This is a genomic window from Fontimonas sp. FW305-C-3, from assembly GCF_058783185.1.
Map to the genome: position 1 here is coordinate 914,097 of NZ_JBYSYK010000002.1, position 56,329 is coordinate 970,425.

The window sequence follows — 56,329 nt, forward strand, 5'->3', positions numbered from 1 at the left end:
GCCAGCGGCGGTGCCGGCGTCGCCAACAACGTCTATTACGACGAAGCGGTGCTCGATGTCGCTGCGCTCAAGCAGCGCATAGAACATGCACGACACGCCCTTGAGGATCGCGTCGCGCTGCGCGCCTCGATCGACGGCGTGCTGGCCGCCAGCAGCGTCGGCGACGGCGATGTCGTCGATGTCGGCAACCGCCTGTTCACGATCGCCGCGACGGATCGCTTCCGCATCGCGCTGCCGGTCTTCGATGCGGCACAGGTCCGCCAGCCGCCTTCTCTCGCGCTGCCGCTCGGTGAGCGCAGCGTCGCGTTGACTCACGTCGGCAGCGAACCCGCGCGCAATGGCCAGGGCTGGCAGCTGCTGTACGACGGCGCCGATGCGACGACAACGGCGCTGATGCCCGGCGAGATCGTCGAAGTTTCCACGCGCGCAGCCGCTGCGCCGCGCCCCTGCCTGCGCAACAGCGCGGGCGCGGAGATCTGGGTACAGGTCGAAGCAGAAGTTTTCGAGCGTCGGCGTGCCGCCGATTGCGAACAGATACAGATCACAGCTACCGAGCGGTGGGTCCGCGACGGCGCAGCGATCCTTGCGCAGTACCGGTGACCTCGGGACCACCCGCCGCCGGCTTGAATCTCAGCGCGTCATCACAGTGACGCGAATGCAACCAGAGGGCCACCCATCGTGGTCGACAGATTGAGGAACAGAGCAGTGAAGAACAACATCCTTGGAGTGGTCTCGGTGAGTTTTGCGGTGCTGCTTGCGGCCTGCGGCCAGAGCTCGGAAGTCACCGGCGGCAATCCGTCGCCGGGCGGCAACGGCAGCGGCGGCACGATCGCGCCGGTCGCCCGCTCCGCCGTTTCACTGAGCAGCAAGGAAGACGCGCTGCGCCAGTTGCGGGTCTCCAGCCTCGTCGCCAGCCAAGTCGCCGGCGGCAACATCAACCTCGGGTCGGCGAAGAAGCGCGCGCAGCCGCTGGCCTGGAATTTCGGCCATGGCGAACGCGCTGCCGTCGGTGGCAGCAGCGGCCAGCACAGCTTCCAGCTGCTGCAGGGCGCGCAGCCCGGCGTCGACCGCGGCATCGTCACGCATGCCAATGCGGTGACCAGCTGGCCGACCGCGAACGGCGCGACCGAGAAGCTGACGCTCAACGGCGTCACCGAACAGGGCCTGTCGGCGGATCAGAGCGTGAGCTTCCAGCGCCACGGCACCGACCAGGCGGCCTACAGCGAATCGCGCGAGCGGCGTTCCAGCGGCGGCGCGGTGCTGGCTTCGGAAAGCCTGCAGCTGCAGGGCCTGTCCGAGGTGAGCTGGCCGTCGGGCGGCACGCTCGATGCGCGCGGCCTGCTGAAGTACCGCTTCAAGCGTGAAGACGGCCAGTTCTTCAACGTCGACATCGGCGAAACCGGTACGCCGTTCACCGTGCAGCAGAACGAAGCGCTCAGCTACGCCGGCAACTACGCCTACGAACTGCCGGGCGAAGGCTCGGGCCTGGCGAGCGTCGCCACCGTCGAACCGATCGCCTTCGACGCCAGCGGCGACCATCCGGCCTCCGGCGTGCTGCGCATCGTCTCGGGCGACCGTACCGCCATCTTCAACTTCCGTCCGGATGGCGGCGCCACGCTGGAGATCGACCAGTCCCAGCAGGAAATCACCGCCGCGGAAATCCGCAACGCCCTGCTCGGCAGCTAGGAATTAGCTCAGTACAAAAAGCAAACGGAAACCTTGTTCTGGCGCGGGGACGCTAAGCTCCGCGCCAGTAACATCGCAGCGCCGCAAGCCTGCGTATCTCCGTCCCCCAAACTTTGACCGATCATGGCCACTCGCCCTCCTCGCTTCTCCATCCCTACGGCCCACGGCGCGGCGTTGATTCTGCTGGCAACGGCCAGTGCCGTCGGCGCGCAACAGCCTGAGCCGGAGCTGTTTGCGCCTGTCGAAACGCAGGCCCCTGCGGAAGCGGCACCGGAAGCGACCACCGCGGAAGCGGCGGTGGACACGGAGGCCCAGCCATCGGCAGAAGCCCCGGCCACAACGCCGGCGCTGGACAACATCGAGGTCGAACCGCTGCGTGCTGAAGGGACGCCGCTGCCGGCCGCGACGCCGGCACCGCCGACCGCGCTCGAGGAAATCATCGTCACCGCGCAGAAGCGCGAACAGTCCCTGCAGGAAGTGCCGATCGCGATTTCCGCGTTCACCAACTTCCAGCTCGACGCACGCGGCATCACCAGCGTCAAGGATCTGGGCACCGCGGTGCCCGGCCTGCAGTTCACCGACCTGGCGGGCTACAACCTGATCTATCTGCGCGGCGTCGGCACGGATGCCTTCATTCCGGCCGCCGATCCGAGCATCGCAACCTATCTCGACGGTGTGTACTTTCCGTCGGCACACAACATGGTGCAGTCCTTCGGCGCGCTGGAGCGCATCGAGGTTCTACGTGGACCGCAGGGCACGCTGTTCGGCCGCAACTCCACCGGCGGCGCGATCAGCATCTTCACGCGCGCACCCGGCCCTGAGCCGGAGATCTCGGTGCAGGCCAGCTATGCGCGCTTCGACGACCTGAAGTCGCGCGCTCACGTCAGCCTGCCGCTCGGCGACGCCCTCGCGGTCAGCTTCTCCGGTTTCTACAACCGAGAGGACAACTACTACAAGCTCGACAACGGCGACAAGGAACTGCCGCAGGAAATCGGCAAGGGCGGCCGCGTGCGCCTGGCGATCAACCCGGCTGACAATTTCCGCATCGTGCTGACCGGCCTGATGGCACGCTACAGCGGTACGTCGACGACAACATCAGTGAACACCGCGCCGAGCAATCTCGGCAGACTGCTGACGATTCCCGAGGAAACCCGCGAGTACATCGTCACCGCCGACTCGACGCCGTCGCTGACGACCGATACCCAGGCCTGGTACGGCGACGCCACGTGGACGCTGCCCTGGCTGGACATCAAGCTCCTCGGCAGCCACTACGACATCGACGCCTACGATTACGTCTACGACTACGACGGCTCGGCGCGGCCGATCGCGACCTACGGCGCCGAGAGCGATTACCAGACGGTCGACACCGCGGAGCTGCAGTTCACGTCGAACGACGGCACGATCGGCAGCAGCTGGCTGCAATGGGTGGCCGGCGCCTACTACCTGCGCAGCGAGGGTGGTTACGACCCGGGCTATCTGTCGCTGGCCGACAGCGTCGTCAACCTGCAGCCGGTCATCGATGTCCTGCCGCCGCTGCTGCGCAATATCCTCAACCCGCTGCCGATCCCGACGCAGCTGCGCTTCAACTTCACCGGCCTGATCGGCGCCGAGTCCTACTCCGGCTATCTGCAGGCCACCGCCAACGTCACCGACTGGCTGAATGTCACCGCCGGCGGCCGCTATCAGGAAGAAACCCGCAACCTGATCCGCTCGGACGTCGCAATCCAGGGCATCGACCGCTCGCTGATCTCCTGGACGCCGCGCGAATCCACCGTCACCAATTTCTCGCCGCGCGTCGTCGTCGACATCAAGCCGCTCGACAACCTGATGCTCTATGCGTCGTACGCGCAGGGCTTCAAGAGCGCGACGTACAACATCATCAACATCTATCTGCCGCCGGACTACGTCAAACCGGAAGAGGTCACGTCTTACGAAGTCGGCTTCAAGTCGGACCTGTTCGAGCGCTCGCTGCGCTTCAACGTCGCCGCCTTCGAAAGCGAGATCAAGGACCTGCAGACCGGCTTCGTGTCGCTGACCACCGGTGGCGCGATCAATTTCGAGAATGCCGGCGAAGCGCGCATCCGCGGCATCGAGTTCGATACGACCGCGATTCCGCTGCCGAACTGGAACCCGGGCCTGCTGCTGACCGTCGGTGGTTCCTGGCTCGATGCGATCTACACCGATTACGTCGGCGGCAGCGGCTACAACGAAAACACCGGCCTGTCGTACAGCAATGGCGACTTCACCGGCAACCGCGTCGTGCGCACGCCGAAGTTCAGCGGCAGCGCGACCTTGAGCCAGACCATCGATGTGTCGACCGGCTCCTTCGAGATCGGCGTCGACTACTACTACAACTCCGGCTTCTACTACCTGGCGCAGAACTCGGCGAACTCCTTCGAGGACAGCTATCGCATCGTCAACGGTCGCATCAGCTACCTGCATGCGCCCTGGAACCTGCGGGTGACGGTGTTCGGCGAGAACCTGATCGACGAACGCTATCGCCTTGCGCAGTTCCACACCGACTTCGGCCGCGAGGACACGCTGGCGCCGCCGGTCACCGTGGGCTTGCGGGTCAACTGGGATTACGGGATCTGATTTTGGGATCTGATTTTATATTCGATAATGGAATATAAATGTCACTACAAATTACTTTTTAATAATAACGGCCTGACCTAGAGTTGCCTCATGCCCGGTCATCGACAGGTGCAAGCCCATCAGGATGCAGAGGAGAGACCCGTGTCTTACGACGCCGTTGCCCCGTATCAGCCGGACCAGCATGAGTGGACTGCAGTGCCCGCAGAGGGCATTGCCCGGTCGCTGCCGCACGGCGAAGGCCTGACGCCGCCCGAAGCCTGGGCGCTGATCCGCAGCGGTGAAGTCACGCTGGTCGACGTCCGCACCGCCGAAGAGCGCGCGTTTGTCGGCCAGGTCCCCGGCAGCCTGCATGTGCCCTGGGCCACCGGCACCGCGATGAACCGCAATCCGCGCTTCACCCGCGAGCTGGAAGCCAAGGTCGCGAAGGACAAGCCGGTGCTGCTGCTGTGCCGCAGCGGCAAGCGCTCGGCACTGGCGATGGACGCGGCGATCAAGGCTGGCTTCAGCCAGGTCGCCAACATCCTCGAAGGCTTCGAAGGCGATCTCGATGCGCACGGCCAGCGCGGCCACAGCAACGGCTGGCGCCATCACGGCCTGCCCTGGCAACAGGACTGATCGCAGGCATCCATGGGGGCTGGCAGCGAAGACAGCTGGGATCTGGGGCGGATCGTCGGCGAACTCAAGCAGACGCGTGAGCGCTGGCGTCACCGGCGCAGCCGCGAGCGCGATGCGGGCGATCGCGAGTTTCCGTCCGTCGAGCGCATCGCCGAGGCCATCAAGCTGCTGCGGGGCGCGTTGTTTCCGCTGCGCCTCGGTCCTTCCGACCTGCATCGCGAAGGCGAGGACTTCTACGTCGGCCACGCGCTGGAACGCGCCTTTCATGCGCTCGCCGAAGAGGCGCGACTGGAACTGGCCAGCCGCGCGACCGACGATCAGTCGCGCCAGTCCGCCGAGCTGCGCCTCGAAGCGCGCCGACGCATCGCGGCGTTTGCCAATCAGATCCCTGCGCTGCGCGCGCTGCTCGACGAAGACGTCGAGGCCGCCTATGTCGGCGATCCGGCGGCGCACAGCGTCGATGAAGTCCTGCTGTGCTATCCCGGCGCGCATGCGCTGATCCACCACCGCATCGCGCATGCGCTGTACCGGCTCGAGCTGCCGCTGCTGGCGCGCATCGTCGCCGAGATCGCCCATTCGGAAACCGGCATCGACATCCATCCGGGCGCGACGATCGGCCGCGCGTTCTTCATCGACCACGGCACTGGCGTCGTCATCGGCGAAACCGCGGTGATCGGCGATCGTGTGCGCATTTACCAAGCGGTGACGCTGGCGCGAAGCGTTTCGAAACCGATACCGACGGCGCACTGACGAAGGGCCAGCCGCGTCATCCGCTGGTCGAGGACGACGTCGTGATCTATGCCGGCGCGACCCTGCTTGGAAGAATCACGATCGGCAAGGGCTCGACGATCGGCGGCAATGTCTGGCTCACGCGCAGCGTACCGCCCGGCAGCCAGATCACCCAGGCGCGCTCGCAGACCGACATCGACCCGGGCACTCCGAGGTGAACGCGGTGACCAATGCCCTGGGCGCCACCGTGCGCTCGACGCGCCAGGCGCTCGGCTGGTCGCAGGAACGCCTCGCGGAGTTGTCCGGCCTGGATCGCAGCTATGTCGGCGAGATCGAGCGCGGCACGGTGAGCCCGACGCTGGCAACACTCGAAAAACTCGCGACGGCGCTGAACATGAAGCTGTCACAACTGATTCAACTGTCCGAACGACAGTAAGTCTGAAACTGGCACCAAGGTTGCGGGATTTACGGGACTGCCGCGCGCTGCGGGCGATGTCCCGTAGATCGGCGATCTAGACCGTTTCAGAATTAGCTTATTCCCGCATGACCTGACCGGAGCGTCACATGGCCGACACCCTGCCCCTGCCAACCCTGGGCGATGTTGCTGCTCACAAACTTGCCAACACGACCAAGACCCCGGCGCAGCTGCCGATCATCACGCCGCGCTGGCTGACCCATCTGCTGCAGTGGCTGCCGGTCGAGGCCGGTGTGTTTCGCGTCAATCAGGTCCGCAATCCGGCCGACATCCGCACCGCCTGCTCGGTGACCGACGGCGGCCAGCTGCCGAATTCCTATGTCGATTACGAAGAGCAGCCGCGCGAGTACTGGCTGCGCCAGGTCGCGACCAAGCTCAACATCCATACCCGTGTTTCCGATCTGCATTCGAGTCCTTACGACCAGATCAAGGAACAGCTGCGCCTGATCATCGAGACGATCAAGGAGCGCCAGGAAAGCGAGCTGATCAACAATCCGGACTACGGCCTGCTGTCCAGCGTCGCCGAGGAACAGCGCGTCTACCCGCTGACCGGCGCACCGACGCCGGACGACATGGACGAGCTGCTGACCAAGGTCTGGAAGGAGCCGGCGTTCTTCCTGACCCACCCGCTGGCGATTGCCGCCTTTGGCCGCGAATGCACGCGCCGCGGCGTACCGCCGCCGACCGTGAGCCTGTTCGGCTCGCAATTCCTGACCTGGCGCGGCATTCCGTTGATCCCTTCGGACAAGGTGCCGGTTGCCGACGGCAAGACCAAGATCCTGCTGCTGCGCGTCGGCGACAAGCGCCAGGGCATCGTCGGCCTGTTCCAGCCGGGCCTGCCCGGCGAACAGAGCCCGGGCCTGTCGGTGCGCCTGATGGGCATCGACGATCATGCGATCGCCTCATACCTCGTTTCGCTGTATTGCTCGCTGGCGGTGCTGACGCCGGATGCACTGGCCGTGCTCGAAGACGTCGAAGTGAGCAAGTTCCATGACTACCCCGACACCTACAAGTAGTCAGGTGCCAGGTCAGGCATCCGGCCTGCCGGACGACGCCGCGCTGAGCGCGCTGGCGAGCGCACTGTTCAGTGCGCCGCCCGGCGCCGCGCAGGCCCCGGCTGCACCGAGCACGCCGGTCGCCTTCGGCGCGCCGCCGTCGGCCGGCGGCTTGCCGACGCTCGGCAACGCCAACTTCCTGCCCAATGCAACGTCGCTGCCGATGACGCCGCCGTTCAAGGTCAGCGGTCCGGCGGTGACCGAAGTGCTGGCACCGCCGTCGGTGATCACGCCACGCGTGCTGCCGACGCAGGCGCAGACGGTGTCCGATCTTGGTGGCTTCCAGAGCACGGTCGTGCCGGCGCTGCCCAAGGGCGGCGGGCCTGCGGCCGGCGTGCTGGAAGGGCCGGCCGCTGCAGCACCAGCAGGCCCGTCGGTGCCGGTCGCGACCGACACGGCGGCGGTGCGTAACGCGAGTCCGTATTACTTCCTCAACACAGCACCGGTCTCGGCTGCGCCGGGCCACGCGCCGGCGGCACCACCGAGCGGCGGCTTGCCGTTTGCGCTGTCTGCGCCGAGCCTGCCCAGCGCGGAAGCGCCGCGCAGCGCCGCTGGCGCCACGCCGTCGGCATCGGACTTCTACTTTGCCGATTTCGGCGGCTCCTCTGCGCCACAGCGGGCCGACAAGATTCCGCAGATCCCTGCGGGCCGCGGCGCGTTCGACGTCAATGCGGTGCGGCGCGACTTTCCGATCCTGTCCGAGCGCGTCAGCGGCGGCAAACCGCTGGTCTGGCTCGACAACGCGGCGACCACGCAGAAACCGCAGGCAGTCATCGACCGGCTTGCCCACTTCTACGCGCACGAGAACTCCAACATCCATCGCGCCGCGCACGAACTCGCCGCGCGCGCGACCGATGCCTACGAGAACGCGCGCAAGATCGTCGCCCGCTTCATCGGCGCGTCGTCGCCCGAAGAGATCATCTTCGTCCGCGGCACGACCGAGGCGATCAACCTCGTCGCGCAGAGCTGGGGCAAGCAGAACATCGGTGAGGGCGACGAGATCGTCATCTCGCATCTCGAACACCACGCCAACATCGTGCCCTGGCAGATGCTCGCCGCCGAGAAGGGCGCGAAGCTGCGGGTGATTCCAGTCGACGATCGCGGCCAGGTTCGCCTCGACGAGTACCAGAAGCTGCTGAACAGCCGCACCAGGATCGTCGCGGTGACGCAGGTCTCCAACGCGCTCGGCACCGTCGTGCCGGTCAAGGAGATCATCGATCTCGGCCATCGCGCCGGCGCGAAGGTGCTGGTCGACGGCGCACAGTCGGTCTCGCATATCGCCGTCAATGTGCAGGCGCTCGACGCCGATTTCTTCGTGTTCTCCGGTCACAAGATCTTCGGCCCCACCGGTATTGGTGTGGTCTACGGCAAGCGCGACATCCTCGAACACACGCCGCCCTACCAGGGTGGCGGCAACATGATCGAGGACGTGACCTTCGAGAAAACCGTCTACCACGGCCCGCCGGCGCGCTTCGAAGCCGGCACCGGCAACATCGCCGACGCGGTCGGCCTCGGCGCCGCACTCGAGTACGTCGAGCGCATCGGCCTCGCCAACATCGCGCGCTACGAGCACGAGCTGCTCGAGTACGGCACGCAATGCCTGCTGACCGTGCCGGGCCTGCGCCTGATCGGCACTGCCGCCGACAAGACCAGCGTCATGAGCTTCGTGCTGCATGGTTTCACGACGCAGGAAGTCGGCCAGGCGCTCAGCGAAGAAGGCATCGCGGTGCGTTCGGGACACCATTGCGCGCAACCGATCCTGCGCCGCTTCGGTCTCGAGGCGACGGTGCGACCGAGCCTCGCGTTCTACAACACGCGCGGCGAGATCGATCTGTTGACGGAGACCTTGCGCAAGCTGGCGACGACGCGACGCAGCTAGAGGATTTGCGCAGAAAACTCAGATAGGGAATCACCGTCATTCCCGCGAAGGCGGGAATCCAGGGCTGAGAGCGCAGCGGTGAGTTCCCTGGATTCCCGCTTTCGCGGGAATGACGGGTAGTTATTCAGTTATCGCCTGAGACGCCCGACCACCGTCGCCGACAGCAGCATCACCGCGACAAACAGCAGCGCCGGCCATTGGCCCACGCCAGCGGCCACGACGGCCGGGCCCGGGCAGTAACCGACGAGGCCCCAGCCCAGACCGAACAGCACGGCGCCGATGATCAGTGGCGCATCGATGCGCCGCGACGGCGGTTCCGCAAGCTGCGTATCGAACAGCGGACAGCCGCGGCGGCGCACCCACCAGAAGCCCGGCAGGCTGATCGCGAGTGCACTCGCCATCACGACCATCAGCGTTGGATCCCAACCCGGAGCAAAGGTCAGGAAGGCCAGCACCTTCTGCGGCGAAGCCATGCCGGAGAGCACGAGGCCGACACCGAACAGCAGGCCGCAGAAGCCGGCGACGGCGCCACGCGCTGCGGGGCTCACAGCAGTGCTCCGCGGATGAACGTCGCGCTGACGATGCCGAGCGCCATGAATACCAGCACCGAGACCAGCGAGCGCGCCGACAGCCGCGACAGACCGCAGACGCCATGGCCGCTGGTGCAGCCGTTGCCGAGCTTGGTGCCCACACCGACCAGAACCGCACCGAGCAGAAGCACAAGGATCCCGCTCGTGCCGGCGAACTCCGGCGCAGGCGCCAGTGGTCTGCCGATTGCCGCAGCGAGCCAGCCGGCCGCGATCAGGCCGATCAGAAACGGCCAGCGCCAGCTGCCCTCCTGGCCCGAGACTGCGCCGTAGGTGATGCCGCTGATGCCGGCGATGCGGCCCAGGGTCGCGTACAGCAGCACTGCCGCCAGTCCTATCAACGCACCGCCCACTGCCGCTTGCAGCATGTTCCGCTCCGGTGATCCGCGCTATCCACATACTATACCCCCTATGGTATGTTGCCCGCTGCAGGACGACCGGCACCGAGGATCGACAGCATGGCCGACTGGGAAAAGGACAAGCAGCTCATACTCAACCGCCTGCGTCGCGCCGAAGGTCAGATGCGCGCGATCCAGGCCATGATCGAACAGGAGGACGATTGCGAACGTGTCGTGCAGCAGTTCGCCGCCGTCCGCAAGGCCATGGACCGCGCGTTCTTCGACTTGATGGCCTGCGTCACCAAGCGCGAACTCGCTGGCGCCGGCGTACTCAGCGCCAAGGCCAAGGCCAGCCTCGGCAAGGTCACCGCGCTGCTGTCGCGCTACGCCTGAGCGGCAGCATGGCCATCGCGCTCGGCGTGCTGGTCGGATTGATGCTGGGACTGACCGGCGCCGGCGGTTCGGTGATTGCCGTACCGCTGCTGATCTTCGCGCTCGATCTCACACTGCAGCAGGCCGCGCCGGTCGCGCTGCTCGCCGCCTGCGTCGCCGCGGCGATCGGTACGGTGATCGGCTGGGACGTGCGCACGGTCCGCTATCGCGCGGCCTTGCTGATGGCGGCCGCCGCCACCGCAACCAGCTGGATCGGCGTCGGTGCCGCCGACCGTCTCAGCAACGACAGTCTGGTGCTGAGCTTCAGCGTCGTCCTGGTCATGGTCGCCGTCCGCATGCTGCTGCGCCTGCGCAGCACGCAAACCCCACCCCAGTTGGCGACCGATCCGCTGTGCACGCTCGACCCCGCAACCGGGCGCCTGATCTGGACACCGCGGACGATTGCGCTGTTCAGCGCGGTCGGCGCGCTCAACGGCGTGCTGACCGGCCTGCTCGGCGTCGGCGGTGGATTCCTGATCGTCCCCGTACTGCGTTCGATCACACCGCTGAGCATGCACGCCGCGATCGCGACGTCACTGATGACCGTGGCGCTGACGACGGCGGCAGCGATCGCCACGCACGTCGCCCACGATGCCGCGCTGCCCTGGCTGCTCGCCCTGCCCTTCGTCGCCGGTGCGGTGCTCGGCATGGGCGGCGGCCGCCTGCTGGCACCGCGCCTGAGCGGCACCGCGCTGCAGGCCGGCTTCGCCGTCACGCTGTTGATCTGCGCCGCCTCGATGGCCGAGCGCGCGCTGAGCTGAACATGGAGTTCTCCTGATGCTGTTCCGACAGTTCTTCGACGCGACGTCGAGCACCTACACCTACCTGCTCGCCTCAGGCGTGGGGCGCGAAGCCCTGATCATCGACCCGGTGCGCGAGCAGGTCGCGCAGTACCTGAGCGCGATCGAGCAGCTGGACCTGAAACTGGTGCGCGCGATCGACACCCATACCCACGCCGACCACATCACCGGACTCGGCGCGCTACGCGATGCGACCGCCTGCATCACGCTGATGGGCGAGCACACGAAGGCCGAATGCGTGTCGCAATACCTGCACGACGAGGAACGCGTCAACGTCGATGGCCTGCAGCTGCAGGCGCTCTACACGCCGGGCCACACCGACGAATCCTTCAGCTTCGTGCTGCAGCCGCAATCGCCGCAAGCGGTCTTCACCGGCGACGTGCTGCTGATCCGCGGCAGTGGCCGCACCGACTTCCAGAACGGCGATGCCGGTGCGTCTTGGGACTCGATCACGCAGCGGCTGTTCGTGCTGCCGGACGAAGTGCTCGTCTATCCGGCGCATGACTACAAGGGCTGGACCGCGTCGTCGATCGGCGAGGAGAAACGCCACAACCCGCGCCTCGCCGGCAAGTCGCGCGCCGAGTACGTGCAGATCATGGACAACCTGAAGCTGCCGAATCCGGCGCTGATGGATATCGCGGTGGCGGCGAATCTGGCGTGTGGGCGGGATTGATCGAGGGTCCGTTGCGGTCTCTCGATACACCGCGCGCAGGCGCGCGGCACTCGAGACGAACGGAGTGCATTGATTTCTGCGGACGCTACAAACCCCGTTCGTCTCGAGTGCCCGCGAAGCGGGTGTATCGAGAGACCGCAGCGAACCCTAGCGAACCCGCCGCTTGAACCTCACCCGCAGATTCTCCGGCACCAGCGTGAAGCTCAGCTTCTCCGCAACCGGCTGCGCCTGCGGCACGGCTTCGACGTCGAAGTTGCGCGCCAGCATCAGCGTCGCGCTGCGCAGCTCGGCGAGCGCGAGGTTGCGGCCCGGGCACATGCGCGGCCCGTAACCGAAGGGCATCGTCGCGGCACGACCGGGGCCGGCGTCGCTGCGCGCGGCGTCAGCCACCGGATCGAAGCGCGGCGCCGGCTCGGAGTGCGGTGAACTTCCGGCCGCGGCGCGCAGCAGCAATGTCACCGGCGTCCCCGCCGGCACCTCGATGTCCTCGATGACGGTATCGGCGATGGTCTCGAGATAGATCGCCGGCGCCACCGGATAGATGCGCAGCGTCTCGTTGATCGCCGCGTCGGTCGCCGGCAGCCAGTGCGGAAAGCGGTCGGCGCGCGGGATGGCCGGATCCGCCGCGGCCGGATCGTCGAGCAAGGCATCGGCTTCGGCACGCAGCGCTGTGTAGACATCCGGCCGGTCGCAGCAGGCGTGGATGAGCCAGGCCATCGTGTTGGCCGTCGTGTCTTCGCCGCCGAGCAGTACGGTGATCGCGTTGGCGAAGACATCCGCATCGCTGATCGCGGCGCCATCGCGCTCGTTGGCGGCGAGGAAGGCTTCGAGAAAGCAGGTCGGCGCATCGCGCAGTGCCGGCTGTTCGCGCAGGCGCCTGCGCGCGCCGTCGATCAGCTGGCCGACTTCCGCGCGCAGCGCGGCTAACGAGCGATCCAGGGCGCGATCCTGCGGCAGCTTGAACCAGCGCCAGTACGGCACGATGCCGAACAGGCGACGGTTGAGCGCCGGGAAGATGCGATCCAGATGGCGCTGGATCACGTCGTCGTCCTTCTCCAGCGTGTTGGCTTCATGGCCGAGCGCGAAGTGGATCGTCACGTCGACCGTATAGCGCATCAGGTCGGCGGCAATGTCGACCGCCTCGCCGCTGTCCGCCGCGCGTTGCCAACGCTGCATCAGCCGCCGCGTCGTCAGCATCAGCTGGTCGTGGAAGGAACGGATCTGGTGCGCGTTGAGTGTCGCCAGCCACAGGCGGCGCTGTGCCTTCCAGCGCTCGCCCTCGGCGGAGAACAGGCCGTCCATGCCGAGCTCGCGGGCGATCGGCTCCAGCGTCCGCAGGCGCCGGAAGCGATCCGGGCGCTCGCGCAGGATTTGCTGCGATAGGCCAGTGTCGTTGATCGCCAGCAGACGCTGGCCGCCGATGCGCAGGCTGAAGAAGCGGCCGTAGCGTTGCGCCCAGCGCTCCATCTGCAGATGCATGCGCGGCGGGTCGATCTGCAGGGCGTTGCCGAGCAGCGGCAGGCCCGGCGGGCTTTCAATCTGGTCGAGACGCCGCAGCGTGGCGGGAATGCTGTTCATGCGGTGCATTCTGGCCGATTTCTACCGCTGGGCGCCCAATACCGCGTCAGCCGTTCGAAGGCTGCGTGGCGGGTGCCGCCGGCCGCGGCCGCTTCCAACCCTGGCCGCTGTCGTAGGTGCCTAACAGCCAGTCGTAGAACAGCGAGATCGTCGCGAAGTTGCCGGCGGTGAAGCGCGAATGGTGGACGTGATGCATGTACGCCGCGTAGCGCAGATAGCGATACGGGAAGCGATCCTCGACTTCCATCAGGTCATGGTTGTGCAGGTTGATCTCGGAAAACGCGATCGTCGTGATGATGATCGTCGCGAAGTGGAAATCGCCCATCAGCCAGCCGACGAGGCCGACGGTGCCGCCGTAGAGGCTGACGCCGATCGCGGTCTCGAGCGGATGCAGATGATTGGAGTCCATCCGGCAGGGATTGCGGTTCTGGTGGTGGATGGCATGCACCCACATCAGCGGGCCGGGGCCATAGCCGCCGTCGTGAAACAGGAAGCGATGCGTCAGGTAATAGAAGAAGTCATAGACCATCAGGATGACGAAGACGTCGCGCGGAAAATGCCACCACGGCTGCGCCTCGGCGCCGACAACGAATGGCAGCACGCCGATGAAGATCACCAGGTACGCGCTCAAGCCCCACAGCTTGCTGCGATTCTGGATCGGCATGTAGAAGCTGCGCTTCTGCCGCTCGATGGCAGCCGCCTTGTTGAGTTCGCCGGTCGCCTTGAAGACCGGAATCAGCCGCAGCAATGGCGCCAGCAGCGGCGGCAGGCCGAGACTGACGACCATGATGATCAGCGAGAGCTTCCACTGGTAGGTCTCGGAGAAAAAGTGTTGCAGGTCCACTATGGCTTGCCTCTGGTCATGCTCATCAATTGCTGGGCCAGCGCGCGGGCGCCGGTCGTGCCCAGCTCATCGACGAGCTGGCTGGAAAGTTGCTGGATGCGATGGCGCAGCGCGCCGGCGCTGTCGTAGTGCTCGGTGATCTCGACGTAAAAGCTCGTCATCGCCTCGTCGAGCAATGCGTAGTCGGCGGCGCCGAGCGCGGCGCGGATTTCCGCCTGTACCTCGTCGACACCGGCGGCGACTTCGCGCAACAGCCTGCGACCGCGCGGCGACAGGCTGACGATGACCTGACGGCGGTCCTCCGGATCTTCGCGGCGCAGCGCGTAACCCAGCTGCTCGAGTTCCGCCGCCGTTGCCGCGACTGCCTGCTTGCTGACGCCGAGCAGGCTCGCGATGTACTGCAGACGGCGGCCCTCGTCGTTGATCATGCCGAGCATCTGGCCGATGCCCGGCCGCAGATCGGTATAGCCCTTGCGTCTGACCGCCGCCGACAGCCGCTGGCGGAACAGGGTGCTCAGCCTTGGCAGCAGCACCGACAGGCGCGTCGGGCGGCTGCCGGCTTTGGCCTCGACACTGTCCTCGACGAGCGTGTAGCGAACCGGCAGTTCGACATCGAGCGCGCCGCACAGCCGCTCGAGGATGTCGAGCAAGGCGCTCAGCCGCTGGGCACCGATCGCATCGGCCATCTGCTGCTGGATCGCATTGGTTGCGCGCACGCCGTCGCCCAGCAGCTGCACGCCCTTGGCCGACAGCGACAACATGCTGGAGCGGCTGTCCTGCGGATTGACGCGGCGCCGGGTCAGCCCCAGCGCGGCCAGTTCGTGCAGGGTCTTGCTGCAGGCCTGCTTGCTGATGCCGAGCTGTTCGGCGAGCTCGCCGGGAGAACGATCGCGCTCGGCGAGCAGGATGATGTAGTCGGCATAGGTCAGGCTCAGCTTGCCGTAGCGGCTGCCCTGCGCAAGACGTTCCATCGACTGCATCTGCGCGAAGTGCGTCACCGCCATCAGGCGCGCCAGCAGGCTGCGGTTGGCAGCATGCGGATGGTCGGCGCGGCGCAGGACGGTCAGCGTCTTCATGCGCATATAGTAAACTAGACTTGTCGAAATATAAATTAACTGTTTACCACTCCATCACGCCGGAGCAGCCCCATGAGAATCGATCGCGCACGCCTGGATCGCGGCACCTTCCCCTGCCGCATCGATATCGGTACCCGCTTCTCCGACATGGACAAGGTCGGCCACGTCAACAACGTCGCGGTCGCCGATCTGCTGCAGGAAGGGCGCAACCGTTTCATTCACTCAATCGACCTGATGGGCGCCGCACCGAGCGCGCTGGTCGTCGCTGCGCTGAACGTCGAGTTCGCCGGCGATCTGTTCCATCCGGCACCGGTCGAGATTTCGGTCGGCGTACTGGAGATCGGCCGCAGTTCGTACCGGATCGGCGAGGTGATCCGCCAGAACGGCCGGATCGCGGTCTACGCCGAGGTCGTGCAGGTTGCCCGCAATGCCGGCGGTGCAACCGCATTGCCCGACGCCTGGCGACCGCTGCTGGAGCGCGCCCGGATCGGCTGAGGCGAACTGGCATCATCGTTGCGGCAGGAAGCGGCATTCCCTGACATCGGCGGTTGCTAGAATCCACCGCTGCGAACGCGGCTCCCGCCCGCCCCTGCCCTCATACCTGTGTCCAACACCCGACTTCCCCCGCTCAACGCGCTGCGCGCCTTCGAAGCGGTCGCCCGGCATCGCAGCTTCCGCAAGGCGGCGGACGAACTGTTCGTGACGCCGGCGGCGGTGACGCACCAGATCAAGGCACTGGAAGAACAGCTGGGCGTGGAATTGTTCAAGCGCCTGCCCGGCGGCATCGAGCTGACGCCGGCCACCGTGGCCTCGCTGCCGGTGCTGCAACGGGCATTCGAGCTGATCGCGCGCAGCGTCGGCGAGCTGCGCAACTACGGCAGCACGCCGCATCTGACCGTCAAGACGACGCCGACCTTCGCCTCGCGCTGGATGATGCCGCGCCTGCACAGTTTCCTCGCGGCCAACCAGGGCATCGACGTGCGCGTGCTGGCGAGTGGCAACGTGCTCAATGCCGGCGGCAATCCGGCCGGCGCCAGCGCGGGCGTGGAGCCGGACATCGAGATCCGCTTCAGCAACGGCCGCCCCGACGGCGATCACGTCGACCTGCTGTTCAACGTCGGCATCGTGCCGATGTGCCATCCGCGCCTGCTTGAGAGCGAGCCCTGGCCGCTGAGAGAACCGGCCGATCTGGCGCACCACTCGCTGCTGCACGGCGACATGCACATCAACGATCGCGCGCGCTCGGCCTGGAGCCTGTGGCTGCGCAAGGCCGGCGTGACGAATGTCGATCCGCGCCGCGGCCTGCAGTTCGATCACCCGACGCTGGCGCTCGATGCCGCAACCGACGGCCTCGGCGTGACGCTGGCGACGCCGCTGTTCGCAAAGAATGAGCTGGAACGCGGCGACGTGGTGGTCGCCTTCCCGATCGAGATCACGCTGGATCGCTCGTATTACACGGTGACCGCGTCAGCGTCGAGCCAGCGGCCGGAGGTCATCGCCTTCCGTCAGTGGCTGCTTGAAGAAGCCGCCGCCAACGATCGCATTGCGGCACCGGCGAAAACCGGACGGGCAAAGAAAAGGCCGCGGAGTCCGCGGCCTGAATAGATTCCGTGCGGAATCTGGAGGAGACAGTGCTTTGGCAGCGATAATCGTGCCAAGTCCGCGTCGGCCGGAGCCGACGCGAGGTTGAGAGGTTCAGGCAGCCTTGAGCAGGGTTTCCGGGGCTTCCCAATTCTGGGCGGCCTGGATCTGCGTCTGGGTCTGGACAGCCGGCGCGGCGGACTGCGGCTTGAGCGTCATCTGACGGCGGCGATCGACAATGCCGTCGACGATGTCCAGGGCGGCCGTCGAGGCCAGGAAGACTGCAGCGCTACCAGCAATGATGGTTCCGATCATGTTCTACACCCGGCGATTTCTCGCGCGATTTGAGGGGTGTAGGAAGATTAGGCCTCTTGTTGCGGTGCAGCAATTGACATTAACTCACAGCGGCGTTTAGAAAAACTAAATGCGCTTTCGATCAAGTCCTTGTACGGCTTGAGATTACTGCCAGGGCGAGCCGGAAACCGGCGGTCATTGCGCCCCGCGGCGATGTCGCCACTGTTCCTCCATCCCCGTTCCGGCACGCGCTGATCCCCGTTTTTGCAACGAATCGAGATCATCAATGTTGATCATTTCCGGCGCGCCGATGGTATTCTGAGAACACCTGATCGTTATGGCACGCCACCCGGACAGATCGTCCTGACAGCGGTGACAAGTGCCCGCGGTCCGCATCGCGCGGATCAGCGTAGAGGAGACGGCAAATGTCGGATGGACACTTCTACAGCCTCGAAGGACCGCTGGACTCGGTACCGGTCAAGCGCCAGATGCGCGCGGCCAACCTGAGCGGCTTCTCCGACGTCGTCCGCGGCCTCGGCGCCGACCCGCGCTGGATTCTCGAACACCACGGCATCGATCCGCGCGCGATGCGCGATCCCGATTCGTACATCGACACCAAGTCGCTGATCGACGTGCTGGAGTACTGCGGCCGCACCTTCAACGACTCGCTGTTCGGCCTGCGTCTCGCCGAGCACCAGGAGCCGGAAGTCTTCGGTTCGGTCGCCACGCTGTGCCGTGCGTCCGGTTCGTTCCGCGAAGCGCTCGAATGCTTCGTCGACTACATTCCCGTCGTGCATTCGCCGATGGCGGTGCTCGAACTCGTCGAAGGCCGCGAGACCTCCGAGCTGAAGTGGCATGTGCAATCCGATCTCGGCCAGAACAACCAGGCCAGCTACAAGGCGACGCTGCTGATCCTCAAGCTGCTCAAGCAGCTCGGCGGGCCGCGCTTCCACCCCAGCTACGTCAACCTCGCCGCCGACACCCGCGCGCAGGACGTGGCGGAGCTGTCGAACAAGTTCGGCTGCCTGTTCCGCGGCAAGGCGGCGTCCAATGCCATCGCCTTCCCGACCGCGCTGCTCGGCCAGTCGGTCGCGAGTTCCAACCGTCTGCTGTTCCGCCTGCTCGGCGGTTATCTGGGCCGCGTGCGCGCCGCGTCGCGCACCAGCATCGTCGAACGCGTCGAGGACTATGTGCGCGGTGCACTGTCGACCGGCAGCTGCTCGATCGAACACTGCGCGCACAAGCTCGGCACCTCGGTGCGCACGCTGCAAGCCAACCTCAGCGAGAACGCGCTGCGCTTCTCCGACATCCTCGAGAAGCAGCGCATCGAACTGGCGAAGGTCCATCTCGAACGCGGCGAGCTGTCGCTCGACGACGTTGCCGACATGCTCGGTTACTCCGAGCAATCCAGCTTCGGCCGTGCATTCAAGCGCTGGACCGGCTCGACGCCACAGCGCTACCGGAAGAATCTGGAAGCCGCCGCTGCGTAACTGCGTAGGATGGGCTGAGCGCAGCGAAGCCCATCGTTGCCGGCCTGCAATGGCGGGCTTCACTGCGTTCAGCCCACCCTACGCCCCCAGCGCGTGCTTCGCCGCGACATACCCCCACACAAACGACGGCCCAATGCTGCAACCCGCACCCGGATAGCAGCGCCCCATGACCGAAGCGGTCGACACGCCCGTCGCGTACAGACCCTTGATCACCGAGCCATCTGCGCGCAGCACCCTGGCGTGCTCGTCGGTGACGACGCCGCCGTAAGTGCCGACATCGCCGGGCACGACCGGCACCGCGTAGTACGGCGCCTCGCTGATCGCGCCGAGCGTCGCTGACGGCTGCTGCTGCGGATCGCCGAGCCAGCGGTCGTAGGCGCGCTCGCCGCGCTGGAAATCCGCATCGCGATTCGCCGCGACGAAGCCGTTGAAGCGCTCGACGGTCGCGCGCAGCGTGGCGGCCTCCATCTTCAGCGACTGCGCGAGTGCTTCAAGCGTCGCCGCTTCGTGCAGATACCCGGCGTCGCGCCAACGCTGCGGCTTGCGGCTGCCCGGCATCGTCCCGGCGAGCATGGTCTTACGCAGCAGCTGGCTGTCGAACACCGCCCAGCTTGGCACTGCCGGCACCGTGCGGTGGCGCTCGAACATGCCTTTGCAGAAGGCCATGTACGAGCCGCCCTCGTTCATGTAACGGACCCCGCTCTGGTCGACAAGGATCGCGTGCGGCGCGGCCGTCAGGCGCTGCGCGGTCGCCTTGAAGTCGGCATCCTCGCTGCCGGGCGGCAGCGTCAGCTGGGTGCCGACCCTCTCCTCCATCTGCGCCACGGCGGCGCCGTGGACCATCATCTCCTCGATCATCTCGCCGGTATCGCCGCTAGCCGCCATCGTCCACTGCACCGAGGTGCCGGGCTGATAGTGATCGCGCATCGCCTGGTTGCGCGCGAAACCGCCGGCGTTGACCAGCACGCCCAGTTCCGCAGCGATGCGCTGCAGGCGGCCGTCGCTGCGCACGACCACACCGCTGACCTCGCCATCCTCGACGACCAGCTCGACCACCGGCGTGGCGATGCGGATGTCGACCCCGGCGCGCAGCGCCGCCTGCAGCATCCGCCCCTGCAACGCCGCACCCGCCGAAACCCAGCGCTTGCCGGTGAGGCGCGCGGCGATGGCGCGCAGCGCGACCTTCAGCATCAGCCAGCGCGCCGGCCAGGAGCGCTTGAAATGAGGCAGCTGCAAGGCTTCCTCGAGCGAGGCCGGCACGTCGAGAAATCCCTTGCGCAGCTTGCGCCGCCAGGGGCCCAGCTCGTTGGCGTCGAACAGTTCGGCAACGACCGTGCGCCCCGCCACCGAGCCGCCGGGGCGCTCGTCGTAGTAGTCGGGCCACTGGCTGACGCGATTGAGGCGGATGCCTTGCGCGACCAGGAACTCGATCATCCGCGGCGCCTCTTCGACGTAACGCCGCCGCCGCTGCGGCGAAGTGCCCGGCGTGTCGGCGCGATCCTCGATCAGGCCGTCGAGGTAGGCGCTTGCCTGCTCGATGCTGTCGTCGACGCCATCGCGTCGCATGAACGGATTGGCGGGAATCCACAGGACGCCGCCGGAGCGCGCGGTCGTGCCGCCGACGAGGTCTTCCTTCTCGAGGATCAGCACGCGCTTGCCGGCGCTGCGCAGCTGCAGGGCGGCGCACATCGAGCCGCCGCCACTGCCGACGACGATGAAGTCGAACCGCTCATCGAACCCGCCCATCCAGCGCTCCCGGCTAGCGTCTATGCTGATGCTAGCAAGCCGCGCGTTGCGGCTGACGACCCCTGTTCCGGCGACTGGTCTGTCCATGATCCGTCTCATGCCCGCGGGCGCAATGCGTCTGCGGGCCCGCGTCAGGCTCCCGATAAAATGATGAGAGAGCGTTCAACAATGACTCCAGCAATGACCAGCCTGAAGAAGGAAGCCTGCCTGATCGGTGGCGAGTGGGTGACCGGCGAACGCTGGATCGATGTCGACGATCCGGCGACCGGCGCCGTCATCGGCCGCGTGCCGCGCTTCGGTGCCGCCGAGACCGAGCGCGCGATCGCCGCCGCCGAGAAGGCGATGGGTCCGTGGGCCGCGCGCACCGCGAAGGATCGTGCCGCCGTGCTGCGCCGCTACTTCGATCTGATCATCGCGCGCCAGGACGATCTCGCCGCGATCCTCAGTCAGGAACAGGGCAAACCGCTTGCCGAGGCGAAGGGTGAGATCGTCTACGCCGCCGGCTTCATCGAGTGGTTTGCCGAGGAAGCCAAGCGCGTCTACGGCGATGTGATCCCGAGTCATGCCGGCGACAAGCGCATCGTCGTCATCAAGCAGCCGATCGGCGTCGTTGCCGCGATCACGCCGTGGAATTTCCCGGCGGCGATGATCACCCGCAAGATCGGCCCGGCACTGGCGGCCGGTTGCGGCGTCGTCGTCAAACCGGCGACGCAGACGCCGTTCACCGCGCTCGCCCTCGGCGTGCTCGCGCTCGAAGCCGGCCTTCCCCCCGGCCTGCTCAACATCGTCACCGGCAGCGCTACCGAGATCGGCGGCGCGCTGACCGCCAGCGAAACCGTGCGCAAGCTGTCGTTCACCGGCTCGACCGATGTCGGCGCCAAGCTCTACGCGCAGTGCGCGCCGACGATCAAGAAGCTCAGCCTCGAACTCGGCGGCAACGCGCCGTTCATCGTCTTCGACGATGCCGACATCGATGCCGCCGTCGTCGGCGCGATGCAGTCTAAGTTCCGCAACGCCGGCCAGACTTGCGTCTGCGCCAACCGCATCTACGCGCAGGCCGGCATCCACGACGCCTTCGTCGAGAAGCTGACGGCCGCGACTAAGGCCCTCAAGGTCGGCGCCGGCAATGCGGCGGGCACCGAGATCGGGCCGCTGATCGACGGCAAGGCCGTCGCCAAGGTGCAGGAACACATTGCCGATGCGACCGCCAAGGGCGCACGCGTCGTCACCGGCGGCAGCGCGCATGAACTCGGCGGCCGCTTCTTCACGCCGACGGTCATGACTGGCGTCACCGCCGACATGCTGGTTGCCCGCGAGGAAACCTTCGGGCCGCTGGCGCCGGTGTTCCGCTTCAAGGACGAAAGCGAAGTCATCGCGATGGCGAACGCCACGCCGTTCGGCCTCGCGGCGTACTTCTACGCGCGCGACATCGGCCGCATCTGGCGCGTCGCCGAACAGATCGAAGCCGGCATTGTCGGCGTCAACACCGGCCTGATCTCGACCGAGCTGGCGCCGTTCGGCGGCATCAAGGCCTCGGGGCTGGGCCGTGAAGGTTCCAAGTACGGCATCGAGGATTACCTCGAGATCAAATATCTCTGCCTCAGCCTCTGAGCACCGCGGCACGCTGCAGGCGACAACAGAACAACGATGGGGGATGACATGAGCAACAGCAACAAGCCGGTTGTGCTGATCACCGGTGCCAGCGCCGGCCTCGGCGACGGCATTGCGCGGCGTTTCGCTAAGGGGGGCTTTCGCATCGTCGCCGTCGCACGGCGCAAGGACCGCCTCGATCAACTCGCGAAGGATCTCGCCGGCCAGACCGACGTGCTCGCGGTGGCCGAAGACGTCACGGCGCCGGGCGCCAGCGACCGCGCCGTCGAAGCGGCGATGAAGCAGTTCGGCCGCCTCGACTGCCTCGTCAACAACGCCGGCTACTTCAAGTTCGGCGCCGTCGACCAGACCGACGACGCGATGCTCGACGAAGTGCTCGACATCAGCCTCAAGGCGCCGTTCCGCTTCTCGCGCGCCGCGCTGCGCGTGATGGGCCCGGGCTCGTCGATCATCAGCATCGGCTCGGTCTGGGGTCTGCGCGCCGGTCTCAGCGGCGGCAGCTACTGCGCCGTCAAGGCCGGCCTGATCGGCCTGACGCAGTCGATCGCCGCCGACTACGGCTCGCGCGGCATCCGCGCCAACGTCGTCGCGCCGGGTGTCATCAAGACCGACATGACCAAGGACTTCTGGGACACCGACGGCTTCCAGCGCACCAACCAGGAAATGACGCCGTTCAATCGCGACGGCACGGTCGACGACATCGCCAACACCGTGCACTTCCTCGCATCGAGCGAAGGCAGCTTCATCAACGGCCAGACCATCGCGCTCGACGGCGGCTGGTCGACGACGAAGTTTCTTTCGATGGATGCCCTGGTCGCCGAGCGCGTCAAGAAGACGGCCTAAGCACACGCATGGATTTCAACTGGGACGCCGAGCAGCTGGGTTTCCGCGCTACGGTCAGGGACTTTCTCGCCAAGCACCTGCCCGAGAACTGGGAAGCGCTCGCGCACGGCCCGGGCTCGGCGGCGCAGAGCGCGTTCTCCAAGCAGTTCTGCGCCGCGCTGGCGAAGGACGGTCTGCTCGTGCCGCACTGGCCGCAGCGCTGGGGCGGCCGCGATGCCGATCCCTGGATGGCCTTCATCCTCGCCGAGGAGATGTGGGCGGCCGGTGAGCCGCGCGGCGGCCAGTACATGAACGTCAACTGGATCGGCCCGACGCTGATGCGCTTCGGCAGCGAAGAGCAACAGGCGCGCTACATCCCGCCGATGGCGCGCGGTGAGACGATCTGGTGCCAGGGCTTCTCCGAACCCGAGGCCGGCTCCGACCTCGCGTCGCTGCGCACGCGCGCGGAAGCCGACGGCACGAACTACCGCATCAACGGCCAGAAGATCTGGACCTCCTACGCCGGCGACGCCGACACCTGCTTCCTGCTCGCGCGCACCTCGGCCGGCAAGAACGGCATCTCGATCTTCCTGCTGCCGATGGATACGCCCGGCATCACCGTGCGGCAGATTCCGAGCATCATCGGCGAAGGCGACATCCACGAGGTCTTCTTCGACAACGTCGTCGCGCCCGCGAGCGCGATGCTCGGCGCCGAAGGCCAGGCCTGGGAGATCGTCCGTACCTCGCTGTCGCTCGAACGCGTCGGCATCCCGCGTTTCGCGCTCGCCGCACGCATGCTCGACCGCGCGGTCGCTGCCTTGCGCAAGGCGGCACGCTTCAGTGGCGCCGCGATCGACCAGGCTGCGCGCGCCAAGGCCGCCTGCGAGGCAACGCGCCTGTACAGCTACAGCATCATCGACCAGCGCAAGCGCGGCCTGCCGCCGGGGCCGGAGGCGAGCGCCGCGCGCTATGCGACGGTCAACGCCGAACGGCTGGTCGGCGAGTTCGTCGTCGAGCATGTGCCTGAGGCACTGGCGGGTGGCGACCCGCTGCTGCTCGCGCATCACCAGCGCGCAATCGTCGCCGGCATCGCCTCCGGCGCCGCCGAGATCCAGCTGAACCTGATCGCCACCGAACTGCTGCGCCTGCCGCGGGAGCCGCGCTGATGGACTTCACGTTGACCGCGGATCAGACCGCGCTGACCGGCGCGATCGACAAGCTCGCCTCGCAGTTCGAGACCAAGCCGACCGACTTCCACGGCTTCGCGCTGTCCGGTGCCGCGCTCGAGAAGGAACTCGAAGCCGGCGAGTACTTCGACATCGCGCAGATTCCGGAATTCGGCCCGCTGACGGCGGCGATGGCGGTCGAACGCCTGGCCTGGCTGCCCTGCAGCGCCGAAACCGCGCTGTCGATGCTGCTGCGGCCGCAGCTGCTTGGCGGCGATCTGTCGCGGCCGTTCGCCGTCGTCGAGAACGGCCGGCCCGGCCGCTTCGTCGCCGACGCAAAGACCGTGCTGCTGATCGATGGCGATGCGATCGCCATCGCGCATCCGTCCGCCGGCATGGCCGAAGCTGTCGATTCGATCTACGCGTATCCGATGGGTCAGCTGAAGAGCCGGCCCGCAGCAACGGCATTGTCCGCGGATGACGCCGCGACGGTTCGCACCTGGCTGCGCATCGCGCTCGCCGCCGAGATCAGCGGCCTGCTGCACGCCGCGATTGCGTCGACCGTCGAGCACCTGAGCATCCGCAAGCAATTCGGCCGGCCGCTCGGCACCTTCCAGGCACTGCGCCATCGCATGGCCGAATGCACCGTGCTGGCCGGCGGTGTGCGCTGGCTGATGCTGAAGGCCGCCGCCAGCGGCGATGCCGGCGACGCTGCGCTCGCCGCGATGCACGCGCAAGACAGCGCGACGCGCATCGTCTACGACCTGCACCAGATGCTCGGCGCGATGGGCATGACGCTCGAACATCCTCTGCACCTGTGGACCTACCGCATCAAGGCGCTGCTGTCCGAACTCGGCGGCCGCGGCGGTCAGGCCGTCGCCGTCGCCGATCACTGCTTCTCCGACGCGGCGTAGCCCGGATGAAATCCGGGGCCTTCTCTTTCGGCAAGCGCGAATCCCGGATTTCACCCGGGCTACCTGTGGCTCAGGACCGAGCATGAACGACGAACAACTCATCGCCGAAGGCTGGACGCGCATCGAGACGCTGGGCTTCACCGCAGCGCTCGGCGCGATCTGGCGCCACGGCCCGGATGACGACTGCTCGCTGGCCTTCCTCGCCGGCGAAGCACAGAGCAACTACGCCGGCTCGGTGCATGGCGGCGCGCTGATGACCTTCGCCGACATCGCACTCGGCTTCCGCGGCGCGCGCGCGCTCGGCCACACGGCTTGCGTGACGGCGCAGCTGCAGGTCCATTTCGTTTCCGGCGCGCGTGTCGGCGAGCTGGTCAGCTGCAAGCCCGAACTGGTGCGGCTGAGCAAGCAGATGTTCTTCGTGCGCGGGCTGATCGTCGCCGGCGGTCGCACGGTCGCCAGTGCCGACGGCATCTGGAAAGTGCTCGAAGTGCGGCCAGCGAAATGAGCGCCTTACGGCCATGACCTACTTCGGCGAGCTGCGGACCCACTGGCGCTCGCTGCTCGCGAGCACACTCGGTCATGGCGCCGGCCTCGGCGCCAGCGCCTACATCATCGGCACCTTCGCGCCGCACCTGCTCGCCGAGTTCGGCTGGTCGAAGGCCGACTTCGCACTGATGGGCACGGTGACGCTGCTGACGCTGGTGCTGCTGCCCTTCGTCGGCCGCCTCACCGACCTGTTCGGCGTGCGCCGCGTCGCGACGACCGGCGTCATCTTCCTGCCGCTGTCCTACTACGGCCTCAGCTTCTTCAACGGCAGCCTGTATCACTTCATCGGCATCGTCGTGCTGCAGGTGCTGTTCGGCATCTCGACGTCGACGGCGGTCTACAGCCGCCTCGTCGCTGAGCGTTTCGTCTCGGCACGCGGCATCGGCCTGGCAATCATGGCCAGCGGCCCGGCGATCGTCGGCGCGGTCGGCGCGCCACTGCTCAGCGACTACATCGACGCGCACGGCTGGCGCGCCGGCTATCAGGCGCTCGCGGTGTTCACGACTGTTTGCGGGCTCATCGCGCTGGCGCTGATTCCGGCCGACACGCAGCACACGCCACAGCTGCGCGAACAGCGCCGCGGCGCGCACGACTACCGGGCGATCCTGCGCAGCCCGGCGTTCTGGGTCATCGCCGGCGGCATCTTCCTGTGCAACATCCCGCAACCGCTGCACGGCGTGCAGCTCAAGCTGATGCTGCTCGACAACCACGCCGACTCGGCGACCGCCGCGCGGCTGGTGTCGCTGTACGCGACCGGCGTCATCATCGGCCGCTTCGTCTGCGGCGTCGCGCTCGATCGCCTGCCCGCGCATGTCGTCGCCGCGGTCGGCATGGGCCTGCCGAGCATCGGCATGTTCCTGCTCGCCTCCAGCATCGACACCGTGCCCGCACTGACGGCCGCCGTCATGCTGATGGGCCTGTCGCAGGGCGCCGAAGGCGATATCGCCGGCTATCTGGTGCTGCGCCATTTCAAGGTCGACATCTACAGTTCGGTGCTTGGCATGGTCATCGCCGCGCTGGGCTTCGCGTCGTCGATCGGCGCCGGCCTGCTCAGCCTCGCGCTGAAGCTGACCGGCGGCTACGACGTCTATCTGATGCTGACCGCGATCGGCGTTGCAATCGGCAGCGCGATGTTCATGCTGCTCGGTCACAAGCGCATCGGTGGCCAGCATGTCGCCGGCTGAGGCCGAGCTGCTGCACCGGCCGCTGTATGTACCGGACCTGCTCGCCAACGCGCTGAACCAGGACGGCGCGCGGCCGATGCTGCAGTTGCTCGGCGGCCCGCTGCTCACGGTCGGCGACGTGCGTGACGCGGCGAGCCGCTTCGTGCAGGCGCTCGCCAGCTTCGGCGTCGTCGCCGGTACGTGCGTCGGCATGCTGTCGGCGAACCGGCCCGAGGTGCTGCATACCGTCAATGCCTTCCAACTGCTCGCCGCGGTGTCGGCGCCGATGCATCCGCTCGGCGGCCTCTACGATCATCTGCATGTCGTCCGTGACGCCGGCATCGAGTGGCTGATCTTCGATGCGCGCTACGCCGAACGCGCGCTGCAGCTCGCTGAGCGCGCGCCGGGCCTGAAGCTGCTGTCGTTCGGACCGCATCCGCAGGCGGACGATCTCTGTGCACGCGCCGAACGCTTCGAGCCGCAAAAATTGGTCGCGCCGAAGGTCGGCCCGCACGACGTGCAGCGGCTCGGCTATTCCGGCGGCACGACCGGCAAGCCCAAGTCGATCGCGAGCGTCCATCGCACTGGCCTGCACACCGTGCAGATCATGCTCGCCGAATGGGAATGGCCGAATCCGCCGCGCTTCCTGTCCTGCACGCCGCTGAGCCACGCTGGCGCCGCGATGTTCCTGCCGACCCTGCTCAAGGGCGGCACGATGCTGGTGCTGCCGGCCTTCGAGCCGGTCGCCGTCATGCAGGCGATCCAGGACTACCGCATCAACTGCATGCTGTTGGTGCCGACGATGATCTACGCACTGCTCGATCATCCGCGCTTCGCTGAGTTCGACCTGTCGAGCCTGGAGACGGTGTTCTACGGCGCATCGGCGATCGCGGCGGCGCGGCTCAAGGAAGCGATCGAGCGCATCGGCCCGGTGTTCTCGCAGTTCTACGGCCAGGCCGAGGCACCGATGGCGGTGACGTTGCTACGCAAGCGCGAGCATGACGTCAACGATCTGCGCCGCCTCGCCAGCTGCGGCCGGCCGACGCCCTGGCTGCAGGTGGAACTGCTGGATGCGAACAACCAACCGGTCGCCGACGGCGAGCCCGGCGAGATCTGTATCCGCGGCCCACTGATCATGGACGGTTATCGCGACAATCCGGACCTCACCGCGCAGACCTTCGCCGGCGGCTGGCTGCACAGCGGCGACGTTGCGGTGCGCGATCCCGGCGGCTTCCTGCGCATCGTCGACCGCACGAAGGACATGATCGTCAGCGGCGGCTTCAACATCTACCCGCGCGAGATCGAGGACATCCTCAGCCAGCACCCCGCGGTGGCGCAGGTCGCGGTGATCGGCGTCGCCGATGCCAAATGGGGCGAGGCGGTGCAGGCGCTCGTCGTGCTGCGGCCGGGGCAGCAGGTCGAAGCCGACGCACTGATCGAACTCGTCGCCGCACGCAAGGGTTCGTTCCAGGCGCCCAAGCAGGTCCGTTACATCGACGCCATTCCGCTGACCGCAGTCGGCAAGCCGGACAAGAAGGCGCTGCGCGCGCAATACGGGACGACATCGGCATGACCACCCAGCTCGATCACTACCGCCTGCTCGGCCGCTCCGGCCTGCGCGTCTCGCCGCTCGCGCTCGGCACGATGACCTTCGGCGTCGATGCCGCCTGGGGCAGCGACGAAGCGGCGGCGACGCAGATCTTCAATCGCTACGCCGAACGCGGCGGCAACTCGATCGACACCGCGAACTTCTACGCCAACGGCGCATCCGAGCGCATGGTCGGCAAGCTCGTGCTGGGCCAGCGCCCGCGCTTCGTCGTCGCGACCAAGTACAGCCTGACGATGCGCCCCGGCGATCCGAACGCGAGCGGCAACCATCGCAAGAACATGCTGCAGTCGGTCGAGGACAGCTTGCGCCGTCTGCAGACCGACTACATCGATCTGCTCTATCTGCATGTCTGGGACAGCCGCACGCCGGTCGACGAGATCCTGCGCGCCTTCGACGATCTCGTGCGCAGCGGCAAGGTGCTCTACATCGGCCTGTCGGACACGCCGGCCTGGCAGGCTTCGCGCATGCAGGCGATCGCCGAGCTGCGCGGCTGGACCTCGTTCGCCGCGCTGCAGATTCCGTACAACCTCACCGAGCGCACGGTCGAGCGCGACCTGATGCCGATGGCGCGCGAGATGGGCATGGGCGTGCTGCCCTGGTCGCCGCTCGCCGGCGGCGTGCTCAGCGGCAAGTACCAGGCGGCCGATCTGCAGGCCACCGGCGCCGTGCAGGCCGCCGGCTCGCGCAAGAACATCAACCTTGCGACCGGCCGCCTCAGCGAACGCACGCTGGCAATCGCGGCAGTGCTCAAGACCGTCGCCGACGAACTGTCCTGCACGCCGGCGCAGGCCGCGCTCGCCTGGACGCTGCTGAATCCGGCGGTCACGTCGCCGATCCTCGGCACCCGCACCGTCGAACAGCTCGACGACAATCTTTCCGCGCTCGACATTGCATTCAGCACGGATCAGGTCGAACGACTGAACGCGGCGAGCCGCATCGATCTGGGATTCCCCCACGAATTTCTCGCCGGACCTGCGATGGGCATGATGTTCGGCGGCGTCAACGTAGCGCGGCGCTGACGCGCACAGTGCGCGCAATTGCGTCACTTGCTGACGCGGCCCGTCAGTCTCTGTCAGTCGCGCCGTCGCTCCACGCAAAAGCACGCTCGCCGCTCATCCGATGCGAGGCACCGCAGAAGCGGTGACGTAAAACCGTCGGCACCGATTTCGTCGGCGTAACTGTGCGCCGCCACTGACGAATCTTCGCGCTCAGGTCGGCCCTGACGGGAAGCGCCCCGACACCGGCTCTTCAGGCCTCGCACATGACTTGTCTCTGTCTCCGCATCGCGACCGATGCCGGAGCCAGACATGCAGAACACCGCCGCATCATCCGTCAGCTTCCTCCTGACACGCTGGCCGCTGCTGGCCGCCGCGCTGATGCTGATCCTCAGCGCACCGCTGCTGGCGTCCGGCTCGCCGAGCCCCGAAGAAGACGCTGCGTTCTCGCCCGGACCGAACACGCTGCGGCCTTCGCGCTATCTCGCAACCCGCGGCGCGCGCGACAGCCTGCAGATCACCGCGAACTTCCTGAGCTTCGACAACGACCCGCTGCGCCTGAGCTTCACGCTCGCTGGTGACGACGTGCGCGCCTCGCAGCGCGAGTACGGCCTGGTCAAGACCGACCTTGATGCGGTGGTCGCCCAGTGCAACAGCAGGGCCTGCAACGACGCCGAGTTCCAGCGCCGCATCCTGGCCTACTACCGCGGCCGCGGCCTGCGCCTCGGCACCGATGAGAAGAACCGCAAGCGCGTACTGGTCGACGTGCCGATCGCCGTACAGCGCAACCGCCAACGCGTCGCGCCGCTGGCGCAGGCGCTGCAGCGCATGGCTGCACAGCAGCAGCGCGATCCGCAGTGGCTGCTGGAGGCGGCCATCGCGCTGGTCCAGAGCGGTCTCGACTACAAGCAACCGGACACCTGGGATCAGGGTCGCAAGATCATCGGCTTCTACCCGCCACCGCAGGCGCTGGAGCGCGGCTTCGGCGACTGCGATACCAAGAGCGCGCTGCTCGCGGCGATCCTGCAGAACCTCAGCGATGCACCGCTGATCGGCGTGCACGTGCCGCAGCACTATCTGATCGGCATCGCCGGCACGCCGCGCGCGGGCCAGGCGACGATCGAGCACGCCGGCCGCACGTACATCCTGATCGAAGCCGCGGGACCGGCGCGCCGGCCGCCCGGCGAAGTGGCCGATGTGACGACCGATGCGCTGGCCAAGGGTGTCGATATCCGGATCGATCCGATCATCTGATCGCAACGTTCCAGAATCCGTAGGATGGGCCGCAAGGCCCATCGACAGGCGGTGATCGAGGCCACGATGGGCCTCTCGGCCCATCCTACGCGGCCCATCCTACCGATCGACGACCGCCTGGATCGACGCAGCAAGCCAGCTGGCCATCTTGCGGTCCGCGCCCTTGCGCTCGGGCATCAACGGGAACTGCTGGGTGAACAGCACGAAACCCATCGCCAGCGTGACGATCTGCAGCGCGCGCGCCTCGGCATCCGGCGCTCCGAGCCACTTCGCGAGCGGTGCGACGATGCGTTCCCGCATGACGCGCGTCGCGATCTCGCGCGCCTCGGCGTCGCCGGTCGCCAGGGCGATGATCGACGGCGGCCTGATCGCCAGCCGGGTGTCGACGAACAGATGGCTCAGGTGCTGGCCGATCGCCTCGCGCTTCGTCGTCGTCAGCAGCGGCGTCAACGGCATCGCCTCGATCAGCGCCGCTTCGAACAGTGCGGCCTTGGTGCCGTAGTAGCGCAGCAGCAGGGTCGAGCTGACATCGGCAATCGCGGCAATATCGCGGATGCCGGCCTGCGAGTAGCCGATCTCGGCGAAGGCCTGCTGCGCGGCGGCAAGGATGGCCGCCTTGGTCTTCTCGGCGTTGCGAGGCTTCGGCGCCGAAGGCTTCTTGAGTGCCTTCGCCTTCATCGGACGACGACGCGGACGCGCGCCAGGTTCTGCACCCTTGCATACGGCGTCTGCGTGTTGCCGTCGCGCTGCGAAGCGACACGCAGCACGGCGAAATAGGTGCCGGCACGGCTGTAGGCGTGAGTCGCGGTCAGCTGCACGCGCGCTTGCGTTCCGTCGACGACGACCTTAACCGGATAACTGCCGATGCCTTCGAAGTCCCATTCGGCCGCGACCACGGTGCCCGCCTGCGCCGGCACCTCAACCGTCGCGCTGAAGCTGACGGTCTCGCCGACCGCGACTTCCGCCCGCTGAGCGCCGTTGGCACTCAAAGCGACCAGCGGCTGAATACCGCCGCGCTCGGCGGCGGTATCCGCAACGACGACCTGCGTATCGACGATCCGGTACTGCGTGCTCGCCGGCCGGCGCCCCTGCTCGGCCCAGGCGCTGACGTCGCGCAGCGCCTGCTGCAGCGCGCCGGAGAAACTGACGGTGTGCGCATGCGCCGCCGGCGTCTGCGGATTGTCGTGCTGGGCATGATCGATGTACCACAGCGCAAAGAGGTCATCGCTCTGCGCGCCCAGTGCGGCCTGCACCTTCGTGCGATACCAGTCGGCCTGCCAGGGCAGTGCGTCGATATCCATCAGCACCTCGACGACAATCATCTTCGCGCTGATGTCGCCGTTCGGCAGACTGCCGGCGGTCCCGACCGCACCGACCGGGCCAATCAGCACGTCGCGTTGCGGATAGATCGGCGTGCCATCGGCATGACGGAACTGGTTCCAGCCGTACAGGTCCGGCGTCGGCAGCTGATGGCGCTGGTAGGTCTGCAGCGCCAGCCCCCAGCTGTTGTCGATACGCACCCTGTCGCCGACCTCGATGCTGCCGGTCACCGACTGATCCGCGGCGTAGGCGAAACCGACGCGGCGGCCGTTGATTGTCGCGATCGGCACGCTGCTGCCCGCGCCCTTGCCGCTGAGCAGCACGAGATGACTATCCGCAAAGTCGTGGTCCGGCACTGACGCCAGCTCGACGTGGCGCGGCATGCCGTCGATGACCTGGCTGACCGCCGTTTCGAACGTGAATCGCGCTGCGTGTATCGACGAGGCCGGATCGCTGCCCAGGTAACCCGGTAGACGCCAGAAGTCCTCGAGGTAGCCGGGATCGAGCATCGGCATCAGCGGCGCGACCTGCGAGAAGTAGCCGCTGTCGAGCTTCGCGTGGTTCCACCAGCCGCGCGGCGGAAAACCCATCAGCGCGGCTTCTTGGTAGGCCGCGCGCTCCTCGTCGTTGAGCGTTGCCAACGGATCGCCGCTGCCGCCCGGATTGATCGCGTCCATGATCGCCGGGAGGCGGTCGCGCTGCCGCAGCACCCGCAGCGCATTCATGCGCACGGTGAACATGCTCGGGATCGCGTTCGGCGTTGCCATCACGAACGGCACGAAGCCGTCCCAGACGCCGCGAGTGTTCTCGGCGCTGCCGATCACCTGATAGGAGCCGCCGCTGCCACCGAACAAGTACCCGTAAGGCCGGTGCGATCCATACAGTTCGGCGGCGACAAGCCTCGAGTGCTTCGCCGCTGCCGCGTTGACGCGATACGCGGCTATCGCCGGATCGGCCATGCCGGCGCGGTCGCTGCCGCCCAGATTGGTCTGCACGTAGTAGGCGCCGCTGTCGAAGGTGAAGCCCAGATCGCCGGTCGCGACCTCAAACTCGATCGGAAACGGCCCGATGTCTTCCGACAGCGCCAGCGGATAGGTGTTGTGGAAGAAGCGTCCCTGATAGCGCTCACGCTCGGGAAAGTAGAACGAGAAGCGCGCATCCGTACCGCGAAAACCGCCGTGCACATAGCGATGCGGCAGCGGCTGCTCGCGCAGCTCGTTGACGTCAACGTAAGGCTCGCGATATTTCGGATCGATCGTCTCTTCGGTGATGCGCCCGACGATCGCCGGCGCCTCGACTGCCGCCGGCTGAGCGCTCTTCAGCCGCTCACCACTCAAGCTGGACTTGCCGAGCAGGCCCAGCTTCGCGCTGCCGGTGAAGCGGTCGCCGTCGATCTGCGCCTTGAAGCTCACCGTGATCGGGATCGGCTTGGTCGCCTTCATCTGCCAGCTCAGCGCTCCGCCCGCCGCGGTACCGCTGATGTCGTGATTGCCCATCGGGCTTTCGATGCGACCGTTGAAGGTCTCACCCAGCGTGTCGATGTGCAGGACCATGGTCTGCGGACCGACCGGCGTCGTCATCGTGACTTTCCAGCTGCCGATTGCGCTCATGAGTGCGCCTACACGCGCCAGCCACGGATGCGGTTGCCCGCATCGCAGAGGACGGTCTCGTTGGTGATGAAGCGCGCATCGTCGGACGCCAGAAACAGGGCCAGCTTCGCGATGTCCTCCGCCGTGCCGTGCAGGTTCAGCATCTGCTGACCCTGGATGCGGGCGTAGATTTCCGGCGGCAGCTGTGCCCGGTTCGCCGGCGTTTCCATGATGCCGGGCGCAATGGCGTTGACGCGAATGCCGTCGCCGCCGAGCGCGCCGGCCATCGCGAACGTCATCGCATTCAGGGCCGCCTTGGTCACGCCGTAAGCCGTGCCCGGCACGTAGCTCGCCATCGACGAGATGTTCAGCACGACACCCTTCGCTGTCGCGAGCGCCGGTCGCAGCGCCTGCGCCAGCAGCAGCGGCGCGACGGTGTTGATCGCAAGATAGCGCAGCCACTTCTCCTGGCTGAGGCCGAGAAAGCCGTGCGCGATCTCGCCATAGGCGAGCCCGGCATTGTTGATCAAGACGTCGAGGCGTGCATCGTCAGCGCAGATTTGTGCGGCGGCCGCATGGATCTCCGATTCGTTCGAGAGGTCGACTTTATGCGTGGTGCAGCTGGTACCGGCTGCACGCAGTTCTGCGGCCAGCACGTCCAGGCCAGCGACATCGACATCCATGAGCAACAGGTTTGCGCCTTCGGCCGCGAAGGTGAGCGCGAACGCGCGGCCGAGGCCGCCAGCGGCGCCGGTGACGAGCACATGGCGGCCTTGATATCGCTGAGTCATTGGAGATCCTTCTGGGCGAAGTGCCGTGCAGTTAAGTTATCAAGTGATAACTTGAGTGTCCAGCTTGCTCGAGAAAGACACCCTCACCCCGCGCTCGGGGAGACGGAGCGAGCAGAAGCGGCAGCGGAAGTAGCCCGGGTGAAACCCGGGAAGCCGGACTGTCAGCAGGCGCAGACCCCGGATTTCATCCGGGCTACTCAGGCTCATGCCTTCGCGAGAGGCTCCGCATCACCGTGACTGAAGTCGCGAATGGCGCCGACACGTTTCGCAATCGCCGCGCGCTGCGGCTGGAAGCTGTAGCAGTTCGGCGGCATGCGCGTCGCGTCGGACTGCCGCTCCATCGGGATCGCCCGGCCGTGCGCGAGCATGTTGCCCCAGCGCAGCAGGCGCGCGGCCTCCTGCATCTGCGGATTGAGCCCTGCGATCCAGCGGCCGAGCTGCATCAGCGGCGTACCGCTCAGCGACCCGGGCTCGACGATGCGGAACTCGCTCTCGACCCAGTCCAGAACCGCGACGCCGTCGCGGCGCAGCTCGGCACGGCGCCGGCCGTCGATCGCATCGGCAACGAGGATGTCGTAGACCAGCGGCACCGTATCGCCGGCATGCGCGGCGGCGAGCAGCGCGAGGTCGTACAGGTGCGTGCAGTTCTCGGGTTTGTCGCCGCGTTCCGCGAAGTCCGCCAGCGCCAGCCCGTCGAACGTCGCCCGCAGTTTCGCGACCGCCCCCGGACAGGTCGTCCAGGGCGCGCGGATCATGTGCGGCTCGACTTGCGTCGCGATGCCATCGGCATGCTCGACGACGACACTCATGCAGTGATAGTCGTCTTCGACATCGACCTGCACGCGGCCCGCGGACGGCGTGATGTGGAAGCGCCGGCGGAACCCCGGCAGGCTGTCGATCGCGACGCCGCTCAGTTCGCCCACTGCAGCCAGACCGCATCCGGCCCGACGACATGGCCGCCGTGGTAGGCGACCGGCTTGCTCGCATCGAGGCGGAACGCCGGCAGGCGCGCGAGCAGTTCTTCGTAGACGATCTGCAGTTCAAGACGCGCGAGGTGCGAGCCAAGGCAGCGATGCGGGCCGGTGCCGAACGCGATGTGCACGCTGTTCTCGCGGTTCAGGTCGTAGCGTTCGGCCTGCGGATATTCCTTGCTGTCGAGATCGGCGGCCGGCAGGAACATCATCACGCGGTCGTTGGCCTTCATGGCGACGCCCTGGAACTCCAGGTCCTTCGTCACGCGCCGCAGCGGCACCGTGAACGTGTAGCGCCGCAGCATCTCCTCGGCCGCCTTCGGGATCAGCTCCGGCTTGGCGCGCAGCTCGGCCTGCAGCTGCGGATTGCGCGCGAGGTGCAGCACGCCGAGGCTGATGCCGTTGACGACGGTGTCGAGGCCGGCGGTGAACAGGACGACGCAGTAGTTCTCCATGTCCTCCATCGTCGTCGGCTTGCCGCCGATGTCGGCCTGCCACAGCAGGCTGATCAGGTCGTTCTGCGGATTCGCCTTACGTTCGAGCACGGTCTCGCGCATGATCGCGGTGAGCTTGAGCATGCGGCCGACCATCGAACGCGGATCGGGATTCTTGATCCCTTCCATGTGCTCCTTGACCAGTGCGCGGTACTCCGCCTGGCGCGCGACCGGCAGGCCGAACATCTTCAGGAACACTTGAACAGGAAGCGGCTCGGCGACGTCGTTGACGAACTCGGCGGTGCCCTTCGGTTTCATCGCGTCGATCAGCTCGGCGGCGAGCGTGCGGATGCTGTCCTTGATGTCGAGCATCGCCTTGGGCGAGAACGCGCGCTGCAGCGGCGCGCGGTATGCGGTGTGCGCCGGCGGATCGATCGTGATCGGCAGCGGCTGCGGAATATGCGGCGAGCCCGGCGGCATCTGCGCCAGCATCGCCTTGATCGTCGCCTGCGGCACGATCTCGCTGGAGAACACCTCGGTATCGCGGCCGGCGTGGAAGTTCGCCGCATGGCTCATCAGCAGCCAGTGGCCGCCGTTGCGCGGCGTCCAGAAGATCGACGGCGCGTTCTTGACCAGATCGAGAATGCGCTCATGCGGATTCTCGACATAGGCCGGGTCGGCGAACATGTCGAAGTCGTAGAACGCCGCATCGGTGATGTGGGCTGGGCGTGGCACTGCGGCACTCAGGGTCATGATCGGCTCATTCTTCTTCAATGATGATGATGCGCTCCGGGCAGGCCTTCGCCCCCTTGCGCGCCTGTTCTTCCATGCCGGGCGGCACGTCGATCTCCTCGACCGCGATGTAGCCGTCGTCGTCGAGCGGGAAAAGATCGGGCGCGATCGCCGCGCAGCGGGCATTGCCGACGCAGGCCGACTTGTTGATTCGGATCTTCATGTTCTCCTCCGCTCGGTACGGCTGCCGGCTGCAATGGCCGGCTCCTCTCCTGGCTGCCGTTCTTATCGCACAACGGATTGCGCCGCACTTGCACCGGCGCGCAATCGCGCTTGACGTTATCAACATCGCTGTTGACTATAGCCCGATGCCGGATGTCTGCTTGCCGGCTCATCAACCCTTCACCGCACGACGCCATGGCCCTGTACACGACCATTCACCTGCACAACGCGCCGGCCGGCCGCGAGGCCGACTACGCCGCCTGGTTCGACGGCCCGCATCGGCAGGCGCTCGCCGCCTTGCGCGGCTTCATGGCGGCGGATCGCTACGAGGTGACCCCGCAGCAGATCATGCCGGACATCCCGCAGCCCTGGCGCTACATGAGCGTCTACGACTTCGACCTGCCGCAGCCGGAGATCGACCTGCCGGCGCTCGGCCCGCTGCTTGCCGCAGCGCGCGATGCGGGGCTGATCGACGATACGGGCGAGAACGAGCGCATCTACAGCTACCGCCTGTATTCGGACTGGAAGCCCAGCCCCAACTGGCAGAAGGACCAGCCGTTCTCCGGCATCAGCCTGATCCTGGCGAACTACACGCCGGGTCGGAATGCCGAGTACCAGCAGTGGTACGACGACGTGCACAGCGGCGAGGTGATCAACGTGCCCGGCCACGTCGCAATGAAGCGCGGCGAACTTTCCAGCCTGCAGATCGAACCACGCCGCTACTGCCCCGGCGACCAGCTCGTGCTGTGTGCGCAGCAGACCGACGATCTGCTTTTCACCTTGAAGGATTTCAGCGCGCGCGCCGGTGGTCGCAGCCCGAGTGGTGTTGCAATGCAGCCGCGTTCCGCCGCTGCTTCCACCGCGCGCACCGTGCACTACTTCCGCAAGGTGAGTGGCTCGCGGTTCTGGCCAGGTGGGATTGCGTACGCGGGTGATCTGTCGGTGTATCCGCGCTGATAGAGGCCTGACAAACCCCGTTCGCATCGAGTGCCGCGCGCTATGCGCGCGGTGTATCGAGATGCCACCACTGCCAGTTGTGATGTCCCGATACACCGGCTTCGCCGGCACTCGACACGAACGGACATTTGCTGAATCCGAACTGGGGAATTCACATGCCCAAAGTCATCGTCATCACCGGCGCCGGTATCGGCCTCGGCCGCGCCCTAGCCCGCCGCTTCGTGGCCGACGGCGACAGCGTCGTCGCGCTCGGCCGCACCGCGAGCAAGGTCGAAGCCGTTGCGAAGGAACTGGGCGAGCGCGCACTGGGCCTAGCCTGCGACATCGCCTCGCCAGAATCGGTCAAGGCCGCGTTCGCCGCGATCGCGCAGCGCCATCCGCGCATCGACGTGCTGATCAACAACGCCGCGGTCTACGAACCGTTCCTGATCAGTGAGGCGACCGATGAGCAGATCCTCGGCGCGGTGACGACCAATCTCGCCGGCCCGATGTTCTGCGCCCGCGCGGCGATTCCGCTGATGGGCCCGGGCGGCCACATCATCAACATCAGCAGCGAATCGGTCGGCATGCGTTTTCCGTATCTAGTCGCCTACCAGAGTTCGAAGGCCGGTCTGGAGCGCTTCTCCGAAGGCCTGTACCACGAGCTGGAACCGAGCGGCATCCGCGTCACCAACGTGCGCGCCGGCCAGATGATGGAAGAAGGCAAGACCTGGGATGTGCCTGCGGAAGTGCGGATGCGCTTCGTCCAGGCGGCGATGGCGGCCGGCGTCAACCTGCGCGAACGGCCGCTGTCGCAGTTCACGACCGTGACTGAAGTGTTCCGGTCGCTGGTCGACCTGCCGGCCGGCGTGCATGTCGCAAGCGTGAACCTGCACGCTCGCAAGGCGGATTGATTCAGCCCTTGTCCTTCTTGCCGCCGATGCCTTCGACGTAACGCTTCATGCCTTCGACGTAGGCCGGGTTGAGCATCAGCGCGCTGTTGGTCAGGCGCTCGACGTTGCGGGCCTGCGCGAGGCCGACGTCATGCGCGAGTTCGATCGCAAGCTTGGCGGCGCCCATCTGCTCGCTGTTCTGTTCGGCGAGGTGACGGCAGAACTTCATGGCATCTGCCTCGAAGCTTTCGTCGGGGTAGACCTCATGGACCAGGCCCATGATCAATGCACGGTCGGCATCAACCGGCAGGTTGGCCATGATCAGGTAGCGCGTCCAGTGCGTGCCGATGATGCGCGACAGACGGCTGACGCCGTTCGAAGCCGGGATGACACCCATCTTGCCTTCGGGAAACGCGTAGCGCGCGCTCTTCGCCGCGAGGCGGAAATCGCAGGACAGCGACAGTTCGAGACCGCCACCCATGCAGGTCGCGTGGTGGGCAACGACGATCGGCTTCTCGATCGACTCCATCTCGTCGTAGATGCGGTGCATGCCATGCAGACGCCGGCGATGGTTCTCGCGGATCGCCGACGCGGAGTTCTGCGGCAGGCTGCCGGGATCGCCGCTGCGCAGATCGGCACCGGCGCAGAAGTAGCGGCCGGTCGCGCGGATCAGCATGACCTTCAGTGCCGGCGTGTCGCGGAAGCGATGCAGTGCCTGCTCGAACAGGCCCATCAGCTCGCCGGTCAGGGCATTGAGCTTGTCCGGACGGTTCAGTGTCGCGATCAGGATCGCGCCGTCTTCCTCGACCAGCAGATGCGGAGCTTCGGACATCTTCCTCTCCATCCCGGGAAATAAACCGTCATGCCCGCGAAAGCGGGCATCCAGGGCGGAGAGCATCGTGCCTCGTTACCCTAGATTCCCGCTTTCGCGGGAATGACGTCAAAGACGAAACCTAAGCGCGCGTACGCGGCATGCCTAGTCCGCGTTCCGCAATCATGCTGCGGTGGACTTCGCTGGTGCCGCCGTAGATCGTCGTGCCCTGCGCGTGACGATAGCACTGGTTGAGGAACGCGGCCGGGCCGCTGCGCTTGGACAGCGAGTACGGTGCGGTCAGGTCCAGCAGGTCGCGAGCGTCTTTCAGAAAACGTTCCGACGAGTACATCTTCGCCATCGGCCCGAACGCGAGGTTCGGCTTCTTGTTGACGCTGGCCCACAGCGAGCGATAGCCGAGCAGATCGGAAATCATCAGATCAGCTGCCGTGCGTGCAAGACGGACCTGCGCCTGCGGCTCCTCGATCAGCGCATGACCGTCGCGTTTGATCTCGCCGCAGAACGCCACCGCCGCCTTGAGCATCGCGCGCAGCGGCTTGGAGAAGCTGCCGCCATGTTCGAGCTCGAGTCCGGCCGCCATCGTCCGCGCACCGGCGTCGACATCGCCGAGGCGATAGCAGTCCGGCACCTTCACGCCGTCGTAGAACGTGATGTTGGTGCGCTCGTCCTGGAAGGTGTGCACCGGCTGGATCGTGATGCCAGGCGTCTTCAGCGGCACGATGAACATCGTCAGGCCCTTGTGCTTGGGCACGTCGGGATTGGTGCGCGTCAGCATGAACACATAGTCGGCGATGTCGGCGCCGCTGGTGAACATCTTGGTGCCGTCGATGCGCCAGGAACCGTCCGGCTCGCGCGTCGCCTTGCACTGCGCCGCGAACACGTCGGAACCGGAGCCCGGCTCCGAATAGCCCAATGAGCAGATCGCCTCGCCGGCGATGATCTTCGACAGGATGTCGCGCTTGACCTCGGGGCTGCCGAAGCGATGCAGCACGACGCCGACCATCTGCGTGACATTGGCGGCGAACGTCGTCCAGCCGTACTTTTCCCAGACGTCGGCCGCGGCGTTCTGCGCATACGGCGGCACGCCGCGCCCGCCCATTTCCTGGGTCCAGCCAAGGAACAGCAGCTTGGCTTCGGCAAGCTTCTTGTGCAGGCCGGGGTCATGCCCTTCCCAGGAGTAATGCGCCTTGGCGCGCAGTTCCGGCGTCAGGTTCTTCTGGAAGAATTCGTCAATCTCGGCGGCGAGCGCGCGCGCTTCATCGCCCAGATCGAAGTCGATCGAGATCTCGCCGGCTTCCGGCAACACGGCCTTCTCGCCGGCGTACAGACGGCGGCCGGCTTCCTCGATCAGGCGCAGCGGATCGCCGAACACAAGCGGCCATGCCTTGGCACGCAGGTTGTACAGATGGATATCGTATTCGGTCGTCAGGCCGTAACCGCCGAAGGTGTGCAGCGCCTGTGCGACGCAGCGCGCGGCGGTATCGCTGTTCCACCAGGCGGCGAGCGAGACCGTCGCGGCGGCATCGGCATCGCCATCGGCAATCGCGCGGATCGCCTTCCATACGAGGTACTTGCCGCCGTCCGCTTCGCAGACCAGTTCGGCGAGCGGATGCGAGATCGCCTGGAACTGGCCGATCAGCTGGTCGAACTGCTTGCGCTCGCTGGCGTACGCCGCCGCCAGACGCAGCGATTCGCGGGCAAGCCCGGCCAGCGCGGCGCCGATCAGCAGCTTCCATTCTTCGAGCGCCTGGGCAAACGCCTTGGCATCCTTGCTCAGCGTCTTCTTCGCGAGCTTGGAGAAATCCAGTTCGGCGAGCGAGGTCGATGCGAGGTTCGGTTCGTTCTTGCGCGCCGCTTCCGGCACGTCGACAAGCACGATCGCGTCACCGTCGCGGGCGATCACCGCTTCGGCAACGGTGCCGCCGGCAATCCACTGCAGCGGCTCCTGCCGGATGTCGCGGAACGCAAGGCTGACGATCGCCTCGCCGGCGATCACGCGTTCGAGCAAGGTGTCCTGTCCGCCGCAGGCGGCGAGCAGGCGCGCGGCAACCAGTGCTTCGGCGAGCGGGCCGGAGGCCAGCGTGCGGCCAGCCTCTTCCATCAGCACCGCGGCATCGAGCAGGCCAAGGTCCAGGCCGCCGGCATCGGCCGGCACACGGATGCCGAAGGCGCCGAGATCGGCCAGACCCTTCCACAGCTTCGCGTCGAAGCCGGTCGCCAGCGCGGCGCGCACGCGCACCATGCTGCTCTCTGCGGTGAGGAAGCGCGCGAAGCTTTCGCGCATCAAAGCCTGTTCGTCCGACAGCTCGAAATTCATGCCGCGGCTCCGGCGGTGTGCGGCGTTTCCGCGCTGTGCAGAAACAGATCGAGTTCTCGGTGCATGTTGAGGATCATCTTTTCCTGGTTCTCGGCCAGCCAGATCTGCTTGCAGCCCTTCGAATGCAGGCCCTTCTGCATGCGCGGGATGTTGTGGAAATCCTGGCGCGGGATCAGCAGCACCTGCTCAGGATCGTTGATGTCGCTGATCTGCTGCACCTGCGGCTTGGGCGGCTTCTCCGCCGCCGGATAGGTCTTGGTCGACAGGATCTCGAAGATGCACTTGTCGGGATCGAAGCCGTCGGGGCGGATGCGGTAGATCATCGCGTTGCCGGCCTGCGGCAGGATCAGCAGGTTCGGGAACACGAAGACTTCGCCGCCCCACATGCCGAGGATTTCGGGAACGGGTTTGGGCATCGGCCGCTTCTGCATCGCCGCCGTCGTGTACAGCGCCTTGACGTACTCGCCGCCCAGGCTGGAGCCCTCGGGAATGGGTTTTCCTTTGAGGCTGCGGACGATCTCGACGTCTTCCTTCAGGACCATCGCGTCCATGCCGGTGACGAGCAGGTTCAGGCGGTCCGCCATCATGTCGACCGGATCACCCGCCAGGCGCGAGTGGCCCTGCATGGCGGTCTTCTTGCCGGCGTAGAAGCGGCCGTGGCCGTTAGCGAAGTTCTCCGTCATCACGTTGCGATGCGCGAAGTTGGCTTCCGCCTCGGCATTCGGGGTGCCGTTCCAGACGATCTCGGCGGAGTCCGGTTCGAGCTGCGGGTGCGTCGCCGGGACATGGTAGCCCTCGAAGAAGGCTTCCTGGGCGACTTTCCAGTTGGCGGCGACCGGCAGGGCCTTCCACCAGTAGTTCCGCATGTCGCCGATCGCCAGGCCCTCGAGCAGCTCGCGCACCGGCGCGATGAACTCATCGAAGGGCTGCGGGTGCTTGTCGAAGTTGATGAAGATGAAGCCGGCGAAGAGGACGTGATGGACTTCGCGCAGGGCGACGTCGCTGTCGCGCAGCTGGCCGTTGCGGAATTCTCCACGCTCCAGCACGAACTCGTTCTGGCCCTGCAGGTTCCAGCGCCAGCCGTGGAACGGGCAGATGATCTTGCCGTTCTTGAAGTGGCCGCAGCCGCCGCCGGACAGCGCGGTGCCGCGGTGCGGGCAGGCGTTGTGGTAGACCTTGATCGTGTCGGCGTCGGCGCGCGTGATGATCACCGACTGGTCGCCGATGTCGTAGGTCGTGTAGTCGCCGACTTCAGCGACTTCGTCGACCCGCGCCGCCGCCTGCCAGACCCGGCTCCACAGCTTCTCGAACTCGAGGCGCGCAAACGCCGGATCGGTGTAGCGGCCCGTGCGGATGCCGTGTTCCAGCAGCTTCCAGCTGTCGGGCCAGGCTGGCGCTGCAGCGGGCTGCAGCACCGCGTTCACAGGATTTCCGCGATCAGCGTGCCGACCTGGTAGACCTCGCCGGTGGCGGCATGGATCTTCAGCGTGCCGGACGCCGGCGATTCGACTTCCTGCACCGACTTGTCGAGTTCGAGCGTGTACAGCGGCTTGCCGGCTTCGACCTTGCTGCCATCCGCCGCCAACCATTCGGTCAGCGTGCCTTCCTGCGAAGAAAAACCGATCTGCGGAATGCGGACTTCTGTGCTCATCGTGCGGCTCTCTTTTCCAAAGTCTTGCGGATCGCCGATTCAATGGCGCTGGCTTGATACAGGTATTCGGCTTCGAGCACGCGCGAGAACGGCACGGTGACGTCGCGCGAGGCAACGCGCAGCACCGGCGCCTTGAGTTCGCTGAACAGATGCTCCTGGATGCGCGCGACGACTTCGGCGCCGCAGCCAAAGCTCTTCGGCGCTTCGTGGATCACGACGGCGCGGCCGGTCTTGGCAACCGACTTGAGCACCGTCTCGGTATCCAGCGGCGAAACCGTGCGCAGGTCCACCACCTCGACCGAAATGCCTTCGTCGGCGAGCTTGTCGGCGAGCACCATCGCATCGCGGATCGGCCGGCCGTAGCCGATGATCGAGACATCCTTGCCCTCGCGGGCGATGTGCGCCTTGCCGAGCTTGATGATCGTGCCCTTGGCCGGCACCGGGCCGGTCTGCGTACGCGTCAGCTGGTCTTCGATGAACAGGCAGGGATCGTTGTCGAAGATGCAGCCCATCAGCAGGCCGTAGGCATCGGCCGGCGTCGACGGCACGACGACCTTCATGCCGGCCACGTGGGCGAACCAGGCTTCGAGCATGTCGGAATGCTGGCCGCCGGTACCGGCACCAGCGCCGGTGCGCGTGCGGATCGTGATCGGCACGTGGGTCTGGCCGCCGGACATGAAGCGCAGCTTCGCGGCGTGGTTGACGATCTGGTCCATCGGCACGGTGATGAAGTTCATCAGCATGATTTCGGCGATCGGACGCATGCCGGCGAGCGAGGCGCCGATCGCAGCACCGATGATCGCTTGCTCGGAGATCGGCGTCGTCTTGACGCGACCGGTGCCGAACTTGGTCGACAGGCCCTTGGTGACCTTGAAGATGCCGCCGCCTTCCTCGTCGCCGATGTCCTCGCCGAGCGTGATGACGCTCGGATCCATCTCCATCGCGTCGTGCAATGCGCGCGAGAAGGCTTCGGTGAAGGTGATGACTTCAGGCTTCGCAGCCGTGTCCGGTGCGGTTGCGCTCATGCCACGGCTCCATAAACGTCGGTATCGATTTCGGATGCATCCGGGAACGGGCTGTCGGCGGCGAACTGCAGCGCGTCGTCGATCTGCGCATTGACCTCGGCGTCGTAGGCGTCGAGTTCGGCTTCCGTCGCGCCGCCGTTGCTCAGCAGCGCGGCGCGCGCGATCGGCATTGGATCACGTGCCATGTGCGCGTCGTATTCCTCCTTGGGGATATACGCGCCCGGATCGCCGAAGTAATGGCCCATGAAACGGAAGGTCTTCGCTTCGATCAGCGTCGGCCCTTCGCCGGCACGCGCACGCGCCACGGCTTCGCCGGACGCACGCCACATCGCTTCCGGATCGTTGCCGTTCACGGTGACGCCGACCATGTTGTAGCTCGCCGCGCGCTCGCCGATGTTGTCGACCGCGGTGCATTTCGCGTACTTGCTCGACTCGCCGTACAGATTGTTCTGGCACAGGAAGATCACCGGCAGCTTCCACAGCGAAGCCATGTTGAGCGCCTCGTGGAACGCACCGATGTTGGAGGCGCCATCGCCGAAGGTCACCAGCGTGACGCGGCCGTCCTTCTTGAGCTGCGAAGCCCAGGCCAGGCCGTTGGCGATCGGCAGACCGCTGCCAACGATGCCGGTCGTCACCATCACGCCGGTGTCCGGATGCGTGATGTGCATCGGCCCGCCCTTGCCCTTGCAGGCGCCGGTGACCTTGGCGTAGTACTCGGCGAACAGCGGACGCAGCGGGATGCCCTTGGCGAGCTGGTCGTGAATGCCGCGATAGGTCGTGACCAGATAGTCGGTCGGCTGCAGGTGCACGCCCATCGCCGCCGCCAGGATTTCCTGACCGCGCGGCGAGTAATACACCGCCGCCAGACGACCGGAACGCAGCAGGCCGCGGAAACGCTCGTCGATCAGGTTGATCAGGCGCGCCTTGCGATAGATCGCCAGCAGGGTTTTGGGCGAAAAAGCCTCATTCGCGGACATGCGATCTCCTCGGATTCCCGTAGATTTATAGACAACAATGCTGTTGATTATCTACAGGCACCGTTCCCCTGTAAAGGCGAACACCGTCTGCGGCAAGTGACGGCTCACCAGCGGACAAATCGCCGCGTGCCCGGATGCCCGCTGCTATATGATCCGGGCAGTTGCATACCGCAGGGCGGCGATGAAGCAGAGCTCGAAGAACAGCAAGAAAGCCGGGACCAAACCCGGTAAGAAGACCGCAAACCCGCCGGCCGGGCGCCGTCAGTACGACAGCCCGGTGCGCCGCCAGCAGGCCGTCGAAACGCGCGAACGCATCATTGCCGCCGGCGCCGAGATCGCCCATCGCCTGCCGAGCTGGGACTGGAGCGCGATGACCTTCAAGGCCGTCGGCGAGCGCGCCGGCGTCAGCGAGCGCACCGTGCATCGCTACATCGCGACCGAACGCCAGCTGCGCGAAGCCGTGCTGCAGCGCCTGTTCCAGGAATCCGGCATCAGCCTCGACGGCCTCAGCCTCGACAACTTCGCCGGTATCGCTTCACGCGTCTACCAGTACATGTCGTCGTTCACGATCGCGCAGAGCCCGGTCACCGACCCGACCTTCGCCGCGCTCGACGAGCACCGCCGCACTGCCCTGCTCGGCGCCGTCATCAACGCGACGCCGAACTGGTCGAACAGCGAACGCGAGATCGCCGCGGTGATGCTCGACATCCTCTGGCATCCGCCGTTCTACGAACGCCTGACGACCGCCTGGCAATTCGACAACCAGCGCGCGACGCAGGCCTTCAAGTGGATGATCGGGCTGCTGCAGCTCGCGATCCGCGAGGATCTGCGGCCGGGCAAGCCGGGATAGCCACAAAACTCCGTTCGTCTCGAGTGCCGTGCACTAGGCGCACGGTGTATCGAGAGACCCGCACTGAGGCCTGAGCGCCGCAAGGTCCGCACCGGCACCTCGATACACCGCGCCGGAGGCGCGGCACTCGGCGCGAACGGAGTTCTTTCGAGCCCCCTCAGTCCTTCACACCCGTGAACGGAAACGAGCCGATGAAGCCGGCCTTCGCCTTGCCGCTCATCGTGTTGCCTTCGACGGTGCCGTTGAACTCGACCTTCATCTTCATCGGCTTGGTGATCTGGTTGATCCAGCCGATCTTGCCGTTGTCGAACTTCGCATCGAGGATATCGGCCGTCATGCCGCGGCCACTCTGCGTGCCGCTGAGCTTGCCGCCGCTGTTCTGCAGCACCAGCTTGGTCGACTCTGCACCGGTCGGCCCCTTGACGGTGATCGTCCAGCTGCCATCGATCGTCGCCGGTGCCGCCGCGGGCTGTGCGGCAGGCGCCGGCGCGGCGGCAGGCTTCGCAGCAGCGGCAGGTCGCTTGCCGACGTAGGCCGGCATCGTCTCCCAGCCGCGCACGGTCGAGGTCGGCGACAGCGTCGCACGCTCCAGGTCCACATCCCACTCGGGGAAGCGCTTGAGCACTTCCTCCAGCGCGATGCGCCCTTCGAGGCGCGCGAGCACCGCGCCGACGCAGGCGTGGATCCCGTAGCCAAACGCCAGATGCGGGCGCTTGTCGCGATGGATGTTGAACGTGTCGCCGTTCTCGAAGCGGCGGTCGTCGCGGTTCGCCGAGCCGCTCAGGAACATCATGACGTTGCCGGCGGCAATCTTCCTGCCGTGCAGCTCGACATCGCGATTGATATAGCGCGCGACATGCGGCGCCGGCGGCTCGAAGCGCAGGATCTCCTCGATCGTCTGCGGGATCAGTCCCTTGTCGGCAACGATCTGGCGGCGCTGGTCGGGATGCTCGGCGAGCACCTTGCCGGTCCAGCCGATCAGGCGGTTAGTCGTCTCGTTGCCGGCACCGGCCAGCACGTTGACCAGCGTCAGCACCTCGTCGCGCGTCGCGCGGCGCATCGAGCCGGTCTCGTCCTTGAACTCGGTCGTCAGCAGCTCGGTGATGACGTCGTCGGACGGATGCTTGATGCGCCAGTCGATGTATTCCTCGAAACCGTCGCCGTAGTTGCCGGTGTGTTCCATCGGCTTGCCGGCCTCGGTGCGCATCGTCGCGTCGACGCGCTGACGCACCGTCTCGTGATCCGCTTCCGGAATGCCGAGCAGCATGCCGATGACGCGCATCGGCATCTTGGCGCCGAGATCGGCGATGAAATCGAAACTGCTGCTGCCCACCAGCGGATCGAGGCAGGCCACGCAGTACTCGCGCACCTTGTCTTCCAGAGACACCATGCGCTTGGGGGTGAACAGCCGCTGCAGCAGGCCGCGGTGCGCGGTGTGGATCGGCGGATCCTCGAAGATCAGCACGCCCGGCGGAAACTCCGCATTCGCCTTGATGATCTCGACGATCGCGCCGCGGCCGGAGATGAAGGTCTCCTTGTCGGCCAGGCCCTTCTCGACATCGGCGAAGCGGCTGACCGCGTAGAAGTCGTGTTCTTCGTTGTAGTACAGCGGCGCTTCTTCGCGCAGACGGCGGAACACCGGATAGGGATTGGCCGTGATCTCGACCTTGTACGGGTCGTAATAGACCGGGCTGGTGGCTGTGCTCATCGGCTTCCCTGAGTGTTCCAAATTGATGTCATGACAATGACAGTAATTAGCAGGCCGGTCAAGGCAAGCGGTGCCTCGGCAATGGCATGCACATCAGTAGAAAACGCTGACGCGGCAACGCGCATTGCTGGCGCAGACAACTTGCATTTCTGCATCCGGCAAGCACAGCGCGGTCGCACGCAATTTGATTAACATGCCGCGATGTCACCGCAAGAATTCAGCGACCTCCACGCCGGCCTGAGCCGCCTGCGCGCGCTGGATTTCGCCGGCGGCGCCGCACTCGCCACCCTCGTGCAGACCCGCGGTCCGGTCTTCCGTCGCGCCGGGGCACGCATGCTGGTCTGCGCCGACGGCACCATCGTCCGCGGCCTGTCGGCCGGTTGCCCTGAGGCAGACATCATCGAGCGCTCGCGCGCGGTCATCGCAGACGGCGAAGCGCGCCTGCTGCGCTACGACCGCGAGCACGGCTACGACGTCATGCTCGAACTCGGCTGCGGCGGCGAAATGGAAATCCTGCTCGCACCGCTGCAGCACGCGGACGACCTGCGCTTCGCCGATGCGGTTGCGCAGGTCTTGAAGCAACGCGCGGACGGCCTGCTGTTCACCGTCTTCGCGCAGGGCGACCACTGCATGCAGCGGCCGCGGCACCTGGTCTGGTCGCGCGATGTCCTGCTCGACGAGCTCGACAATCCGCAGCTCAGCGCCAGCCTGCTGTCGCAGTATCAGAGCGCGGCGGCCCTGCCGCCGGTGCACCTGCAGGAACTCGCCACGTCCGGCGGCCTGCTGCGCATTCTGATCGAGCGCCTGCGACCGCCGCTGCGGCTCGCATTGATCGGCGTCAATACAACGACGCTGGCACTGACCCGCCTCGGCCACAGCATGGGCTGGCAGGTCTGCATCGTCGATCATCGCGAGGACACGCCGGCACCGATGCTCGCCGACGACGTCCTGTTCCTGCGTACGACGCCGACGCAGCTCACGCAGCGCGTCGAACTCGACGAACGCACCGCCGTCGTCGTCATGACGCACAACCTCGAACGCGACATCGACTACCTGCACGCGCTGGCGCCAAGATCCCTCGCCTACCTCGGCGCCCTGGGCTCGCGCGTCCGCGCCGCGAAGATGCACGCCGCCGTCAGCATGACCCGCGTGCCGCTGCACGCCCCCGCAGGCCTCGACATCGGCTCCGAAACTCCCGAAGAAATTGCACTCGCGATCGCCGCCGAGATCCAGGCCGCCGTCAACGGCCACAGCGGCGGCCATCTCAGCAACGGCGACGGACCGATCCATTGAGCGGGATCTGCATCGTGCTGCTTGCGGCGGGAAACTCCAGCCGATATGGCAGTGCGAAGTTGCTCGAGGAGTTTGGCGGGCAGACCTTGATCCGCAGGATCAGCGAAGCGGCGCTGGCAACCGGCAGTCGCGTATTCGTCGTCACCGGCGCCTACGCCGAACGCATCGATGCCGAACTGGCCGGGCTTGATATCACGCTGCTGCACAACGCCGATTGGAATGAAGGCATGGGAACGTCCATTGCCAAGGCATTCAGGCAGCTGCAGTCCCTCGCCGATCCATGCGTTGCGGCGATCGTCTGCCCGACGGATCTGCCCTTGATCGGCACCGCTCAGCTGCAGCGCCTGATCGACGCCCATCATCGGCGTCCAGGCCGGATCATCGCTTCCGCGTGGGGCGAAACGCTGGGGGCGCCGTGCCTTTTTCCGGGGCCGCACTTCAATGAGCTGGCACGGCTGCGCGGTCCGCAAGGCGCGAAGGCGTTGCTGGCAAGACATCAGAACGCCGTCGAATGCGTCGAGATACCCGAGGCTGCCGCCGACATCGATACGAAGGAAGACTACATGCGACTGAAGAACCAACCCTGGAGCAGGCAATGACTGCACGAACCGGACGCTGCCTCTGCGGCCAGGTCAGCTACACGCTGAGCGCCGAGCCGGTCGTGTCGAGAATCTGCTGGTGCCGCGACTGCCAGCACCTGTCCTCCAACGGCACGGTGAACGCGATCTTTCCGACCGAGACCATCGAGATTTCCGGCAGCACGAGCGAGTACACGAGCGCCGCGGACAGCGGCAACCGGATCACTCGCCGCTTCTGCCCTCGGTGCGGCAGCCATCTGTTCGCGGACTCGAGCGGCCGGCCCGGCCTGACCGTGGTCCGGATCGGCACGCTCGATGAGCCGTCGTCGATCAAGCCGACGGCCAACATCTGGAGCGGCAGCGCGCCGGACTGGGCCTGTCTCGATGCCGCACTGGAAAGGTCCGAACGCCAACCGCCGCCGCTGCAGCCGCCAAAGAACCCGGCCTGATCGCTCCGCGTGGCTTGAATTCGCGGATGGGCGCCCCACCTGCTGGGGATACCCCCGCCAATCCAGGAATCCGCATGTCCAAGCTGCACAGCCCGGTCACCCTCGGCAGTCTCGCCCTGCCCAACCGCATCCTGATGGCGCCGCTGACCCGTACGCGCGCGGGCATGTCGCATGTTCCCAACGACCTGATGGTCGAGTATTACAGTCAGCGTGCCGGCGCGGGCCTGATCTTCACCGAATGCACGATGGTGGCGGCCGACGCCAGCGCCTTCATCGGCGAAGGCGGCATCTTCAACGAGCAGACGCAGACCGGCTGGAAGCGCGTGACCGACGCGGTGCATGCCAAGGGTGGGCGCATCGCGATGCAGATCTGGCATCCGGGCCGCGCCGCGCATTCGGCGAACAACGGCGGCGTGCAGTCCATCAGCTCCAGCACGCGGGAGATCCGCAACGAAGAGATCCACACGATCAAGGGCAAGCTGCCGTATGAGGCGCCGCGTGCACTGCGCACGGACGAGATCCCCGGCATCGTCGAACAGTTCCGCCAGGCCGCGATCCGCGCCGATGCGGCCGGCTTCGACGCAATCCAGATCCACGGCGCGCACGGCTATCTGATCGACCAGTTCCTGCGCGACTACCCGAACGACCGTACCGATGCCTACGGCGGCAGCATCGAGAACCGCGCACGCCTGCTGCTGGAGATCGTCGACGCGGTGATCAGCGTCGTCGGCGCCGATCGCGTCGGCGTGCGCATCTCGCCGCTGGTGCCGTTCAACGACATGAGCGATTCCGATCCCGCCGCGCTGGTGAAGTACGTCGCGCAGCAGCTCGATCAGCGCAAGGTCGGCCATTTCGAGATGCGTCACGACCAGCACGACCGCCCGGCGGAAATCGAGCTGGCGAAGATCGCCCGCGAGCATTACCGCGGCACCCTGCTGCTCAACGGCGGCTTCACCCGCGAGTCCGGCGAAGCGGCAGTCGCCAGCGGCCTGGGCGATGCGATCGTCTACGGCAAGGCCTTCCTCGCCAATCCGGATCTGGTTCAGCGCTTCGAGAAGGCCGCGCCGCTGAACGACGTGGATTTCACGACGCTCTACACGCCGGGTGCGAAGGGCTATACGGACTATCCGGCCTTGGCTTGATTCTCTAGGGAGCTTCCATCCGCCGGGCTTGCAGTGAAGTAGCCCGGGTGAAACCCGGGACGCCGGCGGATGGATACCCCGGGTTTCACCCGGGCTACGCTGGATGCCTTCTCAAGCTTCTTCAGCGATGCGCTTCGCCGCAAAATCGCGCAGCTCCACCGACTTGACCTTGCCGTTGCCGGTCACCGCCATCTCGTCCTCGGCGAGGAACAGCACGCGGCGCGGGACCTTGAAGCTGGCGAGCTTCTCCTTGAGGAAGGCGCGGATCGCGGCCTCGTCCAACTGCACGCCTTCATGCGGGACAACGCAGGCCACGGCCATTTCGCCGAGCGTGTCGTGCGGGATACCGACCGTCTGTCCACGCCGCACGCCGGGATATAGCGCGAGCACGGCGTCGATCTCCAGCGGCGAGATGTTGGCGCCGCCGGTCTTGATGATCTCGGTCAGGCGGCCTTCCCAATACAGGCGGCCGATGTCGTCGACATAGCCGCCGTCGCCGGTGCGGTAATAGCCCTCGTCATCGAAGCAGTCTTCGACCGCCTTTCCGATGTAGCCGAGCATCAGCGTCGGCCCCTTGATGCAGATCTCGCCGCGCTCGCCACGCGGTACGACCGCGCCGCTGAGCGGGTCGATGACCTTGAGGATGTTGCCGGCCAGCGGCACGCCGGCGCTGCCGGCGTATTGCTCCGGCGTGGTGTCGGCGTCGTAGGACGTGCAGATCGTCATCGTCTCGGTCGTGCCGAAGGACATCGGCAGACGCCAGTCGGTCTTCACGGTCGGATGCGTCTGCATCAGCGCGGCGTTGGTGATGTAGCGCAGGCTGCTCAGGTCACTGCTCGCCCAGTTCGGCGCTTCCTGCAGGCGCGCCCACTGGTGCGGCCGGCCGGACAGGAACGACACGCGCTCGTCCTGCATCAGCTTGAGCGCCTGCTCCGGCTCGAAGTAAGGCTGCAGCACGTTGGAACCGCCGGTCGACAGCGCGACGCCAACCACCATCGTGACGTTGCCCGACCAGAAGAAGCCGTTGCCGGTCCAGCTGCGCACCGCGCCCTGCACGCTCATGACGCGCGGCCAACGCCACCACTGGATCGCAAACGCGCGCTGCGTGTGCAGGATGCCCTTCGGCAAGCTCGTCGTGCCGGACGAGAAGAACAGTCCGCCGGCATCGGACGGCGCGACCGTGGCGGCGCGCGCGTCGACGATCGCATCGGGCACTTCCTTGCCCTTCGCCAGGAAGGCTTGCCAGGATTCGAAACTCTTCGCCCGCAGATCGCCGGCGACGGCAGGGCCGGTGACCGGCTCCAGGCGCACGATGCGATTGAGGAACGGAAACTTTTCCGACTGCAGCTGACCCGGCGCGGCGCTGTCGATCTTCGGCTCGATCTCGGCAAGCACGGCGCCGAAATCCTTCTTCAGCACGCGGCCGTCGAACAACAGCACCGAGATGCCGGACGCGCCGATCAGATACTCAAGCTCTGCCGCGGTCGAAAAGGTGCTGATGCCGACCGACACGCCACCAGCGAGGCCGGTGCCGAACAGCGCCGACAGATACTCGGGCCGGTTCGTCATCATGATGCCGACCCGCGTGTCCTTGCCGACGCCGCAGGCGATCAGCGCCTTGGCGACTTCGACGGACTTCTGCCACAGCGTGTTGTAAGACCAGCGTTCGACACCGGCGGGGCCGTACATGACCAACGCTTCGGCGTCGCCGTAGCGCGACGTGACCTCACGCAGATACGCCGGAATCGTCAGCGGGCCGTGGCCCGCTTCGTCCTGCAGCGGAATGCCGTGGACGATCGACAGCGGCGGCGAGGAGGCCATCGGCTCAGACCGGCAACTGCACGTCGGCGGTGCCGGTCAGAATCGTCTCGCCGGTCTGCGTCGTCATCTTGACCTTGACGATCGCGATCGGGCAGCCGTAAGCGCTGTTCTCGATCTTCTCGACAACTTCGCCGTCGATGAAGGTGATGTCGCCTTCGAAGGCCGGGCTGCGGAACTGCGTCTTCGAGTGCCAGATGAAGCCCTGGTGGCCGGCCCAGTACGACACATAGTCGACGTGCCAGGCGTTCATCGACGCGCCGTAGCCGTACATGCCGCCCATGCCGATGTTGGAAGCTTTTTCCAGATTCAAGTGCCCGCTCGACGGGCCGTAGTACAGACCATCGCCCTGACGCGGATCGATGCGGCGCGCGTCGTGGTCGTAGGTCATGTCCTTGGCGAAGCCGGCGTCTTCCTTGGCCGGATCGTAGACGCCTTCCGGCACGTTCCAGCGCCAGGTGCCCCAGATGTTCTGGCGGAACGCGCGGTACTCGGTGACGAAGGTCGTGATCGTGTGCGGGCCGACGACGCGGCGCGGCAGCTTGTCGCCAACCTTGACGTCCTTGAAGTTCGGCGTCTTGCCTTCGCGGTTCGACAGGATCCAGTCGTAGCGGATCTTGTGGATCTCCGCGAGTTCCTGCTTGTCCCAGCGCTTCGGGTTGGCCTTTTCCTTGCCGTAGACCTTGCGCTTGTTGGCTTCCTCGACTAGATAGCGGATCGCCGTCGCGCGTTCGCGCGCAACCAGCACGCCATCCTGGTTGCGATGCTCGGTGTCGCCGCGGGTGAACACGGTCGGGCCGGCGAAGCTGGTGTCCTTGACGTCGTAGCCGTCGAAGCGGCGCGACTGGAACAGCTTGTCGCCCGGACGGATCGGTGCGCCGAAGAACCACCATTCCTCGCCGCCGAAGATCAGGTGCGAACCCGGGATCTTGCCGAGACAGGCCGGATGACAGCCGTGACCGTAGTCCATCGCCACCGCGAAGGACTGCGGCGCGATCAGACCGCCGAATGGCGACTTGCGCGCGAACTCGGGATCCCAGTGGATCGGATTCGGATAGTCCATCGCCATGACCCAGCGCTGGATATCGGTTTCGTTGCAGGGGTGCCACAGCTCCGCAAAGATGACCGGCTTGCCGACCCAGCGATCGACGTCGCTCATGTCGAGCTGTGCGGTGGCTTCCTTTTGCTGTTCGGCGGACATCGGCTACCCCTGCATATGCAATGACTGAAACCCGCCGTCATTCCCGCGGAAGCGGGAATGACGGCTTCGTGAAGCGTTCTCTATTTGTTGACGTTGACCAGAATGCGCCCACGCACCTTGCCGGCGATCAGATCGGCTGCGGCGGCAACACTGTCGGCGAGGCTGACTTCCTTGGCGATGACATCGAGCACGGCCGGATCGAGATCGCGGGCGAGACGGTTCCAGGCGGTCAGGCGACGCGCCTTGGGCGCCATCACGCTGTCGATGCCGAACAGCGTCACACCGCGCAGGATGAACGGCGCGACCGACGCCGGGAAATCCATGCCGCCGGCGAGGCCGCAGGCTGCGACGGCGCCGCCGTAACGGGTCTGCGCGCAGGCATTGGCGAGCGTGTGGCTGCCGACGGCGTCGACGACGCCAGCCCAGCGTTCCTTCTGCAGCGGCTTGCCGGCAGCGGCGAGCTCATTGCGGTCAATGACCGAAGCGGCACCGAGCTTGGTCAGGTATTCGGACTCCGACGCCTTGCCGGTCGCCGCGACGACCTTGAAGCCAGCTTTCGAAAGCAGCGCAATCGCGACGCTGCCGACGCCGCCGGTCGAACCGGTGACGAGCACTTCGCCCTGCTCCGGCTTCACGCCGTGCGCAATCAGCGCTTCGACGCAGAGGCTCGCCGTGTAACCGGCAGTGCCGATCGCCATCGCCTGGCGGGCATTGAAGGCCTTCGGCAGCGCGACCAGCCAGTCGCCCTTCAGACGCGCCTTCTGCGCGAGACCGCCCCAATGCGATTCGCCGACGCCCCAGCCGTTGAGCACGACCTTGTCGCCGACCTTCCAGTCCGCATGCGAGCTGGCGCTGACCGTGCCCGCCAGATCGATGCCCGGCACCATCGGGAACTTGCGCACGACCGGCGACTTGCCGGTGATCGCCAGACCTTCCTTGTAGTTCAGCGTCGAATACTCGACATCGACGGTGACATCGCCTTCCGGCAGCTGTGCCTCGTCGAGCTGGGTCAGCTCCACGGTCTGGCCGGCATCGGTCTTGTTGATCAGGATTGCGTTGAACATAGCCTGTGACATGGGGTCGTTTCCTTCTGTGCTGTGGATTCTAGGTTTGGGTGGGGTGCATATCCCGGCATCTACTGCGCGCCGGTCTACATTTCATGCAGTGTGCGTCAGCGGCGGCGGCCGGTGAACTCGAGGATCGCCGGCGCCAGCGCCGGCCAGTTGACGAACAGCCCCTGCCCTTGGTGCTGCGCCAGCAGGCGCTGGTTCCATTCGTTGTCGGGCCAGGGCGGATCGACGATCTCGGAATGCGGGATCAGCTCGTGCACCCACTCGCTGGTGCGGCGCGTATGGCTGAGATCGCTGCGGCCGCTGCGAAAGATCAGCGCCGGCATGCGCAGCTTCGCGAAGTCCTCGGGCGTCATGCCCGGCACCGGCGAGTGCGCCGACGGCGCATAGGCCAGCGCCCAGCGCTGCAGGGTCTCGATATAGCGCTGTGCGTCCTGCGCCAGCAGGATCTCGCGATTGCGCGGATTGCGGCGCAACTGATCCGCCCAGCACGGCGCCGTCGCGACGGCTTCCATGCCACCGATGCTCGCCGTCATCGCCGGCTCGCCGCAGTAGTGCGCCGCCAGCTGCGCCAGACTGATCGGGCCGCCGCTGATCCACCACAGCACCAGCTGGGAGATCGCCGACGGATCGTGCGCCGCCGCGATCAGCGACACGCGTGAGCCGGCCGAGCCGGCCACCAGCGCCGTCGGACCCAGGTTCAATGCGTGAATCAGCGCGATCAGCGTATGCGCGTGCAGCTCGGATTCGCTGGCGCCGTCGAAGCTGAGGTCCGAAGCACCGCAGTTGGGACGATCCCACAACAACACGCGGCGCCCGCCGGCAGCCAGCGCCTCGGCAAGTTCGCGCAGACCCGGCGTATCCATCGCGAAACGTCCGCCAGGGGTCAGCGCGATCGACGGCGCACCAGGATGACCGAGCAGTTCGTACTTGATGCCGATGCCATTGATCGCGATGCGTGCCATGGCGGTCCCTAG

At 66.4% G+C, this 56,329-nt stretch carries 53 protein-coding genes and 2 pseudogenes (2 of these 55 only partly in view); 30 read left to right on the top strand and 25 right to left on the bottom strand.

What is annotated here, in order from left to right; all coding sequences use genetic code 11:
- The 8 genes and pseudogenes from AC3WUF_RS10555 to AC3WUF_RS10590 all read left to right on the top strand — a co-directional run.
- A protein-coding gene (locus AC3WUF_RS10555) for an efflux RND transporter periplasmic adaptor subunit (RefSeq protein WP_492425225.1) crosses the window boundary here: on the top strand, positions 1–600 show its 3' portion. It extends 471 nt beyond the left edge of the window; 600 of the gene's 1,071 nt are visible here — the last part of the coding sequence; its start codon lies off the left edge, out of view; it ends in the stop codon at positions 598–600.
- Between the two features lie 105 nt (positions 601–705).
- A complete protein-coding gene (locus tag AC3WUF_RS10560; protein WP_492425227.1) occupies positions 706–1,686 on the top strand; it encodes a hypothetical protein in 981 nt (326 codons plus the stop codon).
- A gap of 123 nt (positions 1,687–1,809) precedes the next feature.
- Complete coding sequence (locus tag AC3WUF_RS10565) at positions 1,810–4,281, top strand: TonB-dependent receptor (protein ID WP_492425229.1); 2,472 nt, start codon at positions 1,810–1,812, stop codon at positions 4,279–4,281.
- Positions 4,282–4,476: 195 nt separating this feature from the next.
- Positions 4,477–4,896 (top strand): rhodanese-like domain-containing protein, encoded by a 420-nt coding sequence (locus tag AC3WUF_RS10570; protein ID WP_492425619.1) that lies wholly within the window; start codon positions 4,477–4,479, stop codon positions 4,894–4,896.
- A gap of 12 nt (positions 4,897–4,908) precedes the next feature.
- A pseudogene (epsC, locus tag AC3WUF_RS10575) lies at positions 4,909–5,843 on the top strand (serine O-acetyltransferase EpsC).
- Positions 5,844–5,848: 5 nt separating this feature from the next.
- Positions 5,849–6,061, top strand: a complete 213-nt coding sequence (locus AC3WUF_RS10580; protein ID WP_492425231.1) for a helix-turn-helix domain-containing protein — start codon at positions 5,849–5,851, stop codon at positions 6,059–6,061.
- 128 nt (positions 6,062–6,189) lie between these two features.
- Positions 6,190–7,116, top strand: a complete 927-nt coding sequence (locus AC3WUF_RS10585; RefSeq protein WP_492425233.1) for a family 2A encapsulin nanocompartment shell protein — start codon at positions 6,190–6,192, stop codon at positions 7,114–7,116.
- On the top strand, positions 7,091–9,034 hold the full coding sequence (locus tag AC3WUF_RS10590; RefSeq protein ID WP_492425235.1) for a family 2A encapsulin nanocompartment cargo protein cysteine desulfurase: 1,944 nt from the start codon (positions 7,091–7,093) through the stop codon (positions 9,032–9,034). Before AC3WUF_RS10585 ends, AC3WUF_RS10590 begins: the two co-directional genes overlap by 26 nt.
- Positions 9,035–9,162: 128 nt before the next feature.
- On the opposite strand, the gene AC3WUF_RS10595 is transcribed toward AC3WUF_RS10590, so the two are convergent.
- Both AC3WUF_RS10595 and AC3WUF_RS10600 read right to left on the bottom strand, forming a co-directional pair.
- Complete coding sequence (locus AC3WUF_RS10595) at positions 9,163–9,582, bottom strand: DUF6691 family protein (protein WP_492425237.1); 420 nt, start codon at positions 9,580–9,582, stop codon at positions 9,163–9,165.
- Entirely contained in the window at positions 9,579–9,989 is a 411-nt protein-coding gene (locus tag AC3WUF_RS10600; RefSeq protein WP_492425239.1) for a YeeE/YedE family protein, read from the bottom strand. Before AC3WUF_RS10600 ends, AC3WUF_RS10595 begins: the two co-directional genes overlap by 4 nt.
- A 90-nt stretch (positions 9,990–10,079) precedes the next feature.
- On the opposite strand from AC3WUF_RS10600, the gene AC3WUF_RS10605 reads away from it, so the two are divergent.
- From AC3WUF_RS10605 to AC3WUF_RS10615, 3 genes are read left to right on the top strand one after another with little or no spacing between them, the layout of a single operon-like run.
- Complete coding sequence (locus AC3WUF_RS10605) at positions 10,080–10,352, top strand: metal-sensing transcriptional repressor (protein WP_492425241.1); 273 nt, start codon at positions 10,080–10,082, stop codon at positions 10,350–10,352.
- Positions 10,353–10,360: 8 nt separating this feature from the next.
- On the top strand, positions 10,361–11,152 hold the full coding sequence (locus AC3WUF_RS10610) for a sulfite exporter TauE/SafE family protein (protein WP_492425243.1): 792 nt from the start codon (positions 10,361–10,363) through the stop codon (positions 11,150–11,152).
- Between the two features lie 16 nt (positions 11,153–11,168).
- Positions 11,169–11,864, top strand: a complete 696-nt coding sequence (locus AC3WUF_RS10615) for an MBL fold metallo-hydrolase (RefSeq protein WP_492425245.1) — start codon at positions 11,169–11,171, stop codon at positions 11,862–11,864.
- Positions 11,865–12,011: 147 nt separating this feature from the next.
- Here AC3WUF_RS10615 and AC3WUF_RS10620 read toward each other — a convergent pair whose 3' ends face one another.
- The 3 genes from AC3WUF_RS10620 to AC3WUF_RS10630 are packed head-to-tail and all read right to left on the bottom strand — an operon-like array spanning position 12,012 to position 15,362.
- Entirely contained in the window at positions 12,012–13,442 is a 1,431-nt protein-coding gene (locus tag AC3WUF_RS10620) for a cytochrome P450 (RefSeq protein WP_492425247.1), read from the bottom strand.
- Positions 13,443–13,488: 46 nt separating this feature from the next.
- On the bottom strand, positions 13,489–14,286 hold the full coding sequence (locus AC3WUF_RS10625) for a sterol desaturase family protein (RefSeq protein ID WP_492425249.1): 798 nt from the start codon (positions 14,284–14,286) through the stop codon (positions 13,489–13,491).
- Entirely contained in the window at positions 14,286–15,362 is a 1,077-nt protein-coding gene (locus AC3WUF_RS10630) for a MarR family winged helix-turn-helix transcriptional regulator (RefSeq protein ID WP_492425251.1), read from the bottom strand. The genes AC3WUF_RS10625 and AC3WUF_RS10630 overlap by 1 nt, the downstream gene beginning before the upstream one ends.
- Positions 15,363–15,434: 72 nt before the next feature.
- Here AC3WUF_RS10630 and AC3WUF_RS10635 point away from each other — a divergent pair, with 72 nt between their 5' ends.
- Together AC3WUF_RS10635 and AC3WUF_RS10640 are read left to right on the top strand one after the other, a co-directional pair.
- A complete protein-coding gene (locus AC3WUF_RS10635) occupies positions 15,435–15,857 on the top strand; it encodes an acyl-CoA thioesterase (RefSeq protein ID WP_492425253.1) in 423 nt (140 codons plus the stop codon).
- Positions 15,858–15,965: 108 nt separating this feature from the next.
- Positions 15,966–16,967 carry a LysR family transcriptional regulator gene (locus AC3WUF_RS10640; protein WP_492425255.1) on the top strand — a complete coding sequence of 334 codons (1,002 nt, stop codon included), beginning with the start codon at positions 15,966–15,968 and terminating at the stop codon, positions 16,965–16,967.
- A gap of 90 nt (positions 16,968–17,057) precedes the next feature.
- Here AC3WUF_RS10640 and AC3WUF_RS10645 read toward each other — a convergent pair whose 3' ends face one another.
- A complete protein-coding gene (locus AC3WUF_RS10645) occupies positions 17,058–17,258 on the bottom strand; it encodes a hypothetical protein (RefSeq protein WP_492425257.1) in 201 nt (66 codons plus the stop codon).
- A 404-nt stretch (positions 17,259–17,662) separates the two neighbouring features.
- Here AC3WUF_RS10645 and AC3WUF_RS10650 point away from each other — a divergent pair, with 404 nt between their 5' ends.
- Positions 17,663–18,727 carry an AraC family transcriptional regulator gene (locus AC3WUF_RS10650; protein WP_492425259.1) on the top strand — a complete coding sequence of 355 codons (1,065 nt, stop codon included), beginning with the start codon at positions 17,663–17,665 and terminating at the stop codon, positions 18,725–18,727.
- A 78-nt stretch (positions 18,728–18,805) separates the two neighbouring features.
- Here AC3WUF_RS10650 and AC3WUF_RS10655 read toward each other — a convergent pair whose 3' ends face one another.
- A complete protein-coding gene (locus AC3WUF_RS10655) occupies positions 18,806–20,473 on the bottom strand; it encodes an FAD-dependent oxidoreductase (RefSeq protein ID WP_492425261.1) in 1,668 nt (555 codons plus the stop codon).
- Between the two features lie 180 nt (positions 20,474–20,653).
- Between AC3WUF_RS10655 and AC3WUF_RS10660 the strand changes: the two genes are divergently transcribed.
- The 9 genes from AC3WUF_RS10660 to AC3WUF_RS10700 all read left to right on the top strand — a co-directional run bounded on the left by AC3WUF_RS10660 (position 20,654) and on the right by AC3WUF_RS10700 (position 30,553).
- Complete coding sequence (locus AC3WUF_RS10660; protein WP_492425263.1) at positions 20,654–22,084, top strand: NAD-dependent succinate-semialdehyde dehydrogenase; 1,431 nt, start codon at positions 20,654–20,656, stop codon at positions 22,082–22,084.
- Between the two features lie 48 nt (positions 22,085–22,132).
- Positions 22,133–22,927 carry an SDR family NAD(P)-dependent oxidoreductase gene (locus AC3WUF_RS10665; protein ID WP_492425265.1) on the top strand — a complete coding sequence of 265 codons (795 nt, stop codon included), beginning with the start codon at positions 22,133–22,135 and terminating at the stop codon, positions 22,925–22,927.
- 8 nt (positions 22,928–22,935) lie between these two features.
- A complete protein-coding gene (locus tag AC3WUF_RS10670) occupies positions 22,936–24,072 on the top strand; it encodes an acyl-CoA dehydrogenase family protein (RefSeq protein WP_492425267.1) in 1,137 nt (378 codons plus the stop codon).
- Positions 24,072–24,986 carry an acyl-CoA dehydrogenase family protein gene (locus AC3WUF_RS10675; protein ID WP_492425269.1) on the top strand — a complete coding sequence of 305 codons (915 nt, stop codon included), beginning with the start codon at positions 24,072–24,074 and terminating at the stop codon, positions 24,984–24,986. Before AC3WUF_RS10670 ends, AC3WUF_RS10675 begins: the two co-directional genes overlap by 1 nt.
- An 82-nt stretch (positions 24,987–25,068) precedes the next feature.
- Positions 25,069–25,491 (top strand): PaaI family thioesterase, encoded by a 423-nt coding sequence (locus AC3WUF_RS10680; protein ID WP_492425271.1) that lies wholly within the window; start codon positions 25,069–25,071, stop codon positions 25,489–25,491.
- 13 nt (positions 25,492–25,504) lie between these two features.
- Complete coding sequence (locus AC3WUF_RS10685; RefSeq protein ID WP_492425273.1) at positions 25,505–26,716, top strand: MFS transporter; 1,212 nt, start codon at positions 25,505–25,507, stop codon at positions 26,714–26,716.
- Positions 26,703–28,268 (top strand): AMP-binding protein, encoded by a 1,566-nt coding sequence (locus AC3WUF_RS10690; RefSeq protein WP_492425275.1) that lies wholly within the window; start codon positions 26,703–26,705, stop codon positions 28,266–28,268. The genes AC3WUF_RS10685 and AC3WUF_RS10690 overlap by 14 nt, the downstream gene beginning before the upstream one ends.
- Positions 28,265–29,323, top strand: coding sequence for an aldo/keto reductase (locus AC3WUF_RS10695; RefSeq protein ID WP_492425277.1), 1,059 nt, complete (start codon positions 28,265–28,267; stop codon positions 29,321–29,323). The genes AC3WUF_RS10690 and AC3WUF_RS10695 overlap by 4 nt, the downstream gene beginning before the upstream one ends.
- Positions 29,324–29,611: 288 nt before the next feature.
- Positions 29,612–30,553, top strand: a complete 942-nt coding sequence (locus AC3WUF_RS10700; RefSeq protein ID WP_492425279.1) for a hypothetical protein — start codon at positions 29,612–29,614, stop codon at positions 30,551–30,553.
- A 99-nt stretch (positions 30,554–30,652) separates the two neighbouring features.
- Here AC3WUF_RS10700 and AC3WUF_RS10705 read toward each other — a convergent pair whose 3' ends face one another.
- The 6 genes from AC3WUF_RS10705 to AC3WUF_RS10730 all read right to left on the bottom strand — a co-directional run bounded on the left by AC3WUF_RS10705 (position 30,653) and on the right by AC3WUF_RS10730 (position 36,613).
- On the bottom strand, positions 30,653–31,231 hold the full coding sequence (locus AC3WUF_RS10705; RefSeq protein WP_492425281.1) for a TetR/AcrR family transcriptional regulator: 579 nt from the start codon (positions 31,229–31,231) through the stop codon (positions 30,653–30,655).
- A complete protein-coding gene (locus AC3WUF_RS10710) occupies positions 31,228–33,483 on the bottom strand; it encodes a PKD domain-containing protein (protein ID WP_492425283.1) in 2,256 nt (751 codons plus the stop codon). Before AC3WUF_RS10710 ends, AC3WUF_RS10705 begins: the two co-directional genes overlap by 4 nt.
- Positions 33,484–33,491: 8 nt before the next feature.
- Positions 33,492–34,253 carry an SDR family NAD(P)-dependent oxidoreductase gene (locus tag AC3WUF_RS10715; protein ID WP_492425285.1) on the bottom strand — a complete coding sequence of 254 codons (762 nt, stop codon included), beginning with the start codon at positions 34,251–34,253 and terminating at the stop codon, positions 33,492–33,494.
- A 203-nt stretch (positions 34,254–34,456) separates the two neighbouring features.
- Positions 34,457–35,176 carry a DUF2889 domain-containing protein gene (locus AC3WUF_RS10720; protein WP_492425287.1) on the bottom strand — a complete coding sequence of 240 codons (720 nt, stop codon included), beginning with the start codon at positions 35,174–35,176 and terminating at the stop codon, positions 34,457–34,459.
- The gene (locus tag AC3WUF_RS10725) at positions 35,164–36,393 is read right to left on the bottom strand and encodes a cytochrome P450 (RefSeq protein ID WP_492425289.1); all 1,230 of its coding nucleotides are present in this window, start codon (positions 36,391–36,393) and stop codon (positions 35,164–35,166) included. The genes AC3WUF_RS10720 and AC3WUF_RS10725 overlap by 13 nt, the downstream gene beginning before the upstream one ends.
- Before the next feature lie 25 nt (positions 36,394–36,418).
- Entirely contained in the window at positions 36,419–36,613 is a 195-nt protein-coding gene (locus tag AC3WUF_RS10730) for a ferredoxin (protein WP_492425291.1), read from the bottom strand.
- A 194-nt stretch (positions 36,614–36,807) separates the two neighbouring features.
- On the opposite strand from AC3WUF_RS10730, the gene AC3WUF_RS10735 reads away from it, so the two are divergent.
- Positions 36,808–37,569 carry a hypothetical protein gene (locus AC3WUF_RS10735; RefSeq protein ID WP_492425293.1) on the top strand — a complete coding sequence of 254 codons (762 nt, stop codon included), beginning with the start codon at positions 36,808–36,810 and terminating at the stop codon, positions 37,567–37,569.
- Between the two features lie 155 nt (positions 37,570–37,724).
- On the top strand, positions 37,725–38,462 hold the full coding sequence (locus tag AC3WUF_RS10740; protein WP_492425295.1) for an SDR family oxidoreductase: 738 nt from the start codon (positions 37,725–37,727) through the stop codon (positions 38,460–38,462).
- Position 38,463: 1 nt separating this feature from the next.
- On the opposite strand, the gene AC3WUF_RS10745 is transcribed toward AC3WUF_RS10740, so the two are convergent.
- The 6 genes from AC3WUF_RS10745 to AC3WUF_RS10770 form a co-directional block, all read right to left on the bottom strand.
- The gene (locus AC3WUF_RS10745; protein WP_492425297.1) at positions 38,464–39,273 is read right to left on the bottom strand and encodes an enoyl-CoA hydratase/isomerase family protein; all 810 of its coding nucleotides are present in this window, start codon (positions 39,271–39,273) and stop codon (positions 38,464–38,466) included.
- Positions 39,274–39,394: 121 nt separating this feature from the next.
- Complete coding sequence (locus tag AC3WUF_RS10750) at positions 39,395–41,590, bottom strand: acyl-CoA dehydrogenase family protein (RefSeq protein ID WP_492425299.1); 2,196 nt, start codon at positions 41,588–41,590, stop codon at positions 39,395–39,397.
- Positions 41,587–43,014 carry an aromatic ring-hydroxylating oxygenase subunit alpha gene (locus tag AC3WUF_RS10755; protein WP_492425301.1) on the bottom strand — a complete coding sequence of 476 codons (1,428 nt, stop codon included), beginning with the start codon at positions 43,012–43,014 and terminating at the stop codon, positions 41,587–41,589. Before AC3WUF_RS10755 ends, AC3WUF_RS10750 begins: the two co-directional genes overlap by 4 nt.
- Complete coding sequence (locus AC3WUF_RS10760) at positions 43,011–43,241, bottom strand: biotin/lipoyl-containing protein (RefSeq protein ID WP_492425303.1); 231 nt, start codon at positions 43,239–43,241, stop codon at positions 43,011–43,013. The genes AC3WUF_RS10755 and AC3WUF_RS10760 overlap by 4 nt, the downstream gene beginning before the upstream one ends.
- Positions 43,238–44,266, bottom strand: a complete 1,029-nt coding sequence (locus tag AC3WUF_RS10765) for an alpha-ketoacid dehydrogenase subunit beta (protein WP_492425305.1) — start codon at positions 44,264–44,266, stop codon at positions 43,238–43,240. The genes AC3WUF_RS10760 and AC3WUF_RS10765 overlap by 4 nt, the downstream gene beginning before the upstream one ends.
- Positions 44,263–45,243 (bottom strand): thiamine pyrophosphate-dependent dehydrogenase E1 component subunit alpha, encoded by a 981-nt coding sequence (locus tag AC3WUF_RS10770; RefSeq protein ID WP_492425307.1) that lies wholly within the window; start codon positions 45,241–45,243, stop codon positions 44,263–44,265. The genes AC3WUF_RS10765 and AC3WUF_RS10770 overlap by 4 nt, the downstream gene beginning before the upstream one ends.
- 181 nt (positions 45,244–45,424) lie before the next feature.
- Here AC3WUF_RS10770 and AC3WUF_RS10775 point away from each other — a divergent pair, with 181 nt between their 5' ends.
- Positions 45,425–46,093: a TetR/AcrR family transcriptional regulator gene (locus tag AC3WUF_RS10775; protein WP_492425309.1), complete on the top strand. Its 669-nt coding sequence runs from the start codon at positions 45,425–45,427 to the stop codon at positions 46,091–46,093.
- A 526-nt stretch (positions 46,094–46,619) separates the two neighbouring features.
- On the opposite strand, the pseudogene AC3WUF_RS10780 reads toward AC3WUF_RS10775, so the two are convergent.
- Positions 46,620–47,801: pseudogene (locus AC3WUF_RS10780) on the bottom strand (cytochrome P450); the annotation flags it as partial.
- A gap of 201 nt (positions 47,802–48,002) precedes the next feature.
- On the opposite strand from AC3WUF_RS10780, the gene AC3WUF_RS10785 reads away from it, so the two are divergent.
- The 4 genes from AC3WUF_RS10785 to AC3WUF_RS10800 all read left to right on the top strand — a co-directional run bounded on the left by AC3WUF_RS10785 (position 48,003) and on the right by AC3WUF_RS10800 (position 51,263).
- Positions 48,003–49,094: an XdhC family protein gene (locus AC3WUF_RS10785; RefSeq protein WP_492425311.1), complete on the top strand. Its 1,092-nt coding sequence runs from the start codon at positions 48,003–48,005 to the stop codon at positions 49,092–49,094.
- Positions 49,095–49,108: 14 nt separating this feature from the next.
- Complete coding sequence (locus AC3WUF_RS10790; RefSeq protein ID WP_492425313.1) at positions 49,109–49,693, top strand: nucleotidyltransferase family protein; 585 nt, start codon at positions 49,109–49,111, stop codon at positions 49,691–49,693.
- Complete coding sequence (locus AC3WUF_RS10795; protein ID WP_492425315.1) at positions 49,690–50,121, top strand: GFA family protein; 432 nt, start codon at positions 49,690–49,692, stop codon at positions 50,119–50,121. Before AC3WUF_RS10790 ends, AC3WUF_RS10795 begins: the two co-directional genes overlap by 4 nt.
- A 74-nt stretch (positions 50,122–50,195) precedes the next feature.
- The gene (locus AC3WUF_RS10800; protein WP_492425317.1) at positions 50,196–51,263 is read left to right on the top strand and encodes an alkene reductase; all 1,068 of its coding nucleotides are present in this window, start codon (positions 50,196–50,198) and stop codon (positions 51,261–51,263) included.
- A 111-nt stretch (positions 51,264–51,374) separates the two neighbouring features.
- Here the strand turns inward: AC3WUF_RS10800 and AC3WUF_RS10805 are convergent, their stop codons facing one another.
- From AC3WUF_RS10805 to AC3WUF_RS10825, 5 genes are all read right to left on the bottom strand, one after another.
- On the bottom strand, positions 51,375–53,084 hold the full coding sequence (locus tag AC3WUF_RS10805; RefSeq protein WP_492425319.1) for a class I adenylate-forming enzyme family protein: 1,710 nt from the start codon (positions 53,082–53,084) through the stop codon (positions 51,375–51,377).
- A 4-nt stretch (positions 53,085–53,088) separates the two neighbouring features.
- Entirely contained in the window at positions 53,089–54,282 is a 1,194-nt protein-coding gene (locus AC3WUF_RS10810) for an FAS1-like dehydratase domain-containing protein (RefSeq protein WP_492425321.1), read from the bottom strand.
- 80 nt (positions 54,283–54,362) lie between these two features.
- Complete coding sequence (acuI, locus tag AC3WUF_RS10815; RefSeq protein ID WP_492425621.1) at positions 54,363–55,346, bottom strand: acrylyl-CoA reductase (NADPH); 984 nt, start codon at positions 55,344–55,346, stop codon at positions 54,363–54,365.
- 107 nt (positions 55,347–55,453) lie between these two features.
- Positions 55,454–56,317 carry an alpha/beta fold hydrolase gene (locus tag AC3WUF_RS10820; protein ID WP_492425323.1) on the bottom strand — a complete coding sequence of 288 codons (864 nt, stop codon included), beginning with the start codon at positions 56,315–56,317 and terminating at the stop codon, positions 55,454–55,456.
- 8 nt (positions 56,318–56,325) lie between these two features.
- A protein-coding gene (locus AC3WUF_RS10825; protein ID WP_492425325.1) for an acyl-CoA dehydrogenase family protein crosses the window boundary here: on the bottom strand, positions 56,326–56,329 show its end. It continues 1,031 nt past the right edge of the window; only the last 4 of its 1,035 coding nucleotides appear in the window; its start codon lies beyond the right edge, outside the window; its stop codon occupies positions 56,326–56,328.

Bases quoted from the DNA above. Each gene is read 5' to 3' on its own strand.
- AC3WUF_RS10565 (WP_492425229.1), top strand. From the start codon at position 1,810: ATGGCCACTCGCCCTCCTCGCTTCTCCATCCCTACGGCCCACGGCGCG.
- AC3WUF_RS10585 (WP_492425233.1), top strand. From the start codon at position 6,190: ATGGCCGACACCCTGCCCCTGCCAACCCTGGGCGATGTTGCTGCTCAC.
- AC3WUF_RS10590 (WP_492425235.1), top strand. From the start codon at position 7,091: ATGACTACCCCGACACCTACAAGTAGTCAGGTGCCAGGTCAGGCATCC.
- AC3WUF_RS10600 (WP_492425239.1), bottom strand. From the start codon at position 9,989: ATGCTGCAAGCGGCAGTGGGCGGTGCGTTGATAGGACTGGCGGCAGTG.
- AC3WUF_RS10605 (WP_492425241.1), top strand. From the start codon at position 10,080: ATGGCCGACTGGGAAAAGGACAAGCAGCTCATACTCAACCGCCTGCGT.
- AC3WUF_RS10610 (WP_492425243.1), top strand. From the start codon at position 10,361: ATGGCCATCGCGCTCGGCGTGCTGGTCGGATTGATGCTGGGACTGACC.
- AC3WUF_RS10615 (WP_492425245.1), top strand. From the start codon at position 11,169: ATGCTGTTCCGACAGTTCTTCGACGCGACGTCGAGCACCTACACCTAC.
- AC3WUF_RS10620 (WP_492425247.1), bottom strand. From the start codon at position 13,442: ATGAACAGCATTCCCGCCACGCTGCGGCGTCTCGACCAGATTGAAAGC.
- AC3WUF_RS10630 (WP_492425251.1), bottom strand. From the start codon at position 15,362: ATGAAGACGCTGACCGTCCTGCGCCGCGCCGACCATCCGCATGCTGCC.
- AC3WUF_RS10635 (WP_492425253.1), top strand. From the start codon at position 15,435: ATGAGAATCGATCGCGCACGCCTGGATCGCGGCACCTTCCCCTGCCGC.
- AC3WUF_RS10645 (WP_492425257.1), bottom strand. From the start codon at position 17,258: ATGATCGGAACCATCATTGCTGGTAGCGCTGCAGTCTTCCTGGCCTCG.
- AC3WUF_RS10650 (WP_492425259.1), top strand. From the start codon at position 17,663: ATGTCGGATGGACACTTCTACAGCCTCGAAGGACCGCTGGACTCGGTA.
- AC3WUF_RS10655 (WP_492425261.1), bottom strand. From the start codon at position 20,473: ATGGGCGGGTTCGATGAGCGGTTCGACTTCATCGTCGTCGGCAGTGGC.
- AC3WUF_RS10660 (WP_492425263.1), top strand. From the start codon at position 20,654: ATGACCAGCCTGAAGAAGGAAGCCTGCCTGATCGGTGGCGAGTGGGTG.
- AC3WUF_RS10665 (WP_492425265.1), top strand. From the start codon at position 22,133: ATGAGCAACAGCAACAAGCCGGTTGTGCTGATCACCGGTGCCAGCGCC.
- AC3WUF_RS10670 (WP_492425267.1), top strand. From the start codon at position 22,936: ATGGATTTCAACTGGGACGCCGAGCAGCTGGGTTTCCGCGCTACGGTC.
- AC3WUF_RS10675 (WP_492425269.1), top strand. From the start codon at position 24,072: ATGGACTTCACGTTGACCGCGGATCAGACCGCGCTGACCGGCGCGATC.
- AC3WUF_RS10680 (WP_492425271.1), top strand. From the start codon at position 25,069: ATGAACGACGAACAACTCATCGCCGAAGGCTGGACGCGCATCGAGACG.
- AC3WUF_RS10685 (WP_492425273.1), top strand. From the start codon at position 25,505: ATGACCTACTTCGGCGAGCTGCGGACCCACTGGCGCTCGCTGCTCGCG.
- AC3WUF_RS10690 (WP_492425275.1), top strand. From the start codon at position 26,703: ATGTCGCCGGCTGAGGCCGAGCTGCTGCACCGGCCGCTGTATGTACCG.
- AC3WUF_RS10695 (WP_492425277.1), top strand. From the start codon at position 28,265: ATGACCACCCAGCTCGATCACTACCGCCTGCTCGGCCGCTCCGGCCTG.
- AC3WUF_RS10700 (WP_492425279.1), top strand. From the start codon at position 29,612: ATGCAGAACACCGCCGCATCATCCGTCAGCTTCCTCCTGACACGCTGG.
- AC3WUF_RS10705 (WP_492425281.1), bottom strand. From the start codon at position 31,231: ATGAAGGCGAAGGCACTCAAGAAGCCTTCGGCGCCGAAGCCTCGCAAC.
- AC3WUF_RS10710 (WP_492425283.1), bottom strand. From the start codon at position 33,483: ATGAGCGCAATCGGCAGCTGGAAAGTCACGATGACGACGCCGGTCGGT.
- AC3WUF_RS10715 (WP_492425285.1), bottom strand. From the start codon at position 34,253: ATGACTCAGCGATATCAAGGCCGCCATGTGCTCGTCACCGGCGCCGCT.
- AC3WUF_RS10730 (WP_492425291.1), bottom strand. From the start codon at position 36,613: ATGAAGATCCGAATCAACAAGTCGGCCTGCGTCGGCAATGCCCGCTGC.
- AC3WUF_RS10735 (WP_492425293.1), top strand. From the start codon at position 36,808: ATGGCCCTGTACACGACCATTCACCTGCACAACGCGCCGGCCGGCCGC.
- AC3WUF_RS10740 (WP_492425295.1), top strand. From the start codon at position 37,725: ATGCCCAAAGTCATCGTCATCACCGGCGCCGGTATCGGCCTCGGCCGC.
- AC3WUF_RS10745 (WP_492425297.1), bottom strand. From the start codon at position 39,273: ATGTCCGAAGCTCCGCATCTGCTGGTCGAGGAAGACGGCGCGATCCTG.
- AC3WUF_RS10750 (WP_492425299.1), bottom strand. From the start codon at position 41,590: ATGAATTTCGAGCTGTCGGACGAACAGGCTTTGATGCGCGAAAGCTTC.
- AC3WUF_RS10760 (WP_492425303.1), bottom strand. From the start codon at position 43,241: ATGAGCACAGAAGTCCGCATTCCGCAGATCGGTTTTTCTTCGCAGGAA.
- AC3WUF_RS10765 (WP_492425305.1), bottom strand. From the start codon at position 44,266: ATGAGCGCAACCGCACCGGACACGGCTGCGAAGCCTGAAGTCATCACC.
- AC3WUF_RS10770 (WP_492425307.1), bottom strand. From the start codon at position 45,243: ATGTCCGCGAATGAGGCTTTTTCGCCCAAAACCCTGCTGGCGATCTAT.
- AC3WUF_RS10775 (WP_492425309.1), top strand. From the start codon at position 45,425: ATGAAGCAGAGCTCGAAGAACAGCAAGAAAGCCGGGACCAAACCCGGT.
- AC3WUF_RS10785 (WP_492425311.1), top strand. From the start codon at position 48,003: ATGTCACCGCAAGAATTCAGCGACCTCCACGCCGGCCTGAGCCGCCTG.
- AC3WUF_RS10795 (WP_492425315.1), top strand. From the start codon at position 49,690: ATGACTGCACGAACCGGACGCTGCCTCTGCGGCCAGGTCAGCTACACG.
- AC3WUF_RS10800 (WP_492425317.1), top strand. From the start codon at position 50,196: ATGTCCAAGCTGCACAGCCCGGTCACCCTCGGCAGTCTCGCCCTGCCC.
- AC3WUF_RS10805 (WP_492425319.1), bottom strand. From the start codon at position 53,084: ATGGCCTCCTCGCCGCCGCTGTCGATCGTCCACGGCATTCCGCTGCAG.
- AC3WUF_RS10810 (WP_492425321.1), bottom strand. From the start codon at position 54,282: ATGTCCGCCGAACAGCAAAAGGAAGCCACCGCACAGCTCGACATGAGC.
- acuI (WP_492425621.1), bottom strand. From the start codon at position 55,346: ATGTTCAACGCAATCCTGATCAACAAGACCGATGCCGGCCAGACCGTG.
- AC3WUF_RS10820 (WP_492425323.1), bottom strand. From the start codon at position 56,317: ATGGCACGCATCGCGATCAATGGCATCGGCATCAAGTACGAACTGCTC.